Source organism: Phenylobacterium sp., from assembly GCF_044358365.1.
Taxonomy (GTDB): domain Bacteria; phylum Pseudomonadota; class Alphaproteobacteria; order Caulobacterales; family Caulobacteraceae; genus Phenylobacterium.
This window is the reverse complement of sequence record NZ_JBIKNZ010000001.1, coordinates 1-53,374: the sequence shown is the minus strand read 5'-3', so window position 1 is coordinate 53,374 and position 53,374 is coordinate 1. Positions and strand designations below refer to the sequence as shown.

At 66.1% G+C, this 53,374-nt stretch carries 60 protein-coding genes and 1 tRNA gene; 31 read left to right on the top strand and 30 right to left on the bottom strand.

Translation table 11 applies throughout. From position 1 onward, the window contains the following. Positions 1-104: 104 nt before the first annotated feature. Positions 105-1,073 (top strand): quinone oxidoreductase family protein, encoded by a 969-nt coding sequence (locus ACIQ3B_RS00305; RefSeq protein ID WP_397398987.1) that lies wholly within the window; start codon positions 105-107, stop codon positions 1,071-1,073. Between the two features lie 314 nt (positions 1,074-1,387). Here the strand turns inward: ACIQ3B_RS00305 and rho are convergent, their stop codons facing one another. The 4 genes from rho to hemE form a co-directional block, all read right to left on the bottom strand. After that, positions 1,388-2,710 carry a transcription termination factor Rho gene (rho, locus tag ACIQ3B_RS00300; protein WP_397399150.1) on the bottom strand — a complete coding sequence of 441 codons (1,323 nt, stop codon included), beginning with the start codon at positions 2,708-2,710 and terminating at the stop codon, positions 1,388-1,390. 299 nt (positions 2,711-3,009) lie between these two features. Beyond that, complete coding sequence (locus ACIQ3B_RS00295; protein ID WP_397398985.1) at positions 3,010-3,471, bottom strand: CopD family protein; 462 nt, start codon at positions 3,469-3,471, stop codon at positions 3,010-3,012. Continuing rightward, entirely contained in the window at positions 3,468-4,490 is a 1,023-nt protein-coding gene (hemH, locus tag ACIQ3B_RS00290; RefSeq protein WP_397398983.1) for a ferrochelatase, read from the bottom strand. The genes ACIQ3B_RS00295 and hemH overlap by 4 nt, the downstream gene beginning before the upstream one ends. Next, a complete protein-coding gene (gene hemE, locus ACIQ3B_RS00285) occupies positions 4,487-5,527 on the bottom strand; it encodes a uroporphyrinogen decarboxylase (protein WP_397398981.1) in 1,041 nt (346 codons plus the stop codon). Before hemE ends, hemH begins: the two co-directional genes overlap by 4 nt. Positions 5,528-6,038: 511 nt before the next feature. On the opposite strand from hemE, the gene ACIQ3B_RS00280 reads away from it, so the two are divergent. From ACIQ3B_RS00280 to dnaQ, 5 genes are read left to right on the top strand one after another with little or no spacing between them, the layout of a single operon-like run. Beyond that, positions 6,039-6,893 (top strand): pyruvate, water dikinase regulatory protein, encoded by an 855-nt coding sequence (locus ACIQ3B_RS00280; RefSeq protein WP_397398979.1) that lies wholly within the window; start codon positions 6,039-6,041, stop codon positions 6,891-6,893. Next, positions 6,890-7,480 carry a Maf family protein gene (locus ACIQ3B_RS00275; RefSeq protein WP_397398977.1) on the top strand — a complete coding sequence of 197 codons (591 nt, stop codon included), beginning with the start codon at positions 6,890-6,892 and terminating at the stop codon, positions 7,478-7,480. The genes ACIQ3B_RS00280 and ACIQ3B_RS00275 overlap by 4 nt, the downstream gene beginning before the upstream one ends. After that, positions 7,477-8,322 (top strand): shikimate dehydrogenase, encoded by an 846-nt coding sequence (gene aroE / locus ACIQ3B_RS00270; RefSeq protein WP_397398975.1) that lies wholly within the window; start codon positions 7,477-7,479, stop codon positions 8,320-8,322. Before ACIQ3B_RS00275 ends, aroE begins: the two co-directional genes overlap by 4 nt. After that, entirely contained in the window at positions 8,319-8,915 is a 597-nt protein-coding gene (gene coaE / locus ACIQ3B_RS00265) for a dephospho-CoA kinase (RefSeq protein ID WP_397398973.1), read from the top strand. Before aroE ends, coaE begins: the two co-directional genes overlap by 4 nt. 31 nt (positions 8,916-8,946) lie before the next feature. Further along, the gene (gene dnaQ, locus ACIQ3B_RS00260; protein ID WP_397398971.1) at positions 8,947-9,651 is read left to right on the top strand and encodes a DNA polymerase III subunit epsilon; all 705 of its coding nucleotides are present in this window, start codon (positions 8,947-8,949) and stop codon (positions 9,649-9,651) included. 12 nt (positions 9,652-9,663) lie between these two features. Here dnaQ and secB read toward each other — a convergent pair whose 3' ends face one another. Beyond that, entirely contained in the window at positions 9,664-10,146 is a 483-nt protein-coding gene (gene secB / locus ACIQ3B_RS00255; protein WP_397398969.1) for a protein-export chaperone SecB, read from the bottom strand. 171 nt (positions 10,147-10,317) lie between these two features. On the opposite strand from secB, the gene timA reads away from it, so the two are divergent. Genes timA through ACIQ3B_RS00240 form a run of 3 tightly spaced genes read left to right on the top strand, consistent with a single transcriptional unit; the run spans position 10,318 to position 12,568 of the window. Next, entirely contained in the window at positions 10,318-10,935 is a 618-nt protein-coding gene (gene timA / locus ACIQ3B_RS00250) for a TIM44-related membrane protein TimA (RefSeq protein ID WP_397398967.1), read from the top strand. 5 nt (positions 10,936-10,940) lie between these two features. Then, positions 10,941-12,068, top strand: a complete 1,128-nt coding sequence (locus tag ACIQ3B_RS00245; protein WP_397398965.1) for an MltA domain-containing protein — start codon at positions 10,941-10,943, stop codon at positions 12,066-12,068. Then, entirely contained in the window at positions 12,065-12,568 is a 504-nt protein-coding gene (locus ACIQ3B_RS00240; RefSeq protein ID WP_397398963.1) for a Smr/MutS family protein, read from the top strand. The genes ACIQ3B_RS00245 and ACIQ3B_RS00240 overlap by 4 nt, the downstream gene beginning before the upstream one ends. An 11-nt stretch (positions 12,569-12,579) precedes the next feature. On the opposite strand, the gene ACIQ3B_RS00235 is transcribed toward ACIQ3B_RS00240, so the two are convergent. From ACIQ3B_RS00235 to ACIQ3B_RS00195, 9 genes are all read right to left on the bottom strand, one after another. Next, positions 12,580-12,903, bottom strand: a complete 324-nt coding sequence (locus ACIQ3B_RS00235) for a phosphoribosyl-ATP diphosphatase (RefSeq protein ID WP_397398961.1) — start codon at positions 12,901-12,903, stop codon at positions 12,580-12,582. Then, on the bottom strand, positions 12,900-13,670 hold the full coding sequence (hisF, locus tag ACIQ3B_RS00230) for an imidazole glycerol phosphate synthase subunit HisF (RefSeq protein ID WP_397398959.1): 771 nt from the start codon (positions 13,668-13,670) through the stop codon (positions 12,900-12,902). The genes ACIQ3B_RS00235 and hisF overlap by 4 nt, the downstream gene beginning before the upstream one ends. Next, on the bottom strand, positions 13,667-14,389 hold the full coding sequence (hisA, locus tag ACIQ3B_RS00225) for a 1-(5-phosphoribosyl)-5-[(5-phosphoribosylamino)methylideneamino]imidazole-4-carboxamide isomerase (protein WP_397398957.1): 723 nt from the start codon (positions 14,387-14,389) through the stop codon (positions 13,667-13,669). The genes hisF and hisA overlap by 4 nt, the downstream gene beginning before the upstream one ends. Continuing rightward, positions 14,386-15,021 carry an imidazole glycerol phosphate synthase subunit HisH gene (gene hisH / locus ACIQ3B_RS00220; RefSeq protein ID WP_397398955.1) on the bottom strand — a complete coding sequence of 212 codons (636 nt, stop codon included), beginning with the start codon at positions 15,019-15,021 and terminating at the stop codon, positions 14,386-14,388. The genes hisA and hisH overlap by 4 nt, the downstream gene beginning before the upstream one ends. A 230-nt stretch (positions 15,022-15,251) precedes the next feature. Next, complete coding sequence (gene hisB, locus ACIQ3B_RS00215) at positions 15,252-15,842, bottom strand: imidazoleglycerol-phosphate dehydratase HisB (RefSeq protein WP_397398953.1); 591 nt, start codon at positions 15,840-15,842, stop codon at positions 15,252-15,254. A gap of 4 nt (positions 15,843-15,846) precedes the next feature. After that, on the bottom strand, positions 15,847-16,836 hold the full coding sequence (locus tag ACIQ3B_RS00210; RefSeq protein ID WP_397398951.1) for an adenosine kinase: 990 nt from the start codon (positions 16,834-16,836) through the stop codon (positions 15,847-15,849). A gap of 57 nt (positions 16,837-16,893) precedes the next feature. Continuing rightward, positions 16,894-17,490 carry a DUF1190 domain-containing protein gene (locus ACIQ3B_RS00205; RefSeq protein ID WP_397398949.1) on the bottom strand — a complete coding sequence of 199 codons (597 nt, stop codon included), beginning with the start codon at positions 17,488-17,490 and terminating at the stop codon, positions 16,894-16,896. 5 nt (positions 17,491-17,495) lie between these two features. After that, the gene (locus ACIQ3B_RS00200; protein ID WP_397399148.1) at positions 17,496-17,909 is read right to left on the bottom strand and encodes a DUF350 domain-containing protein; all 414 of its coding nucleotides are present in this window, start codon (positions 17,907-17,909) and stop codon (positions 17,496-17,498) included. After that, the gene (locus ACIQ3B_RS00195; RefSeq protein ID WP_397398947.1) at positions 17,909-18,565 is read right to left on the bottom strand and encodes a DUF2491 family protein; all 657 of its coding nucleotides are present in this window, start codon (positions 18,563-18,565) and stop codon (positions 17,909-17,911) included. The genes ACIQ3B_RS00200 and ACIQ3B_RS00195 overlap by 1 nt, the downstream gene beginning before the upstream one ends. A 285-nt stretch (positions 18,566-18,850) precedes the next feature. Here ACIQ3B_RS00195 and ACIQ3B_RS00190 point away from each other — a divergent pair, with 285 nt between their 5' ends. From ACIQ3B_RS00190 to ACIQ3B_RS00180, 3 genes are all read left to right on the top strand, one after another. Continuing rightward, a complete protein-coding gene (locus ACIQ3B_RS00190; protein ID WP_397398945.1) occupies positions 18,851-19,297 on the top strand; it encodes a YjfI family protein in 447 nt (148 codons plus the stop codon). 11 nt (positions 19,298-19,308) lie between these two features. After that, positions 19,309-20,076 (top strand): PspA/IM30 family protein, encoded by a 768-nt coding sequence (locus tag ACIQ3B_RS00185; protein WP_397398943.1) that lies wholly within the window; start codon positions 19,309-19,311, stop codon positions 20,074-20,076. 191 nt (positions 20,077-20,267) lie between these two features. Continuing rightward, positions 20,268-21,431: a glutathionylspermidine synthase family protein gene (locus tag ACIQ3B_RS00180; protein ID WP_397398941.1), complete on the top strand. Its 1,164-nt coding sequence runs from the start codon at positions 20,268-20,270 to the stop codon at positions 21,429-21,431. Here ACIQ3B_RS00180 and nth read toward each other — a convergent pair. Beyond that, entirely contained in the window at positions 21,428-22,093 is a 666-nt protein-coding gene (gene nth, locus ACIQ3B_RS00175; RefSeq protein WP_397398939.1) for an endonuclease III, read from the bottom strand. The two genes, ACIQ3B_RS00180 and nth, sit on opposite strands and share 4 nt — an antisense overlap. Position 22,094: 1 nt before the next feature. Beyond that, positions 22,095-22,865: an SDR family NAD(P)-dependent oxidoreductase gene (locus ACIQ3B_RS00170; protein WP_397398937.1), complete on the bottom strand. Its 771-nt coding sequence runs from the start codon at positions 22,863-22,865 to the stop codon at positions 22,095-22,097. A gap of 101 nt (positions 22,866-22,966) precedes the next feature. Here ACIQ3B_RS00170 and ACIQ3B_RS00165 point away from each other — a divergent pair, with 101 nt between their 5' ends. The 3 genes from ACIQ3B_RS00165 to ACIQ3B_RS00155 are packed head-to-tail and all read left to right on the top strand — an operon-like array spanning position 22,967 to position 25,094. Then, positions 22,967-23,482: a DUF2244 domain-containing protein gene (locus tag ACIQ3B_RS00165; RefSeq protein WP_397398935.1), complete on the top strand. Its 516-nt coding sequence runs from the start codon at positions 22,967-22,969 to the stop codon at positions 23,480-23,482. 23 nt (positions 23,483-23,505) lie between these two features. After that, complete coding sequence (locus ACIQ3B_RS00160; protein WP_397398933.1) at positions 23,506-24,645, top strand: Acg family FMN-binding oxidoreductase; 1,140 nt, start codon at positions 23,506-23,508, stop codon at positions 24,643-24,645. Further along, a complete protein-coding gene (locus ACIQ3B_RS00155) occupies positions 24,642-25,094 on the top strand; it encodes a MarR family winged helix-turn-helix transcriptional regulator (RefSeq protein WP_397398931.1) in 453 nt (150 codons plus the stop codon). The genes ACIQ3B_RS00160 and ACIQ3B_RS00155 overlap by 4 nt, the downstream gene beginning before the upstream one ends. Here ACIQ3B_RS00155 and ACIQ3B_RS00150 read toward each other — a convergent pair. From ACIQ3B_RS00150 to hslV, 3 genes are read right to left on the bottom strand one after another with little or no spacing between them, the layout of a single operon-like run. Continuing rightward, positions 25,091-25,867, bottom strand: coding sequence for a M48 family metallopeptidase (locus ACIQ3B_RS00150; protein WP_397398929.1), 777 nt, complete (start codon positions 25,865-25,867; stop codon positions 25,091-25,093). The genes ACIQ3B_RS00155 and ACIQ3B_RS00150 overlap by 4 nt on opposite strands. 12 nt (positions 25,868-25,879) lie before the next feature. Continuing rightward, complete coding sequence (gene hslU, locus ACIQ3B_RS00145) at positions 25,880-27,184, bottom strand: ATP-dependent protease ATPase subunit HslU (protein WP_397398927.1); 1,305 nt, start codon at positions 27,182-27,184, stop codon at positions 25,880-25,882. Between the two features lie 48 nt (positions 27,185-27,232). Next, positions 27,233-27,784 (bottom strand): ATP-dependent protease subunit HslV, encoded by a 552-nt coding sequence (gene hslV, locus ACIQ3B_RS00140; protein WP_397398925.1) that lies wholly within the window; start codon positions 27,782-27,784, stop codon positions 27,233-27,235. A gap of 51 nt (positions 27,785-27,835) precedes the next feature. Here hslV and ACIQ3B_RS00135 point away from each other — a divergent pair, with 51 nt between their 5' ends. Next, positions 27,836-28,582 carry a HesA/MoeB/ThiF family protein gene (locus ACIQ3B_RS00135; protein ID WP_397398923.1) on the top strand — a complete coding sequence of 249 codons (747 nt, stop codon included), beginning with the start codon at positions 27,836-27,838 and terminating at the stop codon, positions 28,580-28,582. On the opposite strand, the gene ACIQ3B_RS00130 is transcribed toward ACIQ3B_RS00135, so the two are convergent. Then, the gene (locus ACIQ3B_RS00130; protein ID WP_397398921.1) at positions 28,573-29,880 is read right to left on the bottom strand and encodes an RsmB/NOP family class I SAM-dependent RNA methyltransferase; all 1,308 of its coding nucleotides are present in this window, start codon (positions 29,878-29,880) and stop codon (positions 28,573-28,575) included. The two genes, ACIQ3B_RS00135 and ACIQ3B_RS00130, sit on opposite strands and share 10 nt — an antisense overlap. A gap of 54 nt (positions 29,881-29,934) precedes the next feature. Here ACIQ3B_RS00130 and ACIQ3B_RS00125 point away from each other — a divergent pair, with 54 nt between their 5' ends. Continuing rightward, entirely contained in the window at positions 29,935-30,129 is a 195-nt protein-coding gene (locus ACIQ3B_RS00125; RefSeq protein WP_397398919.1) for a DUF1674 domain-containing protein, read from the top strand. 94 nt (positions 30,130-30,223) lie between these two features. Here ACIQ3B_RS00125 and pyrF read toward each other — a convergent pair whose 3' ends face one another. Further along, positions 30,224-30,964 carry an orotidine-5'-phosphate decarboxylase gene (gene pyrF / locus ACIQ3B_RS00120; protein WP_397398917.1) on the bottom strand — a complete coding sequence of 247 codons (741 nt, stop codon included), beginning with the start codon at positions 30,962-30,964 and terminating at the stop codon, positions 30,224-30,226. A 63-nt stretch (positions 30,965-31,027) separates the two neighbouring features. On the opposite strand from pyrF, the gene ACIQ3B_RS00115 reads away from it, so the two are divergent. Next, positions 31,028-31,711: a MarC family protein gene (locus ACIQ3B_RS00115; RefSeq protein ID WP_397398915.1), complete on the top strand. Its 684-nt coding sequence runs from the start codon at positions 31,028-31,030 to the stop codon at positions 31,709-31,711. Positions 31,712-31,713: 2 nt separating this feature from the next. Here the strand turns inward: ACIQ3B_RS00115 and ACIQ3B_RS00110 are convergent, their stop codons facing one another. After that, positions 31,714-32,508, bottom strand: coding sequence for an SDR family NAD(P)-dependent oxidoreductase (locus ACIQ3B_RS00110; RefSeq protein ID WP_397398913.1), 795 nt, complete (start codon positions 32,506-32,508; stop codon positions 31,714-31,716). 186 nt (positions 32,509-32,694) lie between these two features. Here ACIQ3B_RS00110 and ACIQ3B_RS00105 point away from each other — a divergent pair, with 186 nt between their 5' ends. The 7 genes from ACIQ3B_RS00105 to ACIQ3B_RS00075 all read left to right on the top strand — a co-directional run bounded on the left by ACIQ3B_RS00105 (position 32,695) and on the right by ACIQ3B_RS00075 (position 42,942). After that, positions 32,695-34,617 carry a potassium transporter Kup gene (locus ACIQ3B_RS00105; RefSeq protein WP_397398911.1) on the top strand — a complete coding sequence of 641 codons (1,923 nt, stop codon included), beginning with the start codon at positions 32,695-32,697 and terminating at the stop codon, positions 34,615-34,617. 99 nt (positions 34,618-34,716) lie between these two features. Next, positions 34,717-35,949, top strand: a complete 1,233-nt coding sequence (locus ACIQ3B_RS00100; protein WP_397398909.1) for an argininosuccinate synthase — start codon at positions 34,717-34,719, stop codon at positions 35,947-35,949. A gap of 77 nt (positions 35,950-36,026) precedes the next feature. Next, positions 36,027-36,434, top strand: a complete 408-nt coding sequence (locus tag ACIQ3B_RS00095) for an MAPEG family protein (RefSeq protein WP_397398907.1) — start codon at positions 36,027-36,029, stop codon at positions 36,432-36,434. Between the two features lie 80 nt (positions 36,435-36,514). Then, positions 36,515-37,090 (top strand): CC0125/CC1285 family lipoprotein, encoded by a 576-nt coding sequence (locus ACIQ3B_RS00090; RefSeq protein ID WP_397398905.1) that lies wholly within the window; start codon positions 36,515-36,517, stop codon positions 37,088-37,090. 122 nt (positions 37,091-37,212) lie between these two features. Further along, positions 37,213-39,252 carry a caspase family protein gene (locus ACIQ3B_RS00085; RefSeq protein WP_397398903.1) on the top strand — a complete coding sequence of 680 codons (2,040 nt, stop codon included), beginning with the start codon at positions 37,213-37,215 and terminating at the stop codon, positions 39,250-39,252. Between the two features lie 16 nt (positions 39,253-39,268). Beyond that, the gene (locus ACIQ3B_RS00080; RefSeq protein ID WP_397398901.1) at positions 39,269-40,687 is read left to right on the top strand and encodes a hypothetical protein; all 1,419 of its coding nucleotides are present in this window, start codon (positions 39,269-39,271) and stop codon (positions 40,685-40,687) included. A gap of 182 nt (positions 40,688-40,869) precedes the next feature. Then, complete coding sequence (locus ACIQ3B_RS00075) at positions 40,870-42,942, top strand: TonB-dependent receptor plug domain-containing protein (RefSeq protein WP_397398899.1); 2,073 nt, start codon at positions 40,870-40,872, stop codon at positions 42,940-42,942. Positions 42,943-42,976: 34 nt separating this feature from the next. On the opposite strand, the gene ACIQ3B_RS00070 is transcribed toward ACIQ3B_RS00075, so the two are convergent. Together ACIQ3B_RS00070 and ACIQ3B_RS00065 are read right to left on the bottom strand one after the other, a co-directional pair. Then, positions 42,977-43,051 (bottom strand) — tRNA-Gly (locus ACIQ3B_RS00070). Positions 43,052-43,142: 91 nt separating this feature from the next. Beyond that, a complete protein-coding gene (locus tag ACIQ3B_RS00065; protein ID WP_397399146.1) occupies positions 43,143-43,886 on the bottom strand; it encodes a DUF6065 family protein in 744 nt (247 codons plus the stop codon). A gap of 333 nt (positions 43,887-44,219) precedes the next feature. Between ACIQ3B_RS00065 and ACIQ3B_RS00060 the strand changes: the two genes are divergently transcribed. From ACIQ3B_RS00060 to ACIQ3B_RS00040, 5 genes are all read left to right on the top strand, one after another. Beyond that, positions 44,220-44,858: a PEPxxWA-CTERM sorting domain-containing protein gene (locus tag ACIQ3B_RS00060; protein WP_397398897.1), complete on the top strand. Its 639-nt coding sequence runs from the start codon at positions 44,220-44,222 to the stop codon at positions 44,856-44,858. Between the two features lie 118 nt (positions 44,859-44,976). Further along, positions 44,977-45,495, top strand: coding sequence for a prolyl-tRNA synthetase associated domain-containing protein (locus ACIQ3B_RS00055; protein WP_397398895.1), 519 nt, complete (start codon positions 44,977-44,979; stop codon positions 45,493-45,495). Between the two features lie 70 nt (positions 45,496-45,565). Beyond that, positions 45,566-46,468 carry a tetratricopeptide repeat protein gene (locus tag ACIQ3B_RS00050; RefSeq protein WP_397398893.1) on the top strand — a complete coding sequence of 301 codons (903 nt, stop codon included), beginning with the start codon at positions 45,566-45,568 and terminating at the stop codon, positions 46,466-46,468. Positions 46,469-46,476: 8 nt separating this feature from the next. Further along, entirely contained in the window at positions 46,477-47,136 is a 660-nt protein-coding gene (locus ACIQ3B_RS00045; RefSeq protein WP_397398891.1) for an LON peptidase substrate-binding domain-containing protein, read from the top strand. Between the two features lie 9 nt (positions 47,137-47,145). Further along, a complete protein-coding gene (locus ACIQ3B_RS00040) occupies positions 47,146-47,346 on the top strand; it encodes a Trm112 family protein (protein ID WP_397398889.1) in 201 nt (66 codons plus the stop codon). A 120-nt stretch (positions 47,347-47,466) separates the two neighbouring features. Here ACIQ3B_RS00040 and ACIQ3B_RS00035 read toward each other — a convergent pair whose 3' ends face one another. From ACIQ3B_RS00035 to ACIQ3B_RS00010, 6 genes are all read right to left on the bottom strand, one after another. Then, on the bottom strand, positions 47,467-48,720 hold the full coding sequence (locus tag ACIQ3B_RS00035) for a UbiH/UbiF/VisC/COQ6 family ubiquinone biosynthesis hydroxylase (RefSeq protein WP_397398887.1): 1,254 nt from the start codon (positions 48,718-48,720) through the stop codon (positions 47,467-47,469). Positions 48,721-48,732: 12 nt separating this feature from the next. Continuing rightward, positions 48,733-49,548: an enoyl-ACP reductase gene (locus ACIQ3B_RS00030; RefSeq protein ID WP_397398885.1), complete on the bottom strand. Its 816-nt coding sequence runs from the start codon at positions 49,546-49,548 to the stop codon at positions 48,733-48,735. Between the two features lie 68 nt (positions 49,549-49,616). Then, positions 49,617-49,802 (bottom strand): oxidoreductase-like domain-containing protein, encoded by a 186-nt coding sequence (locus tag ACIQ3B_RS00025; protein WP_397398883.1) that lies wholly within the window; start codon positions 49,800-49,802, stop codon positions 49,617-49,619. A gap of 7 nt (positions 49,803-49,809) precedes the next feature. After that, positions 49,810-51,021: a beta-ketoacyl-ACP synthase I gene (fabB, locus tag ACIQ3B_RS00020; RefSeq protein WP_397398881.1), complete on the bottom strand. Its 1,212-nt coding sequence runs from the start codon at positions 51,019-51,021 to the stop codon at positions 49,810-49,812. 29 nt (positions 51,022-51,050) lie between these two features. Continuing rightward, a complete protein-coding gene (fabA, locus tag ACIQ3B_RS00015) occupies positions 51,051-51,572 on the bottom strand; it encodes a 3-hydroxyacyl-[acyl-carrier-protein] dehydratase FabA (RefSeq protein WP_397398879.1) in 522 nt (173 codons plus the stop codon). 55 nt (positions 51,573-51,627) lie between these two features. After that, positions 51,628-52,122 (bottom strand): SH3 domain-containing protein, encoded by a 495-nt coding sequence (locus tag ACIQ3B_RS00010; RefSeq protein WP_397398877.1) that lies wholly within the window; start codon positions 52,120-52,122, stop codon positions 51,628-51,630. 114 nt (positions 52,123-52,236) lie between these two features. On the opposite strand from ACIQ3B_RS00010, the gene ACIQ3B_RS00005 reads away from it, so the two are divergent. Continuing rightward, entirely contained in the window at positions 52,237-53,223 is a 987-nt protein-coding gene (locus ACIQ3B_RS00005; RefSeq protein WP_397398875.1) for a 2-hydroxyacid dehydrogenase, read from the top strand. The last annotated feature ends 151 nt before the right edge of the window (positions 53,224-53,374 follow it).

Below are 53,374 nucleotides of genomic sequence, written 5' to 3'. Positions count from 1 at the left end.
GCGATCGGCCCTTTTCCTGTCGATGGCGCATATGCCTGCGCTAAGCTGTTCTATGCCAGAGCCCGCCCCGAACGGAACACCAAGCTACAAGGAAACCCAATCAGATGCGCGCCATACGATTTGAAACTACCGGCGGCCCCGACGTGCTGCAGGCCATCGAGATCGAGACGCCGACCCCGGGGCCAGGCCAGATCCTGGTCCGGCATCAAGCCATCGGCATCAACTTCATCGAGACCTACCAGCGCACAGGGCTCTATCCAGTGAAGCTGCCGGCCATTCCCGGCGGCGAGGCGGCCGGCGTGGTGGAGGCCCTGGGTGAGGGCGTTACGCGTTTCAAGGTTGGCGACCGCGTCGGCACCACCAACGCCAGCGGGGCCTATGCCGAGGCCAGCCTGGTTCGGGCCGACAGAGCTGTGGCGATCCCCGACGGTATCTCGGTGGAGGTCGCTGCCGCAGTGCTGCTGAAGGGCATGACCACCGAGGCCTTCGTCCGGCGCACCTATCCGGTGAAAGCCGGCGAGACGGTGCTGGTGCACGCGGCAGTCGGCGGCGTCGGCCAGATCATGACCCAATGGCTGAAGGCGATCGGGGCGACGGTGATCGCCACCGTGGGGTCCGAGGCCAAGGCCGAGAAAGCCCGGGCGCTGGGCGCCGACCATGTGATCCTCTATCGCGAGCAGGATGTGGCCGCCGAGGTACGCCGGATCACCAACGGGGCGGGGGTGCCGGTGGCCTACGACTCGGTTGGCAAGGACACCTTCGAGGGCACCCTGGCCAGCCTGGCGCGGCGGGGTTTGTTTGTCAGCTTTGGCAACGCTTCAGGCCCCGTGCCGCCGTTTGCACCGGCGCGACTGGCCGCCGGTGGCTCGCTCTACCTGACCCGGCCGACTCTGGTCGACTACATCGTTACCGCTGAGGAATTGGACGAGAGCGCAGGGCTGGTGTTCGACATGGTAGCTTCCGGTAAGATCGAAATAGAGATCGGCCAGACCTTTGCGCTGGGTGACGCGCGGAAGGCCCACGAGGCGCTCGAGAGCCGGGCGACCGTGGGCGCGAGTTTGCTCATTCCGTAGTGCCCTGATTGATCCAGGACCCAGCTGGCCCGCCCAGCGGCGAGTGTTTCACGTGAAACACCTGCGCGCAGGTAGGATTTAGCCGTACCGGGTCAAGCTGGGTAGGTCTGCTCGCGGGCGGAGCCTTTTTCGAGGCGGCCATTTCTTCGGGCGCGACCCGTTTCTCCGGCGCCCACCAGACCCACAAGGATCATACCAAACCGCGCCCTGCGCGCAGAGAAGCCGACGGGAGCCCGCTATCCAGCGCTTCTTTCGCCACAGAGGCGATTTCGGCCTGCAGCGATCCCAAGTCATTGTTTCTAGGGACTTTCCCGTCAGGTATTCATGGACTGGAAGAACTCGTCGTTGTTCTTGGACGACCGCAGCTTGTCGAGCAGGAACTCGATGGCGTCCTGCGCGCCCATGGGCGAGAGGATGCGACGCAGGATGTAGGTCTTCTGCAGCTGGTCCTTCGGCGTAATCAGCTCGTCCTTGCGGGTGCCGGACTTCAGCACGTCGATGGCCGGATAGATCCGCTTGTCGGCGACCTTGCGATCCAGCACGATTTCCGAGTTACCGGTGCCCTTGAACTCTTCGAAGATCACTTCGTCCATCCGGCTGCCGGTATCGATCAGGGCCGTCGCGATAATGGTGAGCGAGCCGCCTTCCTCGATGTTCCGGGCCGCGCCGAAGAAGCGCTTGGGGCGTTGCAGCGCATTGGCGTCGACACCGCCGGTCAGCACCTTGCCGGACGACGGCACGACGGTGTTGTAGGCGCGGCCCAGACGCGTGACCGAGTCCAGCAGGATCACCACGTCGCGCTTGTGCTCGACGAGACGCTTGGCCTTCTCGATGACCATCTCGGCCACCTGAACGTGACGGGTCGCCGGTTCGTCGAAGGTCGAGGAGATGACCTCGCCCTTCACCGTGCGCTGCATGTCGGTGACTTCTTCCGGGCGCTCGTCGATCAGCAACACGATCAGATAGCACTCGGGGTGGTTCATCTCGATCGACTTGGCGATGTTCTGCAACATCACGGTCTTGCCAACCCGGGGCGGGGCGGTGATCAGGCAGCGCTGACCCTTGCCGAGGGGCGCCACGATGTCGATCACCCGACCCGAACGATCCTTCAGGGTCGGATCATCAATCTCCATCTTGAACCGCTGGTCCGGATAGAGCGGAGTCAGGTTGTCGAACAGCACCTTGTGGCGGACGTGTTCGGGATCCTCGAAGTTGGTCAGGTCCACCTTGACCAGAGCGAAGTAGCGCTCGCCCTCGCGCGGGGCGCGGATAGCGCCGTCCACTGTATCGCCGGTGCGCAGGCCGAATTTGCGGATCTGCGAAGGGCTCACATAGATGTCGTCGGGGCCTGGCAAGTAATTGGCCTCGGGAGAGCGAAGGAAGCCGAAGCCGTCCTGGACGACCTCAAGGGTTCCGGAGCCCGAGATCTCTACGCCTTCCTCGGCCAGCACCTTGAGGATCGCGAACATCATGTCCTGCTTGCGCATGGAATTGGCGTTCTCGATCTCCAGTTGCTCGGCAAAGGCCAGCAGGTCGACCGGGGGTTTGTCTTTAAGCTCCTGCAGGCTCATTCGCGTCAACCCGAGGGCCGCGATCGCCTTGGAGGCTTCGGTGGGATCATCGTGGTCAGCATCCATGCCGGCATCGAGCGCCTTCGCTTCGACGGCGTCCATGGCTTCGGGGATTTCTGTTTCGTGTTCGGACATTGTTTTCACTTGAGATTGCGGCCGCAGCGCAAGGGTTTGCGCCGGCGGTCCGGATAGGCTTGTAGACGACCCGAGGATCGTCGTTGTTCACTTTCGTTGGGGTCCGACCGGATCGCAGTTTTCGCGGGGTCGGAAAGAGGCGGGGCGCGCCGATCTCCGACGCGAGGGCCAGCGGAACCACATCGCGGCGTGAAGGTCAAGGAAACGGCGCCGTCAAGGCGCCATCGCCCTCAGCGCTGGCCGAACTGGAGGGTTACAGCCAGCACCATCACGACGGTCGCGATAAAGGGGAGTTCATTGGTGGCGCGCCAGAATTTTGCGCTTCTGGGACGCTCGCCCGCTGCGATCTTCTTGCGCGCTCCAGCCAGAAAGCCGTGCCAGGCGGTCAGGAACAGCACGCCCGCAAGCTTCACGATCATCCAGGGCTGCGTGAGGAACGACCACCCCTCGTTGGCCGAATAGACGTGCCAGAGGATCAGCAACACGCCCAGAATCCAGGTCAGGATCATCGACGGGTTGATGATGATCCGCAGGAGCTTCACCTCCCAGCCCTTGAAGTGCGCATCGAACTCGCTGCCGGGCGGGGCCGTCTCGGTGTGGTAGGCGTAGAGCCGGGGCAGGTACATCATCCCTGCCATCCAGGCGATCACGGCGATTATGTGCAGACCCCGTAAAAGGTCGTATGTGTTCATGCCGCTGCCTCCCTGCAGGCGCACTTGGCGTAGCCCGGCGGACAGCGCCAATCGCCATGTGCGGCGGCCCCGGTTCTGCCCAGGGCGGCCTCAACCGCATCGCCCAACTCGCTGATGAACGATGCCCCGACGCCGGGGGTTCGCGCCCGGAGATAGGGCGCCACGCCCAATCCGGCCGCTAGTTCCGCGTACTCATGATCAAGCTCGACCAGTGTCTCGACATGCTCGGATACAAACGCGATGGGCGAGATCAGGACGCCGACGCCATCCCGGGCAGCCTCCTGGATCGCGTCTTCTGTGGCTGGACCGATCCACTTCAGACGCCCCACCCGGCTCTGGAAACAGACCTGCCAATCCGGCAGCTCGGGCAGCCGCGCGGCAATCGCCGCGGCTGTCGCGCGGATCTGCGCCTCGTAGGGATCACCCGCATCGATAACCTGCTGCGGCAAACCGTGCGCCGAGAACAGCAGCCGGACCCCAGCCGGACTACCGGCCGCCTGGTAGGTCTTCCGGATTTCGTCGGCATAGGCCTCGATCACGCCGGGGGCCGTGGGATAGCAGCCGACGGTGCGCGAGCGGCCCGGTCCGCGGTAAGCTTTCGCCCAGGCCTTCAGGGACGAGCCTGTCGTCGTGGTGGAAAACTGCGGGTAGAGGGGCAACAGCACGATTTCATCCGGCGCATAGGCGGCGACCTCGCGGGCTGCGTCGCGGACGAACGGCTTCCAGTAGTTCATCGCGATAAAGGTTCTGGCCTCCATTCCGCGTGCGGTCAGCTCAGCCTGAAGCGCCGCAGACTGGGCTTCGGTCTCCGGCAACAGCGGCGAACGCCCCCCCATGATCGCATAGTTGGCCTGCGCGGTTTTCGTCCGTGTTGTGGAAATCAACGCCGCCAGCGGATAGCGCACGATGGCCGGCAGGGTGATGATCGCCGGATCGCGGAACAGGTTGAACAGGAACGGCCGCACGGCCTCCAGGCTATCGGGTCCGCCCAGATTGAAGAGAACAACCGCAACTTTCATGCGACGACCGCCTTGCCAGTCACCCGCGCCACGACGCGGGCGATATGCTCGATCGGTGTATCCGGCATCACGCCATGGCCGAGGTTAAAGATGTAAGGCCCGTGGTTCCAAGCCTCAAGCAGGGCATCGACCCGGGCGTCCAGCGCCTGGCCGCCAGCGCGTAGCAGGAGATTGTCCAATGCGCCCTGTATCGTCTTGCCGTCGGCTTGAATTCGCCGGCCCATCGCCGCACTGGCCTGGGTATCCAGCGCAACACCCTGGACCGGAACCTTCGCCGCATAGTTTTCCACCAGAGCGCCGCAGCCGCGGGGGAAACCGATGAAGGGTGTGTCAATGCCGGCGGCCCGGACCTGGGCGATGATCCGCTGGTGGGGGCCGATCACAATACGTTCAAAGACATCCTCGGCCAGGTTCTCCGCCCAGCTTTCGAAAAGCTTCAGGACCTGGGCGCCGGCATTTGCCTGCATCACCAAATAGCGCGCCGTGGAATCGACCAGTACATCCAGCAAGGCGTCCAGCGCCTCGGGATGTTGGTAGGCATAGGTGCGGGCGGCTTCCCGCTGGGACCCGCGTCCCTCGATCATGTAGGTGGCCACCGTCCAGGGCGCGCCGGCGAACCCGATCAAGGCTCGCTCAGGCTCCAGTTCAGCCCGTACCCGGCTCAAGGTTTCTCCGATGCTGGAGAGCTTGGCGGTAGAGCCTTCGACGGCGTCACGCAACGCCTCGATGGGCGGCAGTTCGCCCAGCCTCGGGCCTTCGCCAGCCTCGAACCAGACCTCCTGACCCAGCGCTTGCGGCAACAGCAAGATATCGGCGAAGACAATGGCGCCATCCATCGGGAACCGGCGCATGGGCTGCAGCGTCGCCTCGGCGGCCATCTCCGGATTGAAGCAGAAGGCCATGAAATCCTTCGCCCGGGTGCGAAGCTCGCGATACTCCGGCAACGACCGCCCGGCCTGGCGCATGAACCAGATCGGCGGACGATCCAGGGTTTTTCCGGCCAGTGCGCGCAGAAGGCGGGGTTTGGTCTCACTCATGGACGGACTTAAAGCCCGCCACGCGTCCCGGCTCAAGGGGCTGCGCGAGAGGCCTGTCCTTCTTCTATCCTTAAGATATCTGAAGAGGTTTGAGACTGGGGTAGTAAGGCCTGTCGACGGTGTGGAAAACGGCTCATCTGGCAGCGTGATCCACAGGTAGTCCCCATACCCGCAACAAGGTGGTGTGCGCCTTGTCACCAGCCTGTGAATATCGAGGATGACCGGGTAAGGCCTCGATAGCCATTAAGGTTTTGTTAACGCTTCCGGGGAAGAGCCGCTGGAGCTTTGCCGTACGCACAGTCTTGATCCAGGGTCCGCGAAACGACGACACCAGATTGCCAGATCTGTGGGTTGGCCCCCTGCAAACGAGCCGGCTTATCCCGCCTTAGCCGGCGACAGCGCTGGACGTCCCCAATCCACCGGGCCTATCCCCAAGCGCACAGACCTTCGCTAAGAGTAAGTCCACAGAACTTGTCCCCAGCTTCGGGGCCGTGCAACGACGGGATCCGCCTTGCCCAATTCGCAACCTACCCGGCTCGCCACCTATTTTCACGTTCACCTCGTGTCAGACTCCACCGGGGAGACCCTGAACGCCATGGCGCGCGCCGTCTGCGCCCGGTTCGAAAACGTCATGCCGATTGAGCACATCTATGCCCTGGTGCGCTCCCCGCGACAGCTGGACCGGGCGCTGGGCGACATCGAGGAGGCGCCGGGCATCGTGCTTCACACCATCGTTGACCTGAAACTGCGGGACGCCCTGGAGGAGGGGTGCAGGAGGCTGGACATGCCGTGTCTGCCGGCGCTCGACCCGCTGGTCAGCGCCATGCAGCGCTATCTGGGGGCGGCGACCACCAGCCGGGTGGGCGCCCACCTTCGACTGGACAATGACTACTTCAACCGGATGGATGCGCTGAACTACGCCATTGGCCACGACGACGGCCAGGGGGGCCAGGATCTGGATCAGGCCGATGTGGTGATGCTGGGGGTCTCGCGGACCTCCAAGACCCCCACCTGCATCTATCTCGCCCACCGGGGCATCCGGGCGGCGAATGTGCCGCTGGTGCCGGGACGACCGCTGCCGGAGAAGCTGTTCCAGTTGAAGAAGACCCTGATTGTGGGCCTGTTGATCGCGCCTGACCGGCTGATCCAGATCCGGCGGAACCGCTTGCTCAGCCTGAAGGAGAACCGGGAATCCAGCTACATCGATCAGGACGCCGTACGCGAGGAGGTGATTGAGGCGCGCCGGCTTTATGAGCGCCACGGCTGGCCGACCATCGACGTCACGCGACGCTCGGTGGAGGAGACGGCGGCGGCGGTGCTCAATCTGCTGCACAAGGGCCACGGTCAGGTCGAGGTGCTGGGATGAGCGTGATTCTGGCGTCGAAAAGCGCGGCCCGCCGCGCGGTGCTGGATGGGGCGGCAGTGGTCTATGAAGCCGTGATCGCCGGTGTCGATGAGGACGCCGTCAAGGTCGAGATGCTGGCGAATGGCGCCGGGCCAAGGGACGTCGCCGAAGCCCTGGCCGAGCGCAAGGCGTTGGTGGTCTCGCTGGCCCGGCCGGGCTTGGTGATCGGCGCGGACCAGACACTCGATCTGGACGGCAAGCTTTATGACAAGGCTCCGGATCTCCATTCGGCCGGGACGCGACTGAAGGTTCTGCGCGGCAAGACCCACAGGCTTCATTCCGCGGTGGTGGTGGCCCGGGATGGCGTGCCGATCTGGCGCGAGGTGGTGACGGCCACCTTGACCATGCGCGACTTTTCCGACGCCTTTCTCGAGACCTATCTGGCCACCGAGGGAGAGGCGGCGTTGGGTTCGGTGGGCTGTTACCGGCTAGAGGGCCCCGGCGCCCAGCTGTTCTCACGGATCGAGGGCGACTATTTCGCTATCCTGGGTCTGCCGCTGATGGGTTTGCTGGACCTGCTGCGCCAGCACGGGGAGATCCCGGCATGATCACGGGCGCGAGCATCGTCGCCGGCGTGGTGGGACGGCCGGTCGCACATTCCCTGTCGCCGATTCTGCATAATGCCTGGCTGGAGGCGGCGGGCGTCGACGGGGTCTATGTGGCGTTCTCACCAGACGCTTTTGGTTTCGAGCGGTTTGTGAGCGGCATGCGCGGCGGCGCGATCCGCGGGGTCAATGTGACGCTGCCTTTCAAGGAAGCCGCGCTGGGGCTGGCCGATCAGGTTAGCGACGCCGCCCGGCGCGCCCAGGCGGCGAACCTGCTGATCTTCGATACGGACGGTCGGGTCTATGCAGACAACACCGACGGGGTGGGTCTTCTCGGCGCCTTCGCCGCCCAGGCTCCGCAGTATGATGTGACGGCCGGGCCGTCGGTGGTGCTGGGCGCCGGCGGCGCGGCGCGGGGCGCGGTTTCGGCCTTGCTGGCGGCAGGATCCCCGCGCGTCTGGATCGTCAATCGCACCCTGGAAAAGGCCGAGGCGATCGCCGCCGATCTGGGCCGGAATGTCTCGGCCCTTCCGTTGAACCACGCGGTGGGGGCGTTCAGGGACACGCGGGCGATCATCAACGCCACGTCGGCCGGGTTGTCCGGCGAAGGCGGCCTCGACATTCCCCTGGAACTGACCCCCGAAGACACGGTGGTGATGGACATGGTCTACAAGCCGCTGGAAACACCGTTCCTGAAACAGGCGCGGGAACTGGGCCGCGCCACCGTCGACGGTCTGGAGATGTTGATCCGCCAGGCTGTCCCGTCATTCGAAGCCTTCTACGGTCAACCCCCGCCGGAAGGGGTTGATGTGCGGGGGCTGGCGCTGAAGGCTCTGAACCCATGAAAATCATCGGACTGACCGGCTCCATCGGGATGGGCAAGTCGACGACCGCGGCGATGTTCCGCGACGCGGGGATCCCCGTCTATGACGCCGACGCTGCCGTGCATGCGGCCTATGACGTGGGCGGGGTCGCCGTGGGACCTGTCGGCGAGGCGTTTCCGGGCACGGTCCGCGACAGCCGCGTTGATCGCGAGGCGTTGCGCAACGCGGTGCTGGGCAAGCCCGAAGCCATGGCGAAGCTCAACAGCATCGTCCACCCGCTGATCGGCCGCAGCCGCGCCGAGGCTTTCGAGGCGGCGACGGCATCGGGCGCCGACATGATCGTGCTGGATGTGCCGCTGATCTACGAGACCGGCGGTGAGAAGAACATGGATGCGGTGATTGTGGTCTCTGCCCCTGCGGAGATGCAGCGCGCGCGGGTTCTGGCGCGCGAAGGCATGAGCCCGGAGCGGCTGGACGCGATCCTGGCGCAGCAGATGCCGGATGCGGAAAAGCGCAAGCGCGCCGACTTCGTGATCGATACCGGCAAGGGTCTCGAAGCGGCTCGGACGCAGGTGGCTGAGGTTATTGCGGCGCTTCGGGCTGACCCCCGTTGAACCTCGCGGCCAAAGCGGGGCATGGATAGCCATGGCGCGCGAGATTGTCCTCGATACGGAAACCACCGGTTTTGACCCGAAGACGGGCGACCGGCTGGTAGAATTGGCCTGTCTGGAGATCGAGAGCTTCGTGCCCACGGGCCGCTCTTTCCACGTCTATATCGACCCCTGCCGGGACATGCCCGCCGAGGCAGAGAAGGTGCACGGCCTGTCGGCGGATTTCCTGCGCGGCAAGCCCCGGTTCGAGCACCCTGACGTCGTGGAGGGGTTCCTGGAATTCATCGGTGACGCGCCGCTGATCGCCCACAACGCCGGCTTCGACCGGGGGTTCATCAATTGGGAGCTGGCGAATTGCAGTCGCGCGCCGATCCCTGAGGCGCGATGGATCGATACCCTTGCCCTGGCCAAGCATCGCTTTCCGGGCATGCACAATTCGCTGGACGCGCTGTGCAAGCGCTTCAAGGTGTCGTTGTCGGAGCGCGAGAAGCACGGCGCCCTGATCGACGCCAAGCTGCTGGCGGCGGTTTATCTGGAACTGAAGGGCGGTCGCGAGCGCAGGCTCGAGTTGACCGCCGAGGTGGTGGCCAGCACCGTCCACGTCTCGTCACGCAACGACTATGGCCCAAGGCCCCGACCGCTGGCGCCCCGCTCCACCGACAGCGAGCGTGAGACCCACGCCGCGTTCATCCGTGACGTGGTGAAGAACCAGGAGCTCTGGGCGAAGTTCGGGCTGTAGGCGCGGCCTTCTCTACGCGTGGCCGATCTGCTGCTCGGCCTGAGCCTTGCGCGAGGCATAGACGCCGGCGAAGTCGATCGGGTCCAGCAGGAAGGGCGGGAAGCCGCCTTGCGAGGTGACCTCGGCGATCACCTGGCGGGCGAAGGGGAAGAGGTAGCGCGGGCACTCGATCAGCAGAACCGGCTCCATCTCGTCGCCAGGGACGCCGGTAATCTGGAAAACGCCGCCGTAAAGCAGTTCGACCACGAACAACGGACCGTCGGGGCGGTTGGCTTGTGCCGAGAGCTTGAGGTCGACCTCGAACAGCCCGTCTTCGCGGCCGCGCGCGTTCATCTCGACGTTGAGCTCGATCACCGGCTGGTCCGGGCTGGGACGCAGGGCGTCAGGCGCACGCGGGTTCTCGAACGACAGGTCGCGGATGAACTGGGCGAGGATGCGGATGCCGGGCTCTGCGGAGGCCTCGGGCGCCGCAGCGCCGGGATCGATATCGGTCATGACGGCCAGAATGTCTCTTTTCGAAAGGCGCCGGATGGCGCCGTGTTGGGGGCGAGCCGCTAACATGGCGACCCGGACGATGCAACGTCACCCCTAACACGGGGTTCGCGTACGACTATATTGCGCTATGCAGCGTATCGTCGTTTCTGCGCATCACCTGAAGGCCATCTGTTGCAAACGCTCGAACTGATCATTTTCGCGGGTCTCGCCGTGGTCGTGCTGTATCAGCTTTATACAGTGCTGGGCCGTCGCGTGGGCCGCCAACCCGGGGACCGACCGGCTGCGGAGGCTGGCGGTCCGGCGATCAAGGCTCCGGACCTACAGGTCGAGGCTGCTGACGAGGGCGTCGCCTTGACCGGCCTGGCCGCCGTCAAGGCCATCGATCCCGCGTTCGACATGGACCGCTTCCTCGGTGGATCGAAGTCGGCCTACCAGATGATCGTCACGGCCTTTGCCGAGGGGGACAAGACGACCCTGGGCAATCTTTTGGCGCCCGGAGTTCTGGCCGGATTTGAAGCGGCGATCGATCAGCGCGTCGCCGAGAACCGCACGGAGACCGTTGAATTCGCCCACCCGCCGCGAGCCGATCTGGATATGGCCGATGTGGTCGACGGCGACCTTGCCCGTCTCAGCGTCCGGTTTCTGGCCGAATTCCGCAGCCGCACGAAAGGTCCGGAAGGCGAGGGCGTGGATGATCGCCGCACCGCCGAGGTCTGGACCTTTGAGCGCCGCCTCAAAAGCCGTGATCCGAACTGGCTGCTGGTCCGCGTGGACGCCGCCGAGGCTTGAGGCTCTTGCGCGCAGGCCTAGCCCTTCTGGCCTGCCTGGCGCTGGCCGCCTGCGCGACAGCTTCCGAACACGGCCCGCCGCCGCCGGTTGATCAACCGCGGGCGAAGCCGCAGCTTCCACAGCCCCTGCCGCCGCCGGCGACGCCAAGGCCGGAACCCCGGCGTCTGGCTGTCTCCGACCTGTCGGGTTGGGCGCGCGAGGATTTTGACGGCGCCTTCAAGAGCTTTGTGAGGACTTGCGCCGCGGTGCGCGATCGCGCTCTGGCCGACGCCTGTTCGCGGGCGCGCGCCTCGGGAGAGCTCGGACCCGGTGACGCGCGAAGGTTCTTCGAAGCGACGTTTGTTGCGGAGCGTCTTGGGGGCGAGGGGGTGCTGACCGCCTATTTCGCACCGGTCTACCCCGCCCGACAGGCGCCCGACGCGGAATTCAGCGCGCCGGTCCGGCCCCGTCCCGACGATCTCGTGGTGGCTGACGGCGGCGTCATTCTGCAGGTCAAACCCGACGGGAGCGCCGAGCCCTATCCCGACCGGACCGCCATCGAAGCCTGGCCTGCGGGCCAGCCCCTGGCCTGGATGCGGCCGGAGGAGCTTTTTTTCCTACAGGTCCAGGGCTCCGGTGTGCTGACCTTCGAGCGCGGCCGGCGGATGAAGGTGATCTACGCCGCTCACAACGGTCGCCCGTTCGCCGGGATCGCCAATCCTATGCGCGACCGCGGGCTCCTGGCGCGAGACAACACCGGGGGCGATGCGATCCGGGGCTGGCTGGCGACGCACCGGGGCCCGGAGGCCGACGCGATCATGCAGCTCAACCCGCGCTACGTGTTCTTCCGTCTGGTTCCTGACGACGGCAAGCCCCCGGCGGGGGCGGCCAACTTGCCGTTGCCGGCCGGGCGCGCCGTGGCCATCGACCCGGCATTCCACACCTACGGCGATCTGCTCTGGATCGACGGGGAAGCGCCGCTCCTTGCCGGGGCGTTTCCCACCTATCGACGCCTGGTCAGCGCGCTGGACACCGGAGGCGCCATCAAGGGCGAGGTCCGGGCTGACCTCTACCTTGGCGAAGGGGAAGCCACTGGCGCCGAGGCCGGCAGGGTCCGCCATACGCTGCGCCTCTACCGTTTGGTCCCCAAGTGAAGCGGCCGCTGAAACCAGACGACCATCGCCTCTGGTCGATGGTGACCGCCACAGTCCACCCCCTGACGGACCGCAACAGCCCCAAGCCCGCGCGTCCCCAGACCCTGGACGCGGCGGCGCGGGTGGAGCCCAAACGTCCGCCTGCCGAACCGGAGACGTTTCGCGAGGCCGTTGACGCGATTGAACCCAATCGGCGCCATCGCATTGCCCGGGAGCGTGAGGAGATCGGCGGCCGCATCGATCTGCACGGCCTCACGCAGGACCGCGCGCGGGTGGCCCTCGAGCGCTTTGTGCAAGGGTCCTGGGCCGAAGGCTATCGCGCCATTCTGGTGATCACCGGCAAGGGGGTTCAGGGCGATGGTGTCCTTCGTCGCCGGGTTCCGGAGTGGCTGGGCGCGCCGAATCTGGCCCACATCGTCGCCGGAATATCCGAAGCGCATCGCCGGCACGGCGGCGAGGGCGCTCTGTATGTGGCGCTGAAACGGAAACCCAGGGTCTGAAGGGCGACCGGCTATCTCGGGCGTGACGCCTTCTCGGCCAGGCCGCTGGTTCCCTCCCGGGCCTCCAGCCGAACAGCCACCTCGTCCAGGCTCACGCCGGCGGCGGCGATCAGCACCAGCCAGTGGTAGATCAGGTCAGCGCTCTCGGCCGTCAGGGCGTCCCGGTCCCCCTGGGCGGCGGCGATGACGGTCTCGACCGCTTCCTCGCCCAGCTTCTTCGCGGCCCGGTCCATGTCGCCCAGCAGTTGGGCGGTGTAGGAGGTGGAGGCGTCCGCGCCCTTGCGACTTTCAATGGTGGCGGCCAGGCGCTCGATCACTTGCGTAAAGCGGGTCATGCGGCGATCTCCGTCAGGCGCACGGGTACGCCGGCCTCGGCCATGGCGCGCTTGGCCTCGCCGATGCTGACTTCGCCGAAGTGAAAAATCGAGGCGGCCAGCACCGCATCAGCACCGGCCTGAACGCCTTCCACGAGGTGGCGGGTATTTCCGGCGCCGCCAGAGGCGATCACCGGCACGCTCACCGCCGAACTGACGGCGCGCACGAGGTCCAGATCGTAGCCGGTCTTGGCGCCGTCGCGGTCCATGGAAGTGAGCAGGATTTCACCTGCGCCTTTGGCGACGACTTCAATCGCGTACTCCACAGCGTCGAGACCCGTTGGATTGCGGCCCCCGTGAGTGAACACCTCCCAGCGCGCGCCTACACGTTTGGCATCGACGGATACGACCACGGCCTGGCTACCGAATGCGTCGGCGCAGGCGCTGACCACGTTCCGGTCGGCGACGGCGGCGGTCATGATCGAGATCTTGTCGGCCCCCGCCAGCAGCAGCCGCCGGGCGTCCTCCACCGATCGGATCCCGCCGCCCACAGACAGCGGCATGAAACAGACGTCGGCGGTCCGCGCTACGACATCGAGGATGGTGCCGCGGTTCTCGTGGCTGGCGGTGATGTCTAGGAACATCAGCTCGTCTGCGCCCGCCGCGCCATAGGCGCGTGCCTGCTCGACCGGGTCGCCGGCGTCACGCAGCGAGACGAACTGCACGCCCTTCACCACCCGGCCGTCCTTGACGTCCAGACAGGGGATCAAGCGAACCTTGAGCGTCACGCCGCGAGACCAAGAGCTTCAGCGGGGTTTATCGCGCCGTTGTAGAGCGCGCGACCCAGCACGGCGCCCGCCACTGGCACACCCTTGCGCGCCTTCAGCTTGACGATGTCGTCCACGGAAGCCAGCCCGCCCGCTGCGATGACGGGGATGGATACCGCATCCGCCATGGCGCCGAAGGCTTCGACGTTGAAACCCATGACGGTGCCGTCGCGGTCGATGTCGGTGACGATCAGGGCGGCGACGCCGGCGTCCTCGAAGCGCCTGGCCACAGTGATGGCGTCGAGGTCACTGTCGGCGGTCCAGCCATCGACGGCGACCTTGCCCGCCCGCACATCGACGCTGACGGCGATCTGCTCGGGCCAGCGCTTGGCGGCGTCCAGCACGATCTTCGGATCCTTCACGGCCACGGTGCCCAGGATGATGCGGCTGACGCCGGCCTCTACCCAACGCTCGATATCAGCCAGGGTGCGGATCCCGCCGCCCAGCTGGACCGGGACGGACACGGACGCCAGGATCGCCTCGACGCCTGGCGCATTCACCGCCTTGCCCTGAACCGCGCCGTTCAGGTCGACCACATGGATCCAGTGAAACCCGGCCTCCACGAATGTACGCGCCTGGGCTGCCGGCTCGGTGTTGAAGACTGTGGCGGTCGAGAGGTCGCCGTGCAGCACGCGCACGCACTGGCCGTCATTGAGATCGATGGCGGGATACAGGATCACGGGCGCCACTCCAGAAAGTCGGACAACAGCTTGAGCCCGGCAGATTGCGATTTTTCGGGGTGAAACTGCACCCCGGCGAGATTGCCCCGGGCGACCGCCGCGGGGAAGCGTCCGCCATGATCCACCCAGGCTGCCACATCGGCGTCGTCGGAGGGGAAGATGGCGAAGGAGTGGGTGAAATAGACCGGAGCGCCGGCCCTTAGACCAGACAGAACCGGCAGATCGGTGACATCCAGAAGATTATTCCACCCCATGTGCGGGATCTTGAGGTGCGGATCGGCGACCTCGATCTTGCGGACGTCGCCGTCGATCCAGCCGAGGCCCGGTGTCACACCGAATTCCAGGCCGCGGGAGGCCATCAGCTGCAGACCGACGCAGATTCCGAGGAAGGGCGCGCCGCGATCATGCACCGCATGGTTCATCGCCTCGATCACGCCCTCGCGCTCACTGAGCGCCGCCATACAGGCGGCGAAGGCGCCAACGCCCGGCAGCACGATCCTGTCGGCGCTGGCCACGATGGCCGGGTCGTTGGTCACGATAATGTCCGCACGGCCGTCGGCGGCGCGGACCAGAGCCTTTTCGGCCGAGCGAAGGTTGCCCGACCCATAATCGATCAGGGCGACGCTCTGCATAGGGGTTTCCTAGAGCACGCCGCAGGGGCAGGCATGGTGTCGGCGAAATCTCTCCTCCCCCGTCGGGGGAGGGGGACCGCGCGAAGCGTGGTGGAGGGGGATGACGTCGCACGGGCGGCGCGCATCTATGCTGTCCGAGGTCTCGGCGGCGGCTGGCCCCCTCCACCAGACGCTGTCTGGTCCCCCTCCCCCGACGGGGGAGGAGAGCGTGTCTGCACCGACAGAACCCATCATAACATGCCCTTGGTGGAGGGCGCGGCGCCAAGCGTTTTGGGATCGACCTCCACCGCGTGCCGCAGGGCCCGCGCCAGAGCTTTGAACCCGCTCTCGGCGATGTGGTGGGAATTGGCGCCGCGCAGCAGATCCAGATGCACGCATGCGCCGCAGTTCATGGCGAAGGCGTGGTGGAATTCCTTGAACAGTTCGGTGTCCATGTCGCCGACCTTGGGCGTCCTGAACTCAACGTTCCAGATCAGATAGGGGCGATTGGACAGGTCGATGGCGCAGCGGCTCAGCGTCTCGTCCATCGGGATGTAGGCGTGGCCGAACCGACGGATGCCCTTGAAGCCCGGGATCGCCTCCTTGATCGCCTGGCCCAGGACGATGCCGGTGTCTTCCACCGTGTGGTGCATGTCGATGTGCAGGTCGCCCCTGGTCTCGACCTTCAGGTCGATGCCGCCGTGCCGGGCGAAGCTTTCCAGCATGTGGTCGAAGAAGCCGATGCCTGTCGAGATTTCGGACGCACCGGTCCCGTCCAGGTCCACTGCGATGCGGATCTGGGTTTCCTTCGTATTGCGGACAACTTCGGCCTTGCGGCTCATCGGCTCAGTATCCCCTGGACGCGGCCAGATCCTTCAACGAGACCTGCGGACGCGGGCCATAGTGCGAAATCACCTCGGCCGCCGCCAGCGAGGCCAGCTGCCCGCATTGCTGCAGCGGACGCCCCCGCGAAAGGCCGAACATGAATCCGGCTGCGTATTGGTCGCCTGCGCCCGTCGTGTCCACGACTTTCTCGACTGGCTCGGCCTTCACCGTCAGGCGCTGGCCCTGGCTGAGGATCACCGAGCCCTTGTCGCTGCGGGTGACGGCGGCCAGATCGCAGCGGGTGCGGAGCGCCTCACAGGCCTCATCGAAGCTGTCGGTCTCGAACAGGGCGAGGATCTCGCTCTCATTGGCGAACAGCAGGTCGACCTGGGACTCGATGAACCCCAGCAGGCCGCCGCGATGGCGCTCCACCACAAAGCTGTCGGAGAGGGTGAGGGCAATCTTGCGCCCTGCGCCATGGGCCAGGGCCGCCGCCTTGGCGAAGGCGCGCCGGGCGGCCTCGGCGTCGAACAGATAGCCTTCCAGATAGACGATCTTCGAGCCCTCGACCGTGTCGACCTCGACGTCGGTGTCCGTGAATTCCACCGAGGCGCCCAGGAAGGTGCACATGGTGCGCTGCGCGTCGGGCGTCACATTGATCATCGAGACGGCGGTCGCCGGGCCGCCGACCAGCGGCGCATTCTCGAACCGCGCCCCGATCTGGCGCATGTCGCGGGCGAAGGTGCGGCCCAGCTCGTCGTCGGCCACCTTGCCCATGAAGGCGCCCTTGCCGCCGAAACTGGCCAGCCCCGCAATGGTGTTGGCCGCCGAGCCCCCCGAGGCTTCCACCGCCTGCTGCATCCGTGAATAGAGGAGCGCGCTGCGGGCGGGATCCACCAGCATCATGGCGCCCTTGGTCAGCTCGTTCTCAGCGAGCCAGGCATCGCTGGCCGGCGCAATCACGTCGACAATGGCGTTGCCGATGGCGGCGACGTCGTAGAGGTCAGGCATGGAAAGGCTTTCGTGCGGGTGCTGGCCGCGCGGATTACAGGGAAAGGGTTAAGGAGGCTACCCGCCCCAGCTCCCGCCACGGCTCCGGCTTTCCATCCGACCCCCGAACCCGCCGCGCGAGATCACCGAGGAGCGGGTCTGCATGCGTTCTGGCGGGCGGAAGGTGTCGGGGGCGTCGAAGCTGCGGGCGCCGATGCGGGTGCGACCGGTGGCGTAGTCGGTCATCAACGGGCCGCCGCCGCGGCTGTAGTAGCCGCCCGAGCGCCAGTCGCGGTAGAGCCCGCCGCCGCCCCAGCCGCCGTCCAGCATCCGGCCAACCACGAAACCGGTGACCAGCGGCCCCCAGAACGAGCCGCCGCCCGCCTGGCTGCGCGGAACGCATTGGCCTTCGCCGTAGACGTCCTCGCAGGACTTGGTGTCGGCGTACTTTGCCTCGGAGGCTTCCTCGGCGGCGGCCTTTTTCATGCCCACGTCGCAGGCGTCGTCCGGCACCTCGTTCTTGTCCTTGCACTCGGCCAGGGACTGGTAGGTGTAGGCATCGACCGTGGGGCCCTGGTCGGCGATGGCGACATTGGGCTGGTCGCCGCAGGCGGTGAGCGAGACGCCGCCGATGGCCATCAGGCCGGTGAGGGTGAGCGAGCGCGAGCGCTTCATCGTCGTTACGCCGTCATGCAGGCGGCGTTGATGATGCCGACTGCGATGGAGATCATCATCATGTAGACCGCGCTGGCCACTTCGCCGCGCTCGATGCGGGCCGAGAGGTCACGCAGCACGATCCGGCGCACCAGCCAGAAGGTGACGATCTGGATCACGCCCGCCAGGAGCGCCCAGGAGACGAACTCGGGCAGGGAATGGGTCTGGGTCAGCGCCGAGGCCAGCGGGATCACATAGCCGATCAGGGCGCCGCCCAGCATGATGGCGGCGGCGATGTTGCCCTCGCGGATCAGGGCGCCCTCGTTGTGCGGCGTGATCCACTGGTAGGCCGCCTTGAACATCAGGGCGAAGCCGCCGGCGGCCAGGAAGGCGAGGCCGAAGTTCAGGGCCCCGGCGCCGAAATAGACAGGATCGAACATCATGCTTCGAATTCTCCAACGTTCAGCGGAATGCCGACCATGATTTCATGGGTCAGGTCGCCGCCTTCAGGTTCCATCTCGATCGCCAGCAGAAGCTCGCGTCCCTCGCCCGGAAGGTCGCGGGCGAACAGCATCGAGGTCTGGTAGATCCGCCGCGCGTCGGCGCCTGCGCGTTCATCATAGACGCTTTCCCAGAAACTGACCGGGTCCTGTCGCTCGTCGACATCGCCGAACCAGAAGCGCCGATACTCCGGCAGGCCATCACCGCCAAAGGTGCGCGCCCGCAACCTGTCCGCCCAGCGGCGCTTGGCGGCGGCGTCGGTGGGCCAGGCTGATGACCAGGGCATGAAGATCGTGAAATCGTCGGCGCCCTGACCTTCAGCGTCGGGGCTGACGAGTTGCAGCATCAGGTCGTCGCCGGTGTAGAAGCGGTGGACGAAGCCGTCCGCCCCCAGATCGATACGGCCCTGGGCCTCGATTTCCAGGGTGTTGGTGTCCAGGCGAAACTTCGCCGCGTCGCCAAGCCTGCGCCAGGCCAGCGGATCCAGCCGGACACTGCGCCCGATGGTGATGTTGCGAACAACCGGCAGCGTCTGCGCCTGTTCCGCGCCACGCCGCCCCCCGCCGAAAAGCCCCCGGAAGATCACGTCATACATCCTTCTCGAAACCGGATCATAGTCGCAACTTGCGCCGTGTCAAATGTACGCGTATGTATACGCGAACGAATGCGACGGCCAAAGGACAAGGCGGCGGGCCTGAGCCCCGCGGAACGGACCCGGCTTTGGCGCGATCAGCGCCAGCGCCTCGGGCTTGTGAAGCTGGAGCTCTGGGTTCCCCCCGGCGCCAAATCCGATATTCAGGCCGCAGCACGCGCCATCATCACAGCGTCGAGTCGCGGACCGGCGCTGAGAGACCCACAACCTCCGCGAGGATCGTACCAGATGGATCATGTCATCGACACCGATTGGTCGGTGAAATCACTTGCCGAAGCGCTCAGCGAATCGACGCTGTTGCGCGAGGGCGAGATGACGGCGCGGGTGCTGGAGGGGACCGATCCCGTCCTGCAGATCACCATGAACGAGTTCGGCGACCTGCCGATCTTCCTGAGCGTGGGGTCAGAGCAGATCGTGGTTTCCGCTCTGCTTTGGCCGGTGGACGAGCAGGAGAACCAGGCTGCGTTCAACGTATTCCTGCTCAAGGCCCAGAAGCTGGTGCCGCTGTCGAACTTCGGCATCACCACGGTGTCGGAGCGCGACTACTATGAAATTTTCGGCGAGCTGTCGTGCAAGACCACCCTGCAAACGGTGGTGATCGAGCTGCGCATGCTGGCCGAGAACGCCATCCGCGCTGCCGACGAGCTGCGTCAGAATTTCGCTTCGGCTGCCTAGAGGGGTCCGCGATGTCCATTTTCACGAAACTGATCACCCTGTTCCGCGGCACCGCCCATGAAGCCGGTGCGGCCGTTGTCGACGCCAATGCGTTGCGCATCCTGGATCAGGAGATCCGCGACGCCGACACGGCCCTCGGCCGCGCCCGCGACGACCTCGCCACCCTGGTGGCCAAGCGCCGGATGATCGAAAAGGAACTGAAGAACCTGAGCGATCAGGCCAGCCGCTACGAAAGCTCGGCCCGCGCCGCCCTCTCCAAGGGCGACGAGGCGCTGGCGATGGAAGTCGCCCAGCGGATCTCCGAGCTGGAAACCGAGGTCGCCACCAAGACCCCGCAGCTTGGCGAGATGCAGGCCGCGGAAGAGCGAATGCACAAGACCATCGCCACCACCCAGCAGCGGGTGGAAAACCTGCGCCGCGAGATCGACGTGGTGAAGGTCAACGACAGCGTCCAGCGCGCGCAGGCCGCCGTGGCCAACCAGGGCGCCGGCGCCTCGGCGCGGCTGGGTTCGGCCGCTGACAGCCTCAAGCGCATCAAGGAGCGCCAGGCGATCGCCGAAGAGAAATTCAAGGCGGCCGGCGAACTGGAAGACCGCCGCACCGGCGCCGATCTGGACGCCAAGCTGCAGGCCGCCGGCATACTGCCCGGCCATTCGTCCGCCAACGACGTCCTGGCCCGCCTGAAGGCGCCGGCCGCCGAGCCGATGCCCATGCTGGAAGCGCCCCGGTTGCAGATCGAGGCCCAGCCGGTGGCCGTGGAGCGGGGCGAAAAGTCTTGAGTTCTACCTCCCCCACGCAGTGGCGGGAGGGGGACCGCGCCCCGAAGAGGGCGTGGTGGAGGGGGCAAGCCCCACCCACTGAGACAAGGAATTTGTGAGGGCACGGCGCTTGCCGCCCGCCCCCTCCACCATCGGCTCTCCGGCCGATGGTCCCCCTCCCGCCGCCTTGCGGGGGAGGTAAGGAGCCTAGAATGAAGCGTATCAAGACTGCCGAACGCCCCGGCTGCGACGCGCGCGCCGAGGCGCTGGGGTTCACCTGGCGCCATCTGGACGGTGCGCGCTACTGGGACGAGCGCGCCTACTATCAGTTCACCCTGGCCGAGATCGAAGATGGCCTGGAGCATCCGGCGCGCGAGCTTCACGCCCTGTGCCTGGACCTCGTCGCCGAGGTGGTGAAGAGCGAAGCGCTGATGGCGAAGCTGGCGATTCCGGAGGCGTCGCGCGATGACGTCGCCAATAGCTGGAAATCAAAGTCGCCCTCGCTCTACGGTCGCTTCGACTTCGCCTACGACGGAACCGGCCCGGCCAAGCTGTTCGAGTACAACGCCGATACGCCCACCAGCATCTATGAAACCGGCACCTTCCAGTGGGTCTGGCTGGAGGACATGATCGCCGCTGGTCGGCTGCCCGCAGACGCCGACCAGTTCAACAGCCTGCACGAAAAGCTGCAGGCGCGGTTCAAGGCGATTTTCCCGTCCGGCGGCTTCGTCCATTTCGCCAGCGACGAGGAGACGCTCGAGGATCGCCAGACGGTGAAGTATCTGGAAGACATCGCGATACAGGCCGGGATCGAACCCAGGTTCGTCCCGATCGACAAGATTGGCCTCGACGCGGATGGACGGTTCGTGGACCAGGACAACTTCATCATCCAGGCGCTGTTCAAGCTCTACCCTTGGGAGGAGATGTTTCGCGAGGACTACGCCGCCAATATCGGGGGCTCGAAGACCCTGTTTCTGGAGCCGGCCTGGAAGGCCATCCTGTCCAACAAGGGCCTGCTGCCCCTGCTATGGGAACGCAACGCCGGCCACCCCAACCTGCTGCCGGCCTTCTTCGAGGATGATCCCCGCGTCGCGGACCTGGGCAATTCCTGGGTGCGAAAGCCGCTGTTTTCGCGCGAGGGCGCCAACATCGAACTGGTCGCAAACGGCCGCCGGGCCAGGGTTCTGGATCAGGGCTACGGCGAGGAGGGCCACATCCGCCAGGCGCTGCAGCCGATCACCCGCTTCGACGGGAACTACCCGATCATCGGCGCCTGGATGGTGGACGCCGAGCCGGCCGGCGTCGGCATCCGCGAGGACCGCAGCCGTGTGACGAAGAACCTGTCGCGGTTCGTACCGCACGTGATCCTGGATTAAGCGAACGCGGCCCGCGACGGGCAGAGGTCGGCCACCGGACAGTCCTCGCATTTCGGCCGCCGCGCCACGCAAACATAGCGGCCGTGCAGGATCAGCCAGTGGTGGGCCCTGACCAGAGCGGCTTCCGGAACGATGGCCATCAGCTCGGCCTCTACCTTGTCCGGTGTCTTGCCGGTGGCCAGGCCAAGGCGGTGCGAGACCCGGAACACGTGGGTATCGACGGCAATGGCGGGTTCGATGCGAAGCTCGTTGAGCACCACCGAGGCCGTCTTGCGTCCGACGCCGGGCAGGGCCTGCAGGCTTTCGCGGTCCAGCGGGACCTCGCCCCCGTGCTCGGCGATCAGGATCTCGGCCATCCGGATCACGTTCTTCGCCTTCATGTTGAAGAGGCCGATGGACGAGATGAAGGTCTTCAGGCCCGCCTCGCCGAGGGCCAACATCGCTTGCGGCGTGTCGGCTGCCTTGAAGAGCTTGTCTGTGGCCTTGTTGACGGAGACGTCTGTCGCCTGCGCCGATAGCGCCACAGCCACCACCAGCTCATAGGGGCTGGCGTAGCTGAGTTCGGTGCGAGGATCGCTCTCCGCCGCCTCGAACCGCTCGAAGATTTCAGCGATCCGGGCGCGTTCCGCCGGTTTCAGGCGCGGACGAGGCGGCGGCGCCATCTTAGCCCCGGTCCACAGCGAAGGGCCCGAAGGCCTGCTGAACCGGCATCAGTTCCAGGCTGTTGATGTTGATGTGCGCGGGAAGTCGCAATACGCCTTCGCACACCAGCGCCACATCATCGCCCGACATGGCGTGGACCCCGGCGTAGACCTTGTCTGCAGAGGTCTGGTCGCCCTTGAAGCGCACCACGGAAAACTCGGTGTCGGCCATGCCCGGCTCGATCGAGGTGACCCGGACTTTCGAGCCCAGCAGGTCAGCCCGCAGGTTCAGCGAGAACTGGCGCACGAACGCCTTGGTGGCCCCGTACACATTCCCGCCCGGATATGGGTAGCTGGCAGCCACCGACGACATGTTGATCACGTCGCCGCGGTTGCGCGCCACCATGCCGGGCAGGATGGCGCGGGTGATCCGCACCAGGCCGGAGACATTGGTGTCGATCATCGTCTGCCAGTCGTCGACGTCCGCCTCATGAGCCTTCTTCAGGCCCAGGGCCAGGCCCGCATTGTTGAAGAGGATGTCGATCGCCTGGAACGGCTCGGGCAGCCCGCTTACGAGATCGGCGATCGAGGCGTCCTCGCGGACGTCCAGAACCCGGGTGAGCAGGCGCTCGGTAGCCAGTTCGGCGCCGAGCGCGGCCAGCCGGTCGGCGCGGCGTCCTGTGGCGATGACCCGGCCCCCACCGGCCAGCAGCCGCCTGGCCATGGCCTCGCCGAACCCGGACGTGGCCCCCGTCACCAGTGCGATGCGATCCGTGGCCCAGGCGTCTGACATCGAAGCGTCTCCCATCCTTCGGGGATAGGGGGTTGCGGTCGCACCATCAAGCGGTCGACGGGGCTTCTCCCGCCAACGTGAGAGGCCTATCGTGCGGATCGATGAGCCTGCCGCTTTACATGGACGCAGAGATCAAGCCGAACCGCTCTCTCTCGGAGCGCGGGTTCGTGATCCTGATCACCATCATAACCCTGGTGAATGTGGCCTCGGCGATCGTCTTTCTGCGGATCGGCGCGCAGTTGGTGCCGCTGTTTCTGGGGGTCGACGTGGCGGCGATCACGGTTGCCTTCCTTGTCAGCTTCCGCGCGGGCCGCATGATCGAGCGGGTGCGCGTGAGCGCTCGCGACGTGGTGATCACCTATGAGACACCGAAAGCCTCGCGCATTGTCTGGGAGAGCCCCACCGCCTTCACCCGCGTTTCGGCGGAACGCGACGAGGAAAACCGGGTTGTGTCTTTGAAGGTGATGCAGTCCGGCCGGTACGCGCCGGTTGCAGCTGCGCTGAGCCCCGGCGAACGCGGAGAGTTTGCAAGAGCCTTCGAGAACGCCATCTGGCGCGCGCGGCGAGGCGACATCCAGGGACTTGAGGCCAGCCGCGCAGCCGTGTATATAGTTTAGACATAAACTATATGGAGCCGGAGATGACGACCCGTCGAAACGTTCTCGAACTTCTGGCGGCCGGCAGCGCCGCCGGCGCCTTGAGTGGCTGCGCGAGCGCCACGGATGTCGATCCCATCGCCGCCTGGCGAAACCCCGGCGCCGGTGAGAAGGACCCGCGCCGGTGGGTATTGGCGCATGCGATCCTGGCCCCCAACCCCCACAATCGCCAACCCTGGCTGGTGGATCTTGCCGGGACAGACGAAATCGTTTTCTACGCCGACACTTCCCGGCTGCTCCCGGCCACCGATCCGCCGAATCGCCAGATCACCCTGGGCTGCGGGGCCTTTCTGGAGCTCCTGAACCTTGCGGCCTGCGAACGCGGCCTGCGCGCCGACACGACGCTTTGGCCAGAGGGCGAGCCGCAGCCTGTGCTGGACCAGCGGCCGGTTGCGCGGATCCGCCTCACACCGGACCCGGCTGCGGCGCCGGATCCCCTGTTCCGGCAGATCCTGAAACGGCAGACCAACCGCGTGGCCTTTGACCCGAAGTCTCCACCTACCTCGGCCGAGCTGGCCAAGGTGACGGCGGCCGCCCCGGCGCCCCTGGTGTCCGGAGCGATCATCACGCCTGGGGATGTGGCGCGGACGATCGATATCGGCCAGCGCGGCTTTGCGCGGGAAATGACCACGCCGGCGACTGCCCTTGAGTCCGCCAAACTGACCCGGGTCGGGGCAAAGGAAATCGCGCTTCACCGCGACGGTATCTCGCTGCAGGGACCCCTGTTCGAGGTTCTCGCGGCCACCGGCGTGATGTCGCGCGAGGCCATGGCCGACCCCGACTCCTACGCCACGAAGAGCGCCATCGACATGTTCGGAAAGACCCTCAAGTCGACGCCCGCCTTCGTGTGGCTGAAAGGTTCGGACAACAGCCGCGTGACGCAGATCGCCGCGGGCCGCGCCTATGCACGTATGAACTTGACGGCCACCAGCCTGGGCCTTTCCATTCAGCCTTGGAGCATGACGCTTCAGGAGTTTCCCCAAATGGCCGCGCTGTATGCAGAAACCCAGACTGCGCTTGGGGCGTCGCTGACCGCGCCATTGCAGATGCTGGTCCGGATCGGCCGGGCCAAGCCGGGCCCTCAATCGCCGCGTCGGGGGCTCGCAGAGCACATCCGCGCGTGAGCGATCGCCGCAATGATCCCACAGCCTTCGTCTTCATCAACGAAGTGTCGATCATCGAGCACCTGAGCCGCACGGCCGCCGAGCGGGTGCTGCCGGAGGGGTTGTCGCTGGCCGGGTTCACAGTGCTCAACCACATGATCCGCCTGGGTCACGAGCGCCGAGCGCCCGCCCAGATCGCAGGTGCGGTCCAGGTCACCAAGGGCGCCATGACCGGCACGCTGAAGCGCCTGGAAGCGGAGGGCTGGATTTCGGTGACCGCCGATCCGGACGACGGGCGCGGCAAGGTCGTAATGCTGACGCCGGAAGGACGTGCGATTCGGGAGACGGCGCTCAGCGTTCTGGCGCTGCAACTCGAGTTGGTCCTGCGGGCGGTCAGCGAGGATGAGCTGCGCCAGGCCATTCCGGTCCTGCAGAAGGTTCGGGCCGCGCTGGACGCCGCGCGGGACTAGGCCTCAGCCACCGCGACCTTGAGCGCCTCGATCCTCCGACCATCCGCAGGGTGCGTGGACAGCACCTCAGGGGGCTGATCACCAGAGCGGGCGGCGCGGCTCATGCGCTCCCAGAACGTCACCGCGGCGGCCGGGTTCATGTCGGCCTTGCGCATCAGGCTAACGCCGATGCGGTCGGCCTCCAGCTCGTGGCTGCGGGCATAGGGCAGGATCACGCCGAACTGGGCGCCGAGGCCCAGGGCCGCCCCCACTTCGTCGGCGTACTGGGCGTTGTCCCCGCTCGACATGAAAAGTTGCGCCAGAGTGACGCCGGCCTGCGCCGCCAACTGGTGGCTGACGCGTTCGGCGGGATGGCGCGCGAGGATGTGCCCGATCTCGTGGCCCAGCACTGAACCGACCTCGTCATCGCTCCGCGCCAGATCCAGCAGGCCCTTGAAGAAGCCGACCCGTCCATTGGGCAGGACGAAGGCGTTCAGGTCTGGCGAGTCCAGCACAGTGAACGACCAGGTCAGGTCGGGCCGGTTTGCGGCGCGGGCCAGAGGCCTGCCGATCCGGGCCAGCCGGGCCTGGACCGCCGGATCGCGCATGGGCGGGGTCGCCGCCACGATCTGCCCCCAGGATGCATTGGCCATCTCGGCCAGTTGGGCGTCTGAAACCACCACCAGCTGGCGCCGCCCGGTCTCGGCGTTCTGGCTGCAACCGGCCAGGCCCGTCGCCGCCAGCGCCGCCATCAGGCCGCGCCGCGAGAGCCAGGGCTCACAGCGGATACACATCTCGCCGGCCCCCTATAGAATGAACTTCGAGAGGTCGGCGTTGCGCGCAAGGTCGCCGATGCGCGTCTCGACATAGGCCGCGTCGATCACCACCGTCTCGCCGGACTTGTCGGCCGCCGAGAAGCTGATCTCTTCCATGACCTTCTCCAGTATGGTCTGCAGGCGGCGCGCGCCGATGTTTTCCACCGCGCTGTTCACGGCCACGGCGGCGTCGGCGATGGCGTCGAGGGCGCCGGCATCGAAGGTCAGCGTCACATTCTCGGTGAGCATCAGCGCCTGATGCTGACGGACCAGATTGGCCTCTGGCTCGGTCAGGATGCGGCGCATGTCCTGACGGCTGAGCGCCTTCAACTCCACCCGGATCGGCAGTCGGCCCTGAAGCTCCGGCAACAGGTCCGAGGGCTTGGCCACGTGGAAGGCGCCTGAGGCAATGAACAGGATGTGATCGGTTTTCACCGGCCCATATTTGGTGGACACAGTCGTGCCTTCGATCAACGGCAAGAGATCCCGCTGGACCCCTTCACGGGACACATCCGCGCCCTGGCGCTCGCGATTGGACGCCACCTTGTCGATCTCGTCCAGGAACACGATGCCCTGGTTCTCGGCCAGTTCCATCGCCTCGGTGGTCAGCGCATCCTGATCCACCAGCTTGTCGCCCTCTTCGGCGATCAGCGGCGCCCAGGCCCCGGCCACCGTGGTCCTGTGGGTCTTGGTGCGGCCGCCAAACGCCTTGCCGAACATCTCGCCAATGTTGAGCAGGCCCATCTGCGATCCGGGCTGGCCGGGAATGTCCATCATCGGCATGGCCGGGCCGCTATCGGCCAGGGTGAGCTCGACCTCGCGGTCATCGAGTTCGCCCGCCCGAAGCTTCTTGCGAAAACTCTCGCGCGCGGCGGTGGAGCCCTGGCCCGTCAACGCATCAAGAATACGTTCCTCGGCGGCCGCTTCGGCTCGGGCGCGCACGCCGGCCCGGCGTTTCTCGCGCACCATCTGGATCGCGCTTTCCACCAGATCGCGAACGATCTGGTCCACGTCGCGGCCCACATAACCGACCTCGGTGAACTTGGTGGCCTCGACCTTCAGGAACGGCGCCTGCGCGAGCTTGGCCAGCCTGCGCGCGATCTCGGTCTTGCCGACGCCGGTGGGGCCGATCATCAGGATGTTCTTCGGTGTCACCTCATCGCGCAGATCGTCCGGCACGCGCCGGCGGCGCCAACGATTGCGCAACGCCACGGCCACGGCGCGCTTGGCGTCGTCCTGGCCGACGATGAAGCGGTCGAGCTCGGAAACGATCTCGCGGGGGGAAAACTCGGTCATGGCGCTCAGATAGTCACGATTGGAACAAAGGCGAGGTCGTGGGCCGCGTCAGAGCACCTCAACCGTCAGCTCCCCGTTGGTGTAGACGCAGATCTCGGCGGCGATCCCCATGGCCCGACGGGCCACGGCTTCCGCATCCAGGCCGCCCACGTCCGACAAGGCCCGCGCGGCGGCGAGCGCGTAGTTACCGCCGGAGCCGATGGCGGCCACGGCGTGTTCAGGCTCCAGCACGTCGCCCACGCCGGTGACGGTGAAGATCTGATCCTTGTCGGCCACCAGCAACATGGCCTCCAGCCGGCGCAGATAGCGATCCGTCCGCCAGTCCTTGGCCAGGTCCACGCAGGCCCGCGCCAGCTGTTCGGGGTATTGCTCCAGCTTGGCTTCCAGCCGCTCGATCAGGGTGAAGGCGTCTGCGGTGGAGCCGGCGAACCCGGCGATCACCTTGCCGCCGGCCAGCTTGCGGACCTTCTTCGCCGTGCCCTTGACGATGGTCGGGCCCATGGACACCTGGCCGTCTCCGGCCACCACGGTCTTGCCCCCTTTGCGCACTGCGAGGATCGTGGTCCCGTGCCAATCGGGGAAGGCTGAGGTATTCGACATGGCTGCGATGTCGGGTTCGCAACCCCATCGGTCAAGTGAAAGTACCAAATCATGGGCGCCCAGTTCACCGACGAAGAGATCGAGCGCTATGCCCGCCACCTGGTGCTGCGGGAAGTCGGCGGGCCCGGCCAGCAAAAGTTGAAGGCTGCCACGGTGCTGATCGTGGGGGCGGGGGGCCTCGGCGCGCCGGCGGCGCTCTACCTCGCCGCGGCCGGCGTCGGGGCGATCCGGATCGTTGACCCGGATGTCGTCGACCTCTCGAACCTGCAGCGCCAGATCATCTACGCCGGCGCCGATCGCGGACGATCAAAGGTCGACGCCTCGGCCGAACGTCTCCAGGGCCTGAATTCGAATGTCGCCGTCACGGCCCTGAACCGGGCTTTTGATGACACGACGGCCGATGCGCTTCTGGGCGGCGTCGATCTGGTGCTGGACGGCACGGACAACTTCGCGGTCCGCTTCAGCGTCAACGCCGCCTGCGTTCGGCATGGCGCCCCGCTGGTGTCCGGCGCCATCGGCCGCTGGACAGGCCAGGTCGGCGTGTTTGGTCGCAAGCCCTGCTATCGGTGCCTTGTGCCGGAGATCCCGCCCGATGCGGAAACCTGCGCGGCGGTCGGCGTCATCGGCGCCCTGGCCGGCGTGATCGGATCGATGATGGCGCTGGAAGCGGTAAAGCTGATCACCGGCGCGGGCGAGACGCTGTCCGGACGGTTGTTGATCTACGACGCGCTGGCGGCGGAGACGCGCACCGTGCGGATCGCCGGCGACCCGGACTGCCCTGTGTGCGGTCAGGCCTGACCGGCGCGGCGCATCCGGGCGATGTAGAAGCCGTCGGTCCCGCCCGTGCGGTGGTGCGGCAAGATCCGGAGCGTGCCGTCAGCCCGCAGGCTTGCCTCGGGCGCGCCGCCTTCGCCGGGTGCGATCGGGTCCAGGGCGAAGTCGGGGGTGCGCGACAGGAAGGTCGCCACCTGGCCTTCGCCCTCCTCCATTTCCAGCGAACAAACGCAATAGACCAGCCGCCCACCGGGCTTCACGCGCCTGGCCACGCTGGCGAGGAGGCGGGTCTGGACGCTGGCGAGGCGTGGAATATCCTGCGGGCTTGCCACCCACAGCACGTCGGGGTGGCGGCGATAGGTGCCTGTGGCCGAACAGGGCGCGTCCAGCAGCACGGCGTCAAAACTGCGGTTGTCGCGCCAGTCGGCGGCGTCGCCCACCAGGACCTCGGCCTCGAGGCCGGCGCGGGCAAGATTTTCCGAGATCCGCTTCATTCGGCCCGCCGAGCGGTCCAGCGCCGTCACGCGGGCGCCGGTCGCAGCGAGCTGCATCGTCTTGCCGCCGGGCGCGGCGCAAAGGTCCAGCGCGGTTTCGCCGGGCTGCATGGCCAACAGCTGCGCCGGGATGGCCGCCGAGGCGTCCTGGATCCACCAACGGCCCTCGGCGAACCCGGGCCAGCCCGAAACCTCGCCCTTCAGACCCACGCGCAGGCTGCCGCTGGCCAGCACTTCCGCCTCCAGCGGACCGGCCAGGTCCGCCGCGTCGGCGCCAGATTTCAGTGTCAGGTCGGTGGCGGGCTCCTCGCCGATCATGGCCGCCATGGCGTCGGCCGCGTCGTGGCCATAGGCGATCTGCCAGCGAGCCTGCAGCCAGTCCGGCGGGGAGGGGGCCTCGAGTTGCGGCGGCTCGCGGACCAGACCGCGCAGCACGGCGTTGACCAGACCCTTGAACACATGGCCGCCGCTTTGCGCCGCCGCGAGATCAACCGTCGCGCCCACCGCCGCGTGCGCCGGGGTCTTCAAGACCAGCAGCTGCACCGCGCCCAGACGCAGGACATGGACAATGGCGTCGGGCGGCGTCTTCTTGAGGCGCGACTGCAGGACCGTGTCGATGGGTCTCAGCCAACGCAGGGTGGCCATCACCAGGGCGCGGGCGAAGGCTCGGTCGCGAGGCTCCAGCGCGGTCATGCCGGGCAGGTTCAGGCCCTCTTCCAGACCCGCGCGTCGCGACAGGGCCGTGGTCAGGAGCTGGAGCGCGGCGGCCCGTGCGGGAAGGCCGCGGACGTCGGCGTGCGGTTCGGAGGTATTTTTAATGTCGCTCACGGCGCGCGGCGTGCCCGCTTGGAAGCTGGTACGCAAGGGATTAGATGGAGGGCCATGGACAATTCACCCCCCAACGCCGCACCCGGCAAGGACCTCAGCCCCGCCGCGCGCCGGGCTCTCGAGGAAGCTGAGGCCCGCCGTCTGGCCGCGGAAACCGCTGCGCTGGCGCCGGAACAGGGTGGTCCGAAAGGCCCGGAACCCACCCGCTTCGGCGACTGGGAACGCAAGGGTATTGCGGTGGATTTCTAGAGCCTGTCCGTTTCAGATGGCGTCATCTGAAATGGATAAACAGGCTCGCTTTCATACATTTGGAGCGCGACGGGCGCTTGAACCGGTATCCACTTCAAGCTGTCGCGCTCCAGGCGCCACCCATCTCCGCAGCCACCCGCCGCGCCGCCGCCTCCGGATCATTCGCCGCCGTGATCGGGCGCCCGCAGACGATGTGCGACGCGCCGTACCGTAGCGCGTCCAGCGGTGTGGCCGCCCTGGCCTGATCGTTTTTCGCCGACCAGTCTGGGCGCACGCCCGGCGTCACCACCAGGAAGTCCTTGCCGCCGAGAGCGCGAGCGAGCGCCGCCTCGTGCGGGCTGGCCACAACGCCGTCGCAGCCCGCCTCGATCGCCTGATGAATGCGCCGCTCGACCAGGGCGCGGGCGGTTTCGTGATAGCCGACCTCGTGCAGGTCTTCATCGGACAGGCTGGTCAGCACCGTGACCGCCAGGATTTTCAGGCCCGAGGCGCCGCGCCCGCGCACCGCCGAGGCCATCACCTGCGGCTCGCCGTGCACGGTCAGGAAATCACAGCCGGATCCGGCCAGCACGGCGGCGGACCGCTGCACCGTGGTGCCGATGTCGTGTAGCTTCCAGTCGAGGAACACCTGCTTGCCGGCGGCTTTCAGCTCGCCGGCCAGGGTCATGCCCTCACCGCCGGCGAACAGTTCCAGGCCCACCTTGTAGAAGCAGATGCTGTCGCCGAGCGCGGCCACCATCTCGCGGGCCTCGGCGACCGTGGGCAGATCGAGCGGAACGATCAATCTGGGGTCAGCCTTGACGGCAGATTGCGCAAGCGTGGCGGCGGCGACCATGGCATGGCTCCGGTGTGGCGCGGGGTGTGGTCCGCAGCAGGTGATCTGGGCTAAGAGCGAGAGATGAGCCAGGCAGAGTTCGCGGTCAACTTTTTCGTCGCCCTGTTCGCCCTGATCGATCCGATCGGCAATGTGCCCTTGTTTGCGGCGGCCACGGGCGGGGTGAAGTGGCGTGAGCGGGCGTGGATTGCCCTCTATCTGTCTCTGTTCGTGCTGGGGTTCCTGACGTTCTTCTACTTCACCGGCCTGTCGCTTCTGGAGTTCTTCGGTATCTCCTTGCCGGCTTTCAAGATCGCCGGTGGCGTAATCCTGTTCCTGATGGGCCTGGAAATGGCTCGCGACGACTTCAGCGCCAAATTCTCCGGGGACGACGGCGACGGCGATATCGGCGTTGGCATGGCCTTTGTGCGCAAGCGGTTCGAGCGGATGATCGTGCCCTTCGCCATGCCTTTGTTGATCGGTCCGGGCGCGATTTCCAGCGTCATCATCTATGCCGACAAGGCCAAGGCGTTCGGGCTGGCTGGCGCGGCCGTCGGCCTCGGCGTGATCGGCGCGGTATTCCTCGCGACCCTACTGTCCTTCCTGGCCACCCCCATCCTGACCCGGATCCTGGGCCGCATCGGTTTGACGGTGGTGGTCCGGGTTCTGGGCCTGATCCTTTGCGCGCTGGCCATCCAGTTCATCCTGGCGGGCCTCGCCGACAGCACCTCCGGCTTCATCCGCTCGACGGTGGCGCACCCGTACTAGATCTACCGCAACCTCGCCCCCTGGGAAGCCATCAGCGCCAGCGCCCAATCGTCGGGGATCAGCTTGGCGATGACCGAGATCGCCTTGTTGGGCGCGCCGGGGATGCTGATCGCGCGATTGGCCTCTACAGCCTCATAGCCGGTGGCGGCCACCTCATCGGCGCCCTGCCAAAGCCAGGACGGGGTAGCCGCAGTGTACTGCGTGCGGGCGCCGATGACGTCGTGAAACTCCGAATGGGTCAGTCCCGGACACAGCGCCGTGACATGAATGCCGTCGGCTGCCAGCTCCAGGTGCAGGCTCTGCGAGAACTTGATCATATAGGCCTTGGTGGCCGAATAGAGCGTATGGCCGCTTGACCCCGGCAGCAGGCCCGCCAGCGACGCCACATTGACGATCCGTCCGAACCTGCGGTCCCGCATGCCGCCAAGCACCCGATGCGCCAGCTCGGACGGCGCGGTCATCATCACCTGGATGAAGGCGGCCTGATCCGCCCACCGGGTTTCGCCGTAGCTTCCGGTCAGGCCATAGCCGGCATTGTTGATCAGGGCGTCGACTGATCTGCCATGGGCGGTCAGGTGATCGAGGATCTGGCCAGGCGCCTCGGTCTCGGCAAGATCGGCGACCACCGTCAGGGTCTCGACGCCAAACCGGTAGCGGATCTCCTCGGCCAGGGCGCCGAGTCGATCCCCGCGTCGCGCGGTAAGCGCCAGATCATAGCCGTGGCCAGCCAGAATTCGGGCAAAAGCGGCTCCGATTCCTGCGGAAGCGCCCGTAACGAGTGCCAGTTTGCGTTCCATCATGTTCCCTGCAGTCAAGAGCCCTGATACTAGACGAGGCGCTGATCCATTCAAGACGCGGTCACGCCCGCAAAGGCCCTGCCGTCGTACAGCGATTGTAAGGCTTGCGGATTGGGTGTATTCGCGCCCGCCGCTGCGGCATAGGGCCGCCTTGGGGGGTTCGCGAGAACCCCTCGGAGACACCAGATGGCTGATACGGCCGTCGACGCTTCCAAAGCGTCTGAGGATCCGCCCCACTCGCCTCACAAGGAGAAGTTCTGGGCGCTTGCGCTCGGTTCGGTGGGCGTTGTGTTCGGCGATATCGGGACCAGCCCACTCTATGCCATGCGTGAGGCTCTGGCCCACAGCAAGGGCGGTGGTGGTGGCGAGATGGCCGTGCTCGGAGTGATCTCACTGATCACCTGGGCGCTGTTTCTCGTTGTGACCCTGAAGTACGTCTTGTTCCTCATGCGCGCCGACAACAAGGGCGAGGGCGGCACGCTGGCCCTCATGGCCCTCGCGCAACGGGTTAGCCCAGGCGGCCGCTCCGCGGTGATCTTCGTCCTCGGGATGGCCGGCGCGGCGCTGTTCTATGGCGACGGCATCCTTACCCCGGCGGTGTCCGTGCTGTCAGCGGTCGAGGGAATCGGCAAGGCGCCGGGTGTCGGACCGGGCTTCGCCTCTCTCGCCGTGCCGATTTCGGCCGGGATTCTGATATGCCTGTTTCTCGTTCAGTCCCGCGGCACGGCCAGCATGGCGCGCTACTTTGGACCGATCACGGCGTTGTGGTTCATCGTCCTTGCCGCCCTCGGAATTTACCACATCTTTGACGATGTCTCGATCCTGCGGGCGCTTTCACCGGCCTACGGCGTGCTGTTCCTCCTGGATAATGGCTTCCTTGGTTTCATAATCCTGGGCAGCGTTTTCCTGGCGGTGACCGGGGCCGAGGCGCTCTATGCCGACATGGGCCATTTCGGGAAGGGGCCAATCCGGGCGGCCTGGGTGACGCTCGTGCTGCCCGCCCTGCTCCTGAACTATATGGGCCAGGGCGCCATGGTGCTGGCCAATCCGGAAACCCGCGCCGACCCGTTCTTCGACATGATCCCGCAGGTTGCCTACTGGCCGATCATGATCCTTGCGACGGTGGCTACCGTCATCGCCAGTCAGGCGGTCATAACCGGCGCCTTCTCCATGACCCAGCAGGCCGTGCAACTGGGCCTGTTCCCCCGGATCGACATCCGGCGCACGAGCGAGACCCAGGCCGGCCAGATCTACGTGCCCCAGGTCAACACCTTCCTGATGGTCGGCGTGCTGGCCCTGCTGGTGACCTTCCAGAACTCGTCGAATCTGGCGGCGGCTTACGGGATCGCGGTGACCGGATCGATGTTCGTCGACACCCTGCTGTTCTTCTACATCATCCGGTACATGTGGAAGCGCCCGCTCTGGCAGGCGATCGCGGCATGCACCTTCTTCGGCGCCATCGATATCGTCTTCATCTCTTCCAACCTGCTTAAGATCCCCCAGGGCGCCTGGCTGCCGCTGGTGCTGGGCGCGGCCCTGATGGTGGTGATGTGGACCTGGAACCGCGGCGCTGCGATCCTGGCCGACAAGAGCCGCCGCGACAGCCTGCCGCTGCTGGAGCTGGTTGATATCCTCAAGGCCCGCGCGCCGCATCGAGCGCCAGGCACGGCGATCTTTCTGACCTCGGATCCCGACGTGGCCCCGGTGGCCCTCATGCATAACCTCAAGCATAACAAGGTGCTGCACGAGAAAAACATCATCCTGACGCTGATGACCGCCGAAACACCCCGGGTGCGCGATGACGACCGGATCACGATCCTGCCGGTCAATGACGACTTCAAGAAGGTGGTGATCGGCTACGGGTTCATGGAAAGCCCGAATGTGCCCAAGGCGCTTGGCCTTTGCCGCAAACAGGGCCTGAAGTTTGACATCATGGCCACCAGCTTCTTCCTGGGCCGACGCTCTGTGGTTCCCTCGGCCCAGTCGGGCATGCCGCTCTGGCAGGACAAGCTATTCATCTTCCTGATGCGCAACGCCGCCAACCCGACGGATTTCTACAAGATCCCCCCCGGGCGTGTGGTCGAAATGGGCACCCAGGTTACGGTGTAGGCTCCACACCCCCTGGGGGACGGAACACTTGAACCGCAGGGGCTTTGCCCCTTAAAGGCGCGTGACCAATTTTCCTTTCTACCAAGGCGCTCCACCACCATGGCCAATCCGCCCGTCAAGAAGGTCGTCCTCGCCTATTCCGGCGGGCTCGACAGCTCCACCATCGTCAAGTGGCTGCAGACCGAGCTGGGCGCAGAGGTTGCAACCTTCACCGCCGATCTGGGGCAGGGCGAGGAGGTCGAGCCTGCGCGTCAGAAGGCGATCCTGCTGGGCGTGAAGCCGGAGTACGCTTTCGTGGAGGATGTCCGAGAGGAATTCGTCCGCGACTACGTCTTCCCGATGTTCCGGGCCAACACGGTCTATGAGGGCCAGTACCTGCTGGGCACATCTATCGCGCGGCCCCTCATCGCCAAGAAGCAGATCGAGATCGCGCGCAAGATCGGCGCCGACGCCGTGGCGCACGGCGCCACCGGCAAGGGCAATGACCAGGTGCGCTTCGAGCTGGCCTACTATGCGCTGGAGCCGGACATCCACGTGATCGCGCCCTGGCGTGACTGGGACTTCAAGAGCCGCGAGGCCTTGCTGGCGTTCGCCGAGCAGCATCAGATCCCGATCACCAAGGACAAGCGGGGCGAGGCGCCCTTCAGCGTCGACGCCAACCTGCTGCACTCCTCGTCCGAAGGTAAGGTGCTTGAAGACCCGGCCGTCGAGGCGCCCGAGTTTGTCCACATGCGCACCATCGCCCCGGAGGACGCGCCCGATACGCCGACCTACTTCACCATCGACTTTGAAAAGGGCGATGCAGTCGCCATCGACGGCGTGGCGATGTCGCCGGCGACCATTTTGACCAAGCTCAACCAACTGGGGCACGACAACGGCGTGGGTCGCCTCGACCTGGTCGAAAACCGCTTCGTCGGCATGAAGTCACGGGGTGTCTACGAGACGCCAGGCGGAACGATCCTGATCGTGGCGCATCGGGGCATCGAGAGCATCACCCTCGACCGCGGCTCCATGCATCTGAAGGACGAGCTGATGCCGAAGTACGCCTCGCTGGTCTACAACGGCTTCTGGTTCTCGCCCGAGCGCGAGATGCTGCAGGCGGCTATCGATCACAGCCAGCAGATGGTCACCGGCCAGGTCCGGGTGAAGCTCTACAAGGGCAATGTCAGCGTCGTGGGCCGCACAAGTCCCTATTCGCTCTATGATCAGGAACTGGTGACCTTCGAGGAGGGCGCGGTGGCCTATGATCATCGCGACGCAGCGGGCTTCATCAAGCTCAATGCATTGCGACTGCGGGTGAAAGCCAACCGCGACCGGCGCGCAAAAGGGTAGGTTCCCCTCGGGCGCGTTCGGCGCCAAGCTCGGTAGCAATGGCGGCGCGCGCCCGCCAACTTCTGGAGGACTCCTGAATGCCGCCCTATGCCTATGTCGCCCTCGTCACCCTGCTGGCGTTGCTGGCCTATTTCTGGATGGGCCTGCAGGTAGGCCGGGCCCGCGGCAAGAGCGGGATTCAGGCGCCGGCGATGACCGGTGACCCAGAACTCGAGCGCACCATCCGCGCCCACTACAACACCCTGGAATGGCTACCGCTGTTCCTCGTCCCGCTGTGGCTGTTCGCCATGTTCTGGGACGAACGTATCGCCGCCGCCGTCGGCGTTGTCTGGATCGTGGGACGCGTGATCTATCAGCGGGGCTATGTGGCCGATGCGGGCAAGCGCAGCACCGGGTTCCTGATCCAGGCCCTGGCTGTGGCGGTGCTCCTGTTCGGGTCGCTGGGCCGGGTCATCTATCTGCTGGCTACCGGCGCCAGCGTCTGACGACACGCAACCACATTTGCGGCAAGATGTTGTGGTTCGTACACCTCGTCGTGATCGCAGTTGAGCTGAAGGCGCAAAGAATGTTTGGACGATCTCTCGCCCTATCGGTGGTTCTGGCGACTGGCCTCGCGGCCTGCGCAACTCCAACGCCCTACCAACCGGTTGTGATGGGCAAGGCGTCGCTGGGCGGCTTCTCGGAGCAGCGGGTCGAGGCCAATCGCTTCCGCGTCAGCTTCAACGGCAATTCGCTGACCAGCCGTGAAACGGTCGAGGGCTACCTGTTGTTCCGGGCCGCCGAGTTGACCACCCAGAACGGCTATGACTGGTTCACCATCGTCGAGCGCGATACCGACAAGAAGACCCGGACCTATGTGGAGCCGGACCCCTTCTACCGACCCTGGTACGGCAGCTACGGCCTGTGGCGACCGTCCTGGCGCTACTATGGCGGCGGTTTCGGCTGGCGCGGCTGGGATCCGTTTTGGGGCGGCGCCTTCCTGGGTGACCGGGTCGACGTGCGGACCATCGAGAAATACGAGGCCTCTGCCGAAATCCTGATGCAGAAGGGCGTCAAGCCCGAGGGCGACGCCAGCGCGTTTGACGCCCGTGCCGTGACCGAAAACCTGCGTCCCCGGATCAAATATCCAGAGTCAAAATAAGGCGCCCATGCGTCCGGGCGATCGCCCGCCACGAATAGGGACTGACCACCGCATTCGCGAAGCCGTGCGTTTGTCGTCCATTGCGCTATGATGGGCTCTGTCTGGAGGGTGAGCGGATGCGCATGGCGCAGCGACGGCGCCTGAATCTTGGAACCAGGGCTTGGCGCGCCGCGCTGGCCGGGCTCGCGTTTGTCGTCAGCCTGAGTCTCGCGTCCGGCGCCTGGGCCGCCCAGCGTGTCGCCCTGGTGGTCGGCGTGTCGAAATACGACAAGGTCCCCAGCCTTAACAACCCCGCCAAGGACGCAAGGCTCGTACAGACCACGCTGCAGAAGCTGGGCTTCACCGTGACCGTGCTCACCGATCCCAGCCGCGCGTCGCTGATCGAAGGTCTCGGCGAGTTTGAGGAGGCGGCCAAGGGGTCCGAGGCGGCGGTGATCTACTACGCGGGTCATGGCGCGATGATCGACGGCGTGAACTATCTGCTGCCGAAGGACGCGGTGATCACCAACAAGTCGTCTTTGACCGGGACGGCGGTGGAGTCGGCTCGCCTTGGCCAGTCGATGATGGGCGCCAAGGCCGTCCGGCTGATCATCCTGGACGCCTGCCGGAACAATCCCACCGCCACCCGCAGCCTGGGCGGGAACAGCCGGGGGCTGACCCGGGAGACCGGTCCCACCAGCGTGGCGGTGGTCACCCTGATGGCGGCCGGCCCTGGACAGGTGGCCCAGGACGGCGCGGCCGGCGCCGCCAACAGCCCCTTCGCCATCGCTCTGACCCAGGGCCTTACCCGACCCGGCATCACCGTTGGCGAACTCCCCAGCTACGTGCAGGCCGAGGTCGAGCGAATGACCGAGGGCGAACAAACCCCGGACCTGCAAGGCATCTGGCCCAATGTGCACTGGAGTTTCGACCCCAACGGCCCGCCAAAGCTGGTTGCGGCAGCCGGAGCTGATCCCGTCAAGATCAAGTGGGAGAAGGACCAGGTCTTCTGGACCTCGATCAAGGACTCCGACGATCCGGCTGATTTCAAGGCCTATATGGACGCCCAGGATCGTGGCGAAATTTCCGGCGCGTTCCGCAAGCTGGCCTCCAATCGCATGCGCGCCCTGGAGAAGCTGCCGGCCGGATCGTTCCAGGTGGCTTCCCGGTCCGCCCAGCCGGGCCAGGATCTGGTGGTCACCGCCCGTGACGCGTTCGGGCGCGGCGACTATGCAGCCGCCTCCCGAGACTGGTCTGCGGCCGCCAGGGCTGGCAATGGCGCGGCCATGTACAACCTGGGTGTCATGTCGTTGTCCGGCAAGGGCGCAACCCGGGACATCACCGCGGCCGCCCGCTGGTTCAAGGCCTCGGCGGGCGCGGGCCACTCGGGAGGAATGGTCAACTGGGGCCTTTGCCTGCTGAACGGCTTCGGAACGGCGAAGGACGAGGCCTCGGGGTTCAGGTTCATTCAGGATGCCGCCAACCGGGGCTCTGCCAACGCCATGGGTTTGCTGGCCGAAGCCTACTACCGCGGCCGCGGCGTTGCGGCGGATCCGCAGCAGGGTGCAAGCTGGCTGCAGCGGGCGGTGGACGCCGGCGACGGTCCCTCGATCGCCCAGCTGGCCGACGCCTATGACCGGGGCGATGGCGTCGCCCGCGACGGGCGTCGCGCGTTCGGCCTCTACCAGCGCGCCGCTACCGCTGGCGACACCGAGGCCATGGTCCACCTGGGCTATGCCTACGAAGATGGTGAGGCCGTGCCGAAGGATGAGATCCAGGCCGCCACCTGGTATCAACGCGCCGCCGAGGCTGGCAACAGCGAGGGTATGTCGAGCCTGGCGGTGATGTTCGAGAGCGGGGCGGGTCTGCCGCAAGACGAGTTGCGGGCGGCGGAATACTATCGCGCCGCTGCTGATCTGGGTGATGCCCGAGGCTATCTGGGTCTAGGCAGCCTGACCGCGCGCGGCGCCGGCGTACCCGCCAACCCTGCCGAGGCGGTGCGTCTCTTCCAGCAGGCGGCGAACAAGGGCAGCGCCCTGGCGTTGCGCAACCTGGGGCTCATGCACGAGACCGGCCAGGGTGTCCGCGCGGACCGGGCGAAAGCCGTCGATTTCTATCGCAAGGCCATTGCGGCCGGCGACACAGGCGCGCGAGATGAATTGAAGCGCCTCGGCGTGCGGTGACCAGGGGGCTGAAGGTATGGGCGGACATCTGAAGGACCGGCGTTTGCGCCTTGCGGTCAGCGCCGCCGTGCTGGTCAGTCTGAACCTGAACCCGGTCATGGCCCAGAGCCAGGGCAGGGACGCCGTCCTCAACGCCTGCTCCACCCAGCGCGAAGGCTTGATCAAGCTGGACCGCGAGTACGACGAGCTCAAGCGCTCCAAGACCAGCGCAGCTCTCGGCGAGGGCCTGAAACAGGGCGCGGCTGTACTGGCCAAAGGCGTGATGAGTGGTGGTCTCGGGCGTCGCAGTGGCGGCTTCGGCGGCGCGCTTGGCGGCCTTGGCGGTGTCATGGGCGCGGTCGGCAGCATGGCGGCCCAGCAACAGGCCCAGCAGGCCAACACCTCTTCGGGCGCGGCGCCAGCCTCGGTGTTTGGCCCCGATCTCCTGTCCAGCGCCATGGGCCTGAATGTTCCCGGTATCAGCGGCGGGGGTGCCATGCGGGGCTATGCAGCCCTGGCCGTGCTGGTGGCGATCGTCGCCACGGCCGAAGCCTATGCCCAGTTGAAGGAACAGGAAGCCGGCGGCGACCTGCGCAAGGCCTCTTTCAATATCGACCAGGACGCGGCCAAACAGCTCACCGTGGCCCGCCAGATCGCCGATGACGGTCAGGCCCTCGTGGACTGCCGAACCCAGCAGGCTGCCGACATCAACACGCGCCTGGCCAGCGCCAGCAACGACAAGGATCGCCGCGCGGTCCGCCGCGAACGCACTGAACTGATGGGCGCGCTCAAGAAGGATGTGGACCTCACCGGAGAGGTGGTCGACCAGCACACCACCATGGCCAAGACCTTCACCCAGGGCCGCGCCATGACGGATGGCGCGTCGGAGGCCGATGTGCTGGGCGGCCAGGCGCCGGCCTATGCGGCCGCTCCCGCCGTCACGCGACTGTCGATGCCCAAGGCCGCAGCGGCGCCGTCGGAGGGTGATCAGGCAGCGGCGCAGGCCCCGGCCGCCCCGGCGCCGGCCATGGTGGCGATCCGCGCCACAGTGGTGCGATCCGCGCCTGTGGCCTCCGCACCATCTCTGATGAACATGCCCTTAGGTCGCGAGGTGAAGCCCACCACCGCCCAGGCAGATGGTGGCTGGTGGGAGATCGACGTGGCCGGACAGCCCGGCTACGTCCGCGCCGCCGATCTCGGGCCGCCCGGGTCCGCCCCCGCGCCCGTGCAGACCGCCGCCAAGGGCAAGGGCGCTCGCCCCGCTGCGACAGCGAAGGCCCCGCCAGCCCCGCCTGTCCCGGCCGGCCCCACCAACATTCGCGCCTACAACCAGCAGGTCATCGCCGCCCGCGACAACGGCAAGGGCCGCCTCTCCAGTCTGATGACGGATATCCAGACCAGCCAGCGGCGCGAGAGCGTCCTCTACGCCTGGATGGAACGTCTGACGCGCGGATAGGCGTCTGCGGAGACATCCGCGGGCTCGCCGATTGACCTGGACGGCGGCGCTGTCCAAGGTCCGTCCACAAAATGAACTGTGTAGTGGTCCGGGCCGTAACGATGTGTGTTGAAGTCTCTCGAGGACAAGCCTGGCGATGGGCGGCTTCGGCGTTCGTCCTGGCGGGGTTGGCAGGTCCAGCCATGGCCCAGCCGACGCAGCCTGCGCCCGTTTCCGACGGCCAGACGGTCTATCCGGCCGCCTTCTTCGCGCCCTACAACCCGGTGAACGCCAGTGACATGGTCGCCCGCGTGCCGGGCTTCGAGCTCAAGGACGGTGACGAGCGGCGCGGCTTCGCCTCCGCCGGCAATCTGCTGATCAATGGCGAACGTCCCAGTTCCAAAACCGCAGCGTCAGAACTTCTGAAGCGGATCCCCGCCAGTAACGTGACACGGATCGAGCTGCTCTCCGGCTCGAGCGCCGGCCTCGACGTGCGCGGCCAGTCGCAACTCGTCAATGTCGTGGTGACGCAAACCGCAGCGAAGGGCGGGGGAACCACCTGGTCGCTCGGGCTGCGGCATCTGCAATACTCCAACCGTGTGGGCTGGCTGGTGCAGGCTTCCAGGGCCGTGCAGCTCTCGCCGCAGGCTGAACTCGGTCTCGATGTTCAGTTCCCCAACCTGCTCGGGCGAGGCGACAGCCGTGACAGGCTGGTCAACGCGAGCGGCGTGCAAACGGGCGCGCGGCGGCTGCTTGGCAAGCCGCAGAACATCGGCGCCCAGGGTTCTGCGACCCTGCGCTGGCGTCCCACGTCAATGGACACGGTGAACGCCAATATCCAGCTTGCGCCCACCTGGAACCACCTGGACACCATCCAGTCCGAGGTGACGGGAACCGGCGCCCCGCGCAGCCTCCTGATCGGCCGGTCCGATTTCGAGGCCAACTATACCGGAGAGCTTGGCGCGGACTGGGAGCGGCAGCTCGGCGGCGGTTTGTCGGCCAAGCTGGTGACGCTGGTCTCCAACGGCAGCGTCGATCAGCGCGACGTGTTCAACATCCAGAATTTTCCCGCTACCTTCGTCACGCGTACCCAGGATCGGACCACCCGGAACGGGGAGCGCATCGCGCGCGGTCGTATCAAGTGGACCGTGAACCAGGCGCACACGCTCGAGTTCGGCGGCGAGGGGGCGTTCAACTATCGCGACACAACCTTCAACATCACCAACCAGATCGGCGGCGGGCCAGTGGTCAAGGTGCCGCTTGCGGTGTCTGACGCGCGCGTCGAGGAGACCCGGGGCGAGGTCTTCGCCACGGACGTCTGGACGGTCTCGCCGGCGCTGACCCTGGAGTACGGCCTCAGCCTCGAGGCCTCGCGTATCACCCAGACCGGCGATCCGCAAAAGGAACGCAGCTTTCGCTTTGTGAAGCCACGCGCCACGGCGACCTGGACCATGGGGCCGGCCGGCACGCTGCGCGCCAGCCTGGTCCGCGACGTCGCCCAGCTTGATTTCGCGGAGTTTTCCAGCACCGTCGATTTCGTCAACGCCGCCGCGACCCAGGGAAACCCCAATCTGGTTCCCGAGAAGGCCTGGAAGGCGCGACTGGAGTGGGAAACCCGTCTCGCGCCCCGCACCGCCCTGACGGTCGCAGCCTTCGCCGATCGGGTGGACGATGTTCGCGACCTGGTCGAGATCGCTGGCGCCGACGCCTTCGGCAACATCGGCCGCGGCAGCCGCCTGGGCCTGGAGGCGCGCGCCGCCACGCCACTGGCCTTCATCGGTCTTCCGAACGCCGAGCTTCGGTTCAACGGCGTGTGGCAACGCACGCGGGTGACCGATCCGATCACCGGCGAGCAGCGGTCGTTCTCGGTCCCGCTGGAGCGGCAAGGTACGACGGCGGGCAGCCCGACGCTCAATCTTGGCAACAAGGACTGGGCTTATGTGCTCACCTTCCGCCAGAATATGCCGTCCTGGCATCTGTCGTGGGGAGCGTCGGTGGTCGACTGGTCGGATCGCAGTGAGCATCGGCGGCTCGAGGTCATCTCCTACGAACGCCCCCTGCCCCGACTGGACCTATTCCTCGAGACTACGGCGATCCGACCGGTGACCGTGCGGGTTTTCGCCAACAATGTCCTGTCGCCGCGGGAAACGCGCACGCGTGAGTACTTCCAGGGCGCCCGCGCCACCGGCCGGATTGACCGGCTGGAGATTCGCAGGGCGCTCGGCGGCCCCGAGGGCCTGCGCACGGAAGGTTTTCAGGTGTCGGGTCGGTTCTGATCCGGCAGACCGGGTGTGTTCTGAATCTCGAAATTGGAGCGGGCGAAGAGATTCGAACTCTCGACCCCAACCTTGGCAAGGTTGTGCTCTACCACTGAGCTACGCCCGCGCTCCGTAGGGGGAAATCGACCCCCAAATGCGAGAGGCGGCTATATGGCAGAGGCCCTCGCGCTTGGCAAGCCGGGCGCTGGCCCAATCCGTCAGCCGCGTTTCGGGGTCTTCAATTTGCGCTTGTTGACGTGGCCCTCGGGGCTGGGGGCGTCGACCTCTTCCGGGAATTCGCCCTTGAAGTAGTAGCGTTGCCAGGCGGCCTTGGTGGCCTCGGGGTCGCCCCGGAAGATCTTCTGGTTGAACTCCGAGCGGTGCTTTTCCCAGACGTCGTACTGGTGGCGCAGCTCGGGGTCGGAATCCATGCGGCGGATCACCGGCTGGATGTCGTGCAGCATCTTGTCCTGCACCAGGGTGATGAAACAGAAGGGCTCGCCCTTTTCGAAGCGCACCCGGCCAGGCCGGGTGAACAGCCAGTTCATGGTGAAGGGAAAGGGCAGCCAGTCGGTTTCCACCACCCCGGCCAGCGCCTGGATGCCGTCCTTGGGCTGGTTCGGCGGGCCCATGGCCATCATCGACCAGCCGGGCGGCGTGCGGAACAGATAGCCGGGGTGCATTGTCAGCACGCCGTGGCTGAAGTGACTGGTCGCCAGGCGGTGGAAGTCCGGATTGGGATAGTCAGGCTTCAAGGTGATGTCGGCCTGCATCAGCCCGCCATTCCATTCGGCGGTGAAGGCCACGGGGCATAGAATCTCCCAGCCCGACGAATTGGCCATGTTGAGCGGCAGGCAACGATAAGGGTGGCGCGAGGTGAAGCTGTCCATCCAGGCGCGCTGCGGCCGACCGGGCACGATTTCCGGCGGGCGCTCGGTGGTAGGGAAGCACTCAAGCTCCATGCGCGGCTGGGTCATGCGGACTCCCGATCAACGATACCGAGCCATAAGGCCAGACGGCGGGAATTGGAAACCGTTGACCCGCCCCAAAAACAAGAAGGGCTTCGACCCGCCGCAAGCAAGGATCTCTCTCGATTCCCGAGGGGGCTGGGCTTCTCGCTCAATACCCGGTGGATGCTGCCGCGCCATGACCTCGTCCAGCCTCTCGCTTCCCGGACTTGATGTCTCCGCCAGAGTTCCCCCCTCAGGGGAGTGGCTACAATTTTCAGATGCTGGCGACCGGAGCAGCAATCTGGGAAACGCCGGTATCAGTTAGTGAGTTTGGGTTTAGTGTTCATGCGTAAGTATATTCTGGCCGGAGTGGCGGCGGCGGTTCTCGGGATTGCGGGTTCAGCCCAGGCGGCCACCGTCGTGTTCTTTTCAACCTTCAATGGGTTGCAACCGCTGAACACGTGGAGCGTGGTCCAGTCTGCCGATGGCTGGACCGCGACCGGCGGTCCCGGCATCGAGCTGCAGAACCGGGTCGCAGGCAATCCCAACACGGCGGCTCTGAACGATGTGTTCGTTGAGTTGGACAGCCACAACGGCTCCATTGGCCAGAACAACAGCTCCATGTCGCGGCAAATTACCAACGCCGGGTCCTATCTGCTCGAATTCCTCTACTCGCCCCGCCCGGGGGTCAGCCTTCAGAGCAATGGCATCGGCGTATTCCTCAACAATGTACAGATTCCGCCGACCTTCGAGCAGGCCGGAGGCAGCCAGACGAGCTGGTCTCTGAAGACGATCGAGTTCTATGCCGCCGCCAACTCCACGCTCACTTTCTCGGCGCTGGGCACGTCCGAGACTCTCGGCGGCTACGTCGATGATATCAAGCTGACCGCGGTGCCCGAGCCTGCGACCTGGGCGATGATGATCATGGGCTTTGGCGGGGCCGGCGCGCTGCTCCGGCGGCGTCGGTCACTCGAGGCCGCCTAACCGAGACACTGTCCTCCAGGCGCCGTCGCCAGGGGCTTGGCGACGGCGTTTTTGCGCCTCGCGTCCAGAAGGCTGCCATGGCTGGCGACCTGATGTGTTTCGGCTATCTATGCGCCACATGAAGACCCGCAAAGATCTCATGCGCTACCTGGCGGAACAGGACATAGAGGCCAGGAGCCTTGATCACCCGGCTGTCTTTACGGTGGGCGAGGGTGGGGAAATCAAGGCGTCGCTTACGGGCGCCCAAACCAAAAATCTGTTCCTGAAAGATGACCGGGGTCAGCTCTGGCTGATCTCGGCGGAAAGCCACGCCATCATCGATCTGAAGAACCTGCACCGCATCATCGGTTCGGGGCGGCTGTCGTTCGGCAAGCCGGAAGTGATGGTGGAGACACTCGGTGTGACGCCGGGGTCCGTTACGGCGTTTGGCCTGATCAACGATGTGGATCATCGAGTCAGGTTCGTTCTCGACCGGACCCTTGCCGAGGCCGATCACGTCAATTTCCACCCCCTCACCAATACCGCGACGACGACAATCAGCGGCGCAGGCTTTAGACGGTTTCTCGCGGCCCTTGAGGTCACGCCGACAATCGTGGATTTCGTCACAATGAGCGTGGTCCCGATGGGTCAGGATTGAAGCCGGTGGCTGATGTGGCCATGTTGCGTAGTGGTGACCCGCACGGGTCAGGAAGAGGACTATTCAGGCCATGACCCTGATCGGTGAAGCACAAGGCGCACCCGTCGCCGACCTCATCAAGGACACCACCGACGCCACCTTCATGGCCGATGTGGTCGAGGCGTCGAAGACGACGCCGGTCATCGTGGACTTCTGGGCCACCTGGTGTGGCCCTTGCCGACAGCTGGGCCCGGCGCTCGAAAAGGCGGTGACCGCCGCAAAGGGCAAGGTAAAGCTGGTCAAGGTGGATATCGACAAGAACCCGGCCTATGCGGGCCAGCTTCGGGTGCAGTCGATACCTGCCGTGTTCGCCTTTGTGGACGGCCGGCCGGTGGACACATTCTCGGGCGCCTTGCCCGAGAGCCAGGTGAAGGCGTTCGTGGACAGGGTCGCCAAGCTGGGTCGCGGCGGCGCTTCGCCGGCCGACCAGTTGCTGGAGATGGCCCGCGAGTCGCTGGAGCTGGGCGATCCGGGCGGCGCCGCCCAGGCCTACGCCCAGGTGCTGCAGATGGATCCCGCCAATGTGAAGGCCATCGGCGGCATGGCCCGGCTTTATCAGCAGGCCGGCGATCTGGAGCGCGCTGCCGAAGTGCTGGCGCTGGCCCCACCGGACGCGAAGGATCCGGATATCGCCAGCGTCCGGGCGGCGCTCGCTCTGGCGGCCGAGGCGCCCTCGGAAACCGCAGCGTTCGAGGCGCGTCTGGCGACCGACGCCGACGACCACGAGGCGCGCCTGGAACTGGCCAAGGCTCTGGCTGGTGCGGGCCACATGACAGAGGCGGTGGACCAGCTGATCGAAATCATCCGGCGCGACCGCGCCTGGAACGACGAAGCGGCGCGCAAACAGCTCCTCGTCGTCTTTGAAGCTGCCGGGCAAATGTCTGATGTCGCCAAACAGGGGCGGCGCAAACTCTCCGCCATCCTGTTCAGTTGAAGGTCGCCATGGCTCCATACCGCCAAACCGCCGATCTGCCCCAGTTGATCCCGGTGTTTCCCCTGGACGGCGCGCTGCTTTTGCCCGGCGGCGAGCTGCCATTGCAGATATTCGAGCCGCGCTATCTCAACATGATCGACGATGTCATGGCTGGAGACCGGGTGATCGGCATGATCCAGACCCGCCAGGGCGGCGACCGGGCGCGGCCAAAGCTGGCCGACGTCGGCTGCGTCGGCCGGATCACCAGCTACAACGAGACCTCGGACGGTCGCTATCTGATCACGCTCACCGGGGTTTGCCGTTTCGAGGCCGGCGAGGAGCTTGATTTGCGGCTGCCTTACCGACAGCTGCGCGCCCGCTACACGCGGTTTGGCGGAGATCTCGGGCAGAATGAAAGCCTGGAGGCGCCGGCGCTGGCCCGTGCACGTTTCGCCCGCGCCCTGAAGCGCTACCTCAACCTTAGGCAACTCGACATTGATTGGGAGAGCGCCCAGGAGGCGCCGCTGGAGGCCCTGGTCAACAGCCTCTGCATGGGCCTGCCCTTCGAGCCTGCCGAGAAGCAGGCTTTTCTTGAGACCCCCGATCTGGCCGGTCGATTCGAGATCCTGACCACCTTGCTGGAGATCGACGCCGGAGATCCGGATGACGAGCCGCCGCGCCTGCAGTAAGGGTCAGCAATGAGCACCCCCGAGACAAACGTCGATGTCGACCCGCGGCTTCTGGAAATCCTGATCTGCCCCGTCAGCCGTGGCCCACTGATATATGACCGCGAAAAGGCCGAGCTTGTCAGCGCCAAGGCGCGGCTGGCCTATCCGATCCGTGACGGGGTGCCGATCATGCTCCCGGAAGACGCCCGCGATCTGGGCGAGGGGGAATAGCCCTGGGGCGGGTTGAGGAAAAGTGGGAACCGGTTTTCCGCCCGCAACGCGCTCTAAACAAATGAGGGCGATCACGTCGAGATTGGATTGATTCAATCCAATCTCGACGTGATCAAGCGCCTACAGCGCCTCGCCGCGCAGCAGCCTTGGCAAATCCCCAACTGCGCCACCGGCTTCCTGCATGAAGAACTTCCGGGCTGGCGCGATCCGGTTCACCGCTGCCATGCCCACGCCCCGGACCAGCCGGAGCAGCGGATTGTCATTTGAAAACAGGCGTACGAACAGATCCGTGCCCACCGCCAGGGTGACGGTGTCGAAGGTGCGCCAGGCGGCATAGCGCGCCAGCACCACCTCTGAGCCGATGTCCTCGCCCAACCGAATGGCGTCGACCAGCACCTCGGCCAGGGCGGCGGCGCCCTTCAGCCCCAGGTTCAGGCCCTGGCCGGCGATCGGATGGATGCCGTGGGCCGAATCCCCCAGCAGGGCGACGCGCGGGGCCACGAAGCGCTCGGCCAGCTGCAGGCTGAGCGGATAGGTGAAGATCGGGCCCTCCACCGTAAGTTCGCCCAGGAACTCACCGAACCGCCGCGCCAGATGGGCCTGGAACACTTCGGGCCGGGCGGCCTTCAGCGCCTCGCCCCGTGCGCTGCTCTCGGTCCAGACCAGGCTGGCCCGATTGTCGGTCAACGGCAGGATTGCGAACGGGCCGCCCGGCAGGAAATACTCGTGCGCCACGCCGCCATGCGGCCGTTCCATCCGTACGGTCGCCACCACGCCGGTCTGTGGATAGTCCCAGCCGACAGCCCCAATCCCTGCGGCTGAGCGGATCACCGATCCGCGCCCCTCAGCGCCGACCACAAGCGGCGCGGTCAGGACCCGGCCGTCCTGCAGGGTCACCGTGGCCTCACGGGCGGTGACGTCTGCCCGGATCACTCGGGCCGGCGCCATCACCTCGATCCCGGCGCGCTTCACCGCGCCAGCCAGCACCGCGCGGATATGACGGTTCTCCAGCAGATAGCCCAGCGGCTCCCCTTCGGACCGGTCCGCGATCTCGGCGGAGTCGAAGCGCAGGAAGAAGGGGGTTGGCGCACCCGCAGACGCGCCCGGCGTCCGGCCATCGGTCACCAGGATCTGTTCGATCCGCTGGGCATGGGGTTCCAGCGCTTCGGCCAGGCCCAGGGCTCTCCATTGCCGAAACGCGGAGTAGGCGATGGCCGAGGCGCGACCATCAAACGTCGGGGCGATCTGGTCGTCGAACGCCACCGGATCGATCAGCATTGGCCGCAGCCCCGCCTGGGCCAAGGCCAGCGCCAAAGTCGACCCGGCGATCCCGGCGCCGGCGATGATCACGTCGTGTTGGGCTGAGCCCGTCATCTTGCGAACCGCCTATTCGGCCTCATCTTCGGAGAAGCCCATGATGTGGAAGCCGGCGTCCACATGGATTACCTCGCCGGTGGTGGACTTGCCGAGGTCAGACAGCAGCCACAACGCCGCCCCGGCCACGCCCTCCATGGAGGTGTCTTCCTTCATGGCCGAGAGCGAACGGCCCTTGGCCAGCATGCCGCGGCCGCCGGAAATGCCCGCCAGCGACAGCGTCTTCATGGCGCCGGGTGAGAGCGCGTTGACGCGGATGCCCTTCGGTCCGAGGTCGCGGGCGGCATAGCGCACCGCCGCCTCCAGCGCCGCCTTGGCGACACCCATGGTGTTGTAGTTCGGGATCGCCCGCTCCGAGCCCATGTAGGTGAGCGTCAGGATCGACCCGCCGGTCTCCGGCATCAGTTCGGCGGCCCGCCGGGCGCAATCCACAAAACTGAACGCTGAGATATTCATCGCCCGCAGGAAACCGTCGCGCGTCGTATTGTCGACGAAGCTGCCCTTCAGCTCGTCCTTGCTGGCGAAGGCGATCGCGTGGATAAAGAAGTCGATCTGGCCGTAGGCCTGCTTCACCACATCGAAGGCGGCGTCCATGGCCGCGTCATCCGTGACATCGACAGGGGCCAGCACCTTTACGCCGATGCTGTCGGCCAGGGGCTGTACGCGACGCTCCATGCCCGGCAGGTGCAGGAAGGCGATTTCCGCGCCCTGGGCGGCAAGCTGGCTGGCGATCCCCCAGGCGATGGACTGGTGGTTGGCCACGCCGGTCACAACCCCGCGCTTGCCCTTCATCAGGTTACCGGTGGGCATCTGATAATCGTCGGCCACGTCGCGTTCTCCCTTGTTGAGGCGGGTTTTGAACGGGGACAAGCCGAAGGGCAAGGGAGTGCTCGCGGTCAGGGCTCGCGGGACAGGCGATCCATCACCTCGGCGGGGTCATGACCCAGCACCCTGACGCGGCCTTCCCACCGCTCCAGCGCCTTGTCGTAGTAGTCGAAGATGCACGGATAGCAGCCGCGCTGGCAGCACGTCTCCGGGTCCGGCGGGACAGGCGGTTTTGGCAGGAGCTGATCCGCCGCCACGCAGTCCTCAGAGCCTGGCCATCACCAGGCAGCCGTTGGTGCCGCCAAAGCCGAACGAATTGCTCATCACAGTCTCCAGCGGCATGTCGCTGCGTTCGAGCAGGATGGGCAGGTCGGCGAATGCCGGATCCAGGGTCTCGATGTGGGCGCTCTCGCAGGCGAAGCCGTTGTTCAGCATCAACAGGCTGTAGATCGCCTCCTGCGCGCCGGCGGCGCCCAGGCTGTGGCCGGTCAGGGACTTGGTCGAGGAGATCAGCGGCGGCTTGTCGCCGAAGACGGACCGAACCGCCTCCATCTCCTTGATGTCGCCTACCGGTGTCGAGGTGCCGTGCGGGTTCAGATAGTCGATGGATCGCCCGCCGATGGTGGACATCGCCAGCTTCATGCACCGCGCCGCGCCCTCGCCCGAGGGCGCCACCATGTCGAAACCGTCTGAATTGGCGCCATAGCCTACGATCTCGCCATATATCTTAGCGCCGCGGGCCCTTGCGTATTCCAGCTCCTCAAGCACCAGGATGCCTGCGCCGCCGGCGATCACGAAACCGTCGCGGTTGACGTCATAGGCGCGGCTGGCCACGGCCGGCGTCTCGTTGAAGTTGCTGCTCATGGCGCCCATGGCGTCGAACATGACGCTGAGGGTCCAGTCCAGTTCCTCGACGCCGCCGGCGAAGACCACATCCTGCTTGCCCATCAGGATCTGCTCGTATCCGACGCCGATGCAGTGGGCCGAGGTGGCGCAGGCCGACGAAATCGAGAAGTTGAGACCCCGGATCTTGAACCATGTCGACAGCGTCGCCGAGGCGCCGGAGCTCATGGCCTTGGGCACCGCGAAGGGCCCCACGCGCTTCGGACCGCGCTCACGCGCCGTCGCGGCGGCTTCCACAATCACCCGGGTCGATGGCCCGCCCGCGCCGACCACCAGGCCCGTGCGTTCGTTGGAGACCTGGCTCTCGTCAAGGCCGGAGTCGGCGATGGCCTGTTCCATCGCGATATGGCCAAAGCCTGTGCCCTGGGCCAGGAAGCGCGCGGCGCGCCGGTCCACCATCGCCTCCCAGTCGATCTGGGGCGGGGCGTGAACCTGGCTCCGGAAGCCAAGCTCGGCATACTCAGGGGCGGCGACGATGCCGGACCTTGCCTCCCTGAGTGAAGCCAGAACCTCGTTGGTGTTGTTACCGATGGACGAGACTATGCCCATCCCTGTGACGACGACGCGGCGCATCAGAGCGTCTCCTCCCCGTGTGTTGGCTTTCAGCCTTGTTCCTTGAAAAGGCCGACCCGCAGATCCTTGGCCTCATAGATTGGTTTGCCGTCTGCAAGCAGCACCGCGTCACCGATGCCCATCACCAGCCGGCGAAGGATCACACGCTTCATATCAATTCGGTATGTCACTTTCTGGATATCGGGGGTGACCTCGCCCGCGAACCGTACTTCCCCGCAGCCCAGTGCGCGGCCGCGCCCCGGAGCGCCGCTCCAGCCCAGGAAGAAACCGACCAGTTGCCACATGGCGTCCAGTCCCAGGCAGCCCGGCATCACCGGATCGTTGATGAAATGACAGTCAAAGAACCACAGGCCGGGCCGTACATCGAGCTCGGCCTCAATATGACCCTTGCCGTGGGGACCACCGTCGGAGTTGATTTCGATGATCCGGTCGAACATCAGCATCGGAGGCGCCGGAAGCTGGGCATTGCCTGGACCGAACAACTCGCCGCGACCACACGCGATGAGCTCCTCATAGGAGAAGCTGGAAGGCCGGGCTGCCGGATCGCTCATCGAGAAGGCTTTCAACTAAAGAGCCTCAGGGCCTAGCACAGGCCCGCCCGCCGCCTCAACGACATTGCAGTACGTCGGATGTACCCCAGAGGCTGCCCACAGGGACCCAGCCCTTGGCGCCCGGCGCCTTCACGCGGCACCAGCCTTTTTCGCACCTGTCCAGCTCGGCCATCGCGCGTACGTTCAGATAGGCGGTGGGCGTGGCGTCGGCCTTGGCCGAGCGGTAGATCGGCGCCGGCGTCTTGCGGGTATTGATGACTGTGCGCCGCCCATCCGTCAGGCGTTTGTGAATCCAGGCGACCTGGCCCTCGGGGTCACAGACCCGCCGCCACGCCGTGGTCTCGGCGATCACCTGCAGTGGAAGGCCCTTGGCGCGATAGACGAACAACAGCTTGTGATCATCTCCCGGGCCGGCGCGCGCGTTCACGTTGCCGAATTTCAGGGTGATGTAGCGTGGCACGGCGTAGCCGGAGGGTGTCTGGCGCTCCGCCGCCGCCATTGAGGGCACAAGGCAAAGTGCGGCTACAGCGCCCAGACCCAGTCGTTTCATCCGCTGATCGCTCAAGCCGCACACCCCGCCTTGGCCCTGCCCACGCCGTTTGCTAGGGTCCGGATAGTGAGCGCCCGGGAGCGGCGCCGGAAGCAATCCTTTTTTCGTAGGCACATGGCCCCCCGCAAGCCGAAAGTCATCGTCACCCGCAGACTGCCGGACTCGGTTGAGACCCGCATGCGCGAACTGTTCGACGCCGAACTCAACGTCTCCGATGAGCCGATGAGCCGCAAGGCCCTGATCGAGGCCATGGGGCGCTGCGATGTTCTGGCGTCCACCATAACCGACCGGATCGACGCCGGATTGATCGAAAAGGCTGGAGAAAGGCTGAAGCTGATCGCCAACTTCGGCGCCGGGGTCGATCACATTGACGTGGCCGCCGCCGCCGCACGTGGCATTCTGGTCACCAACACGCCCGGCGTGCTCACCGAAGACACCGCCGACCTGACAATGACCCTGATGATGGTCACCCTGCGCCGGGTGATCGAAGGGTCCAACGCGGTGCAGTCCGGCGAGTTCGCCGGATGGGCGCCCACCTGGATGCTGGGTCGGCGAATCACTGGCAAACGGCTGGGAATCATCGGCATGGGCCGGATCGGCACGGCGGTCGCGCGCCGCGCCAAGGCGTTCGGTCTGCAGATTCACTACCACAACCGCAAACCGGTCAGCTCCCGGGTGGCGGAGGAACTGGGCGCCACCTACTGGGACAGCCTGGACCAGATGCTGGCCCGGATGGACATCATCTCCGTCCATTCGCCGCACACGCCGGCCACCTATCACCTGCTGTCCGGGCGGCGGCTGAAACTGATGCCGAAGCACGCCATTCTGATCAATACGGCCCGAGGTGAGATCATCGACGAGGTGGCCCTGGCGGATCTGCTGGCCTCCGGCGACCTGGCCGGCGCCGGGCTCGACGTGTTCGAGCAGGAGCCCCGGGTGAACCCCAAACTCCTGAAAAACCCCAACGCCGTGCTGCTGCCGCACATGGGTTCGGCCACCGTGGAGGCGCGGGTCGAGATGGGCGAGAAGGTAATCATCAACATCAAGGTCTGGATGGACGGCGAGAAGCCGCCGGACCGGGTGTTGCCCCAGATGCTCTGATGCGCTCCTAAGTCGATGCTTTAGCCGTTCTCCTCCCCCGTCGGGGGAGGGGGACCACGCGAAGCGGGGTGGAGGGGGCTTGCCGGGAGCAGCGTGCCTGACACTCTGACCCTATGTACGCCCCGAGGACGACAATCCGTCGCGCGCGGTC

Excerpts from the sequence above, each read along its gene's own strand:
- ACIQ3B_RS00305 (WP_397398987.1), top strand. The coding sequence starts at position 105 with ATGCGCGCCATACGATTTGAAACTACCGGCGGCCCCGACGTGCTGCAG.
- rho (WP_397399150.1), bottom strand. The coding sequence starts at position 2,710 with ATGGATGCTGACCACGATGATCCCACCGAAGCCTCCAAGGCGATCGCG.
- ACIQ3B_RS00295 (WP_397398985.1), bottom strand. The coding sequence starts at position 3,471 with ATGAACACATACGACCTTTTACGGGGTCTGCACATAATCGCCGTGATC.
- hemH (WP_397398983.1), bottom strand. The coding sequence starts at position 4,490 with ATGAAAGTTGCGGTTGTTCTCTTCAATCTGGGCGGACCCGATAGCCTG.
- hemE (WP_397398981.1), bottom strand. The coding sequence starts at position 5,527 with ATGAGTGAGACCAAACCCCGCCTTCTGCGCGCACTGGCCGGAAAAACC.
- ACIQ3B_RS00275 (WP_397398977.1), top strand. The coding sequence starts at position 6,890 with ATGAGCGTGATTCTGGCGTCGAAAAGCGCGGCCCGCCGCGCGGTGCTG.
- aroE (WP_397398975.1), top strand. The coding sequence starts at position 7,477 with ATGATCACGGGCGCGAGCATCGTCGCCGGCGTGGTGGGACGGCCGGTC.
- coaE (WP_397398973.1), top strand. The coding sequence starts at position 8,319 with ATGAAAATCATCGGACTGACCGGCTCCATCGGGATGGGCAAGTCGACG.
- dnaQ (WP_397398971.1), top strand. The coding sequence starts at position 8,947 with ATGGCGCGCGAGATTGTCCTCGATACGGAAACCACCGGTTTTGACCCG.
- secB (WP_397398969.1), bottom strand. The coding sequence starts at position 10,146 with ATGACCGATATCGATCCCGGCGCTGCGGCGCCCGAGGCCTCCGCAGAG.
- ACIQ3B_RS00235 (WP_397398961.1), bottom strand. The coding sequence starts at position 12,903 with ATGACCCGCTTTACGCAAGTGATCGAGCGCCTGGCCGCCACCATTGAA.
- hisH (WP_397398955.1), bottom strand. The coding sequence starts at position 15,021 with ATGCAGAGCGTCGCCCTGATCGATTATGGGTCGGGCAACCTTCGCTCG.
- hisB (WP_397398953.1), bottom strand. The coding sequence starts at position 15,842 with ATGAGCCGCAAGGCCGAAGTTGTCCGCAATACGAAGGAAACCCAGATC.
- ACIQ3B_RS00210 (WP_397398951.1), bottom strand. The coding sequence starts at position 16,836 with ATGCCTGACCTCTACGACGTCGCCGCCATCGGCAACGCCATTGTCGAC.
- ACIQ3B_RS00205 (WP_397398949.1), bottom strand. The coding sequence starts at position 17,490 with ATGAAGCGCTCGCGCTCGCTCACCCTCACCGGCCTGATGGCCATCGGC.
- ACIQ3B_RS00200 (WP_397399148.1), bottom strand. The coding sequence starts at position 17,909 with ATGTTCGATCCTGTCTATTTCGGCGCCGGGGCCCTGAACTTCGGCCTC.
- ACIQ3B_RS00195 (WP_397398947.1), bottom strand. The coding sequence starts at position 18,565 with ATGTATGACGTGATCTTCCGGGGGCTTTTCGGCGGGGGGCGGCGTGGC.
- ACIQ3B_RS00190 (WP_397398945.1), top strand. The coding sequence starts at position 18,851 with ATGGATCATGTCATCGACACCGATTGGTCGGTGAAATCACTTGCCGAA.
- ACIQ3B_RS00185 (WP_397398943.1), top strand. The coding sequence starts at position 19,309 with ATGTCCATTTTCACGAAACTGATCACCCTGTTCCGCGGCACCGCCCAT.
- ACIQ3B_RS00180 (WP_397398941.1), top strand. The coding sequence starts at position 20,268 with ATGAAGCGTATCAAGACTGCCGAACGCCCCGGCTGCGACGCGCGCGCC.
- nth (WP_397398939.1), bottom strand. The coding sequence starts at position 22,093 with ATGGCGCCGCCGCCTCGTCCGCGCCTGAAACCGGCGGAACGCGCCCGG.
- ACIQ3B_RS00170 (WP_397398937.1), bottom strand. The coding sequence starts at position 22,865 with ATGTCAGACGCCTGGGCCACGGATCGCATCGCACTGGTGACGGGGGCC.
- ACIQ3B_RS00165 (WP_397398935.1), top strand. The coding sequence starts at position 22,967 with ATGAGCCTGCCGCTTTACATGGACGCAGAGATCAAGCCGAACCGCTCT.
- ACIQ3B_RS00160 (WP_397398933.1), top strand. The coding sequence starts at position 23,506 with ATGACGACCCGTCGAAACGTTCTCGAACTTCTGGCGGCCGGCAGCGCC.
- ACIQ3B_RS00150 (WP_397398929.1), bottom strand. The coding sequence starts at position 25,867 with ATGTGTATCCGCTGTGAGCCCTGGCTCTCGCGGCGCGGCCTGATGGCG.
- hslU (WP_397398927.1), bottom strand. The coding sequence starts at position 27,184 with ATGACCGAGTTTTCCCCCCGCGAGATCGTTTCCGAGCTCGACCGCTTC.
- hslV (WP_397398925.1), bottom strand. The coding sequence starts at position 27,784 with ATGTCGAATACCTCAGCCTTCCCCGATTGGCACGGGACCACGATCCTC.
- ACIQ3B_RS00135 (WP_397398923.1), top strand. The coding sequence starts at position 27,836 with ATGGGCGCCCAGTTCACCGACGAAGAGATCGAGCGCTATGCCCGCCAC.
- ACIQ3B_RS00125 (WP_397398919.1), top strand. The coding sequence starts at position 29,935 with ATGGACAATTCACCCCCCAACGCCGCACCCGGCAAGGACCTCAGCCCC.
- pyrF (WP_397398917.1), bottom strand. The coding sequence starts at position 30,964 with ATGGTCGCCGCCGCCACGCTTGCGCAATCTGCCGTCAAGGCTGACCCC.
- ACIQ3B_RS00115 (WP_397398915.1), top strand. The coding sequence starts at position 31,028 with ATGAGCCAGGCAGAGTTCGCGGTCAACTTTTTCGTCGCCCTGTTCGCC.
- ACIQ3B_RS00110 (WP_397398913.1), bottom strand. The coding sequence starts at position 32,508 with ATGGAACGCAAACTGGCACTCGTTACGGGCGCTTCCGCAGGAATCGGA.
- ACIQ3B_RS00105 (WP_397398911.1), top strand. The coding sequence starts at position 32,695 with ATGGCTGATACGGCCGTCGACGCTTCCAAAGCGTCTGAGGATCCGCCC.
- ACIQ3B_RS00100 (WP_397398909.1), top strand. The coding sequence starts at position 34,717 with ATGGCCAATCCGCCCGTCAAGAAGGTCGTCCTCGCCTATTCCGGCGGG.
- ACIQ3B_RS00095 (WP_397398907.1), top strand. The coding sequence starts at position 36,027 with ATGCCGCCCTATGCCTATGTCGCCCTCGTCACCCTGCTGGCGTTGCTG.
- ACIQ3B_RS00090 (WP_397398905.1), top strand. The coding sequence starts at position 36,515 with ATGTTTGGACGATCTCTCGCCCTATCGGTGGTTCTGGCGACTGGCCTC.
- ACIQ3B_RS00085 (WP_397398903.1), top strand. The coding sequence starts at position 37,213 with ATGGCGCAGCGACGGCGCCTGAATCTTGGAACCAGGGCTTGGCGCGCC.
- ACIQ3B_RS00080 (WP_397398901.1), top strand. The coding sequence starts at position 39,269 with ATGGGCGGACATCTGAAGGACCGGCGTTTGCGCCTTGCGGTCAGCGCC.
- ACIQ3B_RS00075 (WP_397398899.1), top strand. The coding sequence starts at position 40,870 with ATGGCCCAGCCGACGCAGCCTGCGCCCGTTTCCGACGGCCAGACGGTC.
- ACIQ3B_RS00065 (WP_397399146.1), bottom strand. The coding sequence starts at position 43,886 with ATGGAGCTTGAGTGCTTCCCTACCACCGAGCGCCCGCCGGAAATCGTG.
- ACIQ3B_RS00060 (WP_397398897.1), top strand. The coding sequence starts at position 44,220 with ATGCGTAAGTATATTCTGGCCGGAGTGGCGGCGGCGGTTCTCGGGATT.
- ACIQ3B_RS00055 (WP_397398895.1), top strand. The coding sequence starts at position 44,977 with ATGAAGACCCGCAAAGATCTCATGCGCTACCTGGCGGAACAGGACATA.
- ACIQ3B_RS00050 (WP_397398893.1), top strand. The coding sequence starts at position 45,566 with ATGACCCTGATCGGTGAAGCACAAGGCGCACCCGTCGCCGACCTCATC.
- ACIQ3B_RS00045 (WP_397398891.1), top strand. The coding sequence starts at position 46,477 with ATGGCTCCATACCGCCAAACCGCCGATCTGCCCCAGTTGATCCCGGTG.
- ACIQ3B_RS00040 (WP_397398889.1), top strand. The coding sequence starts at position 47,146 with ATGAGCACCCCCGAGACAAACGTCGATGTCGACCCGCGGCTTCTGGAA.
- ACIQ3B_RS00035 (WP_397398887.1), bottom strand. The coding sequence starts at position 48,720 with ATGACGGGCTCAGCCCAACACGACGTGATCATCGCCGGCGCCGGGATC.
- fabB (WP_397398881.1), bottom strand. The coding sequence starts at position 51,021 with ATGCGCCGCGTCGTCGTCACAGGGATGGGCATAGTCTCGTCCATCGGT.
- fabA (WP_397398879.1), bottom strand. The coding sequence starts at position 51,572 with ATGAGCGATCCGGCAGCCCGGCCTTCCAGCTTCTCCTATGAGGAGCTC.
- ACIQ3B_RS00010 (WP_397398877.1), bottom strand. The coding sequence starts at position 52,122 with ATGAAACGACTGGGTCTGGGCGCTGTAGCCGCACTTTGCCTTGTGCCC.
- ACIQ3B_RS00005 (WP_397398875.1), top strand. The coding sequence starts at position 52,237 with ATGGCCCCCCGCAAGCCGAAAGTCATCGTCACCCGCAGACTGCCGGAC.